Below are 56,317 nucleotides of genomic sequence, written 5' to 3'. Positions count from 1 at the left end.
TGCTGCCGTCTCCCGGCTGGCAGAACGCATGCGGCGCATGGGGTTCACGCGAGTGACCTGCCTCATCCTGGCTGAAACACGTCATGAAAGCCTCAACGACATAAATCGAAACGAAGTGACGCAGAAATTTCTGGATTGGCTGGCGGAGACCCTTCCGTCTCCGTCGAAGTCCGGCTAAGAAACGCCGGTATTCTCTTCTATTTGGCTTGGCTCACGATTTCTTGAAGCATCTTGGCTTCGTCGGGTATTCAGTGCTAGAGCATCGGCCCCGAAAGTGATTATCGGTTTCGGGAAAAGCCGATGCTGAAAAAACTAGCCGCGGCTTGCGCGATATCGGGCCCCCAGACATCGAAAATGGAGCCTGCGCTTGAAGAATAGCGCAAGGAACGAAGGAACACTCTGCGTGGAAACACCGACAATCTCTGTTGTCATCCCCTGCCGTAACGAGGCGGACAATCTGGCCTTTTTGCTGGATGAAGTGGATTCCGCGATGCAGGGTCGCGCCTATGAAGTGATTGTCGTCGATGACGGCTCGACGGACTCGACAAGCGACGTGATTGCCCGACGCATCCATGCAGGCAAGCCGCTGCGCCATTTGCGCCATGACCGCTCATCCGGCCAGAGCGCGGCGGTGCGTTCCGGTGTTTTTGCCGCGCACGGCAATATTGTAGTGACGATGGATGGCGACGGCCAGAACGATCCAGCCTATCTGCCAATGCTGGTCGACGCGCTCGTCGAAGCTGGCGAAGGTTATGGCATTGCCGCCGGCCAGCGCCTGAAGCGCACGGATACCAAGCTGAAGCAATTGTCGTCGCGCTTCGCCAATAATCTGCGTGGCGCTATCCTGAAGGACAAGACGCGCGATTCCGGTTGCGGCCTCAAGGCGTTGCACACGGATCTGTTCCGTCAGCTGCCCTTCTTCGACGGCTGGCACCGCTATTTGCCATCGCTGGCGCTGCGCGAAGGTTTCGATGTCGTGCATGTGGATGTGGTCGACCGCGAACGCCGCCACGGCAAATCCAATTACGGCATTCTCGATCGCGGACTGCGCGGCATTCTCGATCTTTACGGCGTCTGGTGGCTGCGCAAGCGCCGCAAGGTGGTGCCGCGCGTGACGGAGATTACCCATGACTGATATTTTCAACAGCCTGTCGCATTGGCTGCACGAAGTCTTCGTCGCTCAGTGGGATGGCTGGATCGTGCTTGGCTTCATCGCACAGGCCTGCTTCACCATGCGTTTTGTCGTGCAGTGGCTGGCATCTGAGAAGGCCAAGAAAAGCGTCATGCCGGTGGCATTCTGGTTCTTCTCGCTGTTTGGCGGCGCATTGCTGCTGATCTATGCAATACAGCGCAAGGACCCGGTCTTCATCGCAGGACAGGGTCTTGGTCTCGTTGTTTATGTCCGCAATCTCTGGCTTATCGCCAATGAGAAGAAGCAGATCACGGCGAGCGAATAAAGCGCTGCCAGTAGCAGATCAAAAAAGTGCGTCAGAACTGTTCCGTCCTGACGCACTCATTTTCTAAAAACCTATCCGACAATCAGACCTTTACTGTACGGCCCACTGAACGATAATCGAGGCCTGTGCCTGCGATATCTTCGGCCTTGTAGACATTGCGCAGGTCGATCAGAACTTTTCCAGCCATCGCTTTTGCAACGCGTTTGAGATCAAGCGCCCGATAGGCGTTCCATTCGGTCAGAAGCGCGACCACGCCGGCACCCTCCGCCGCCTCATAGGCCGAACTGCACCAGATCACACCCGGCAGAACAGCCTTGGCTGCATCCATGGCTTCCGGATCGTGTGCGCGCACTGAAATCCCGGCCTTCTGGATCGCGGTCACGATGTCCAGTGCCGGAGACTCGCGAATATCATCGGTATTCGGCTTGAACGCGATACCAAGCACCGCGACTGTCTTTGCGCCGCTTTCCTTCGCAGCAGAAACGATGCGTTCCGCCATCGACTGCTTGCGCATTTCGTTGATGGAAATCACTTCCTCGATCAGCGACTGCGGGGCGTCGTAACGCTTGCCGGTCGCGGCAAAGGCGCGTGTATCCTTCGGGAAGCAAGAGCCGCCAAAGCCCGGGCCAGCATGCAGGAATTTCGAACCAATGCGGTTATCCATACCGATGGCGCGCGCGACTTCCTGCACGTTGCCGCCAGTCTTCTCGCACAGATCCGCGACCTGATTGATGAAGGTTACCTTCATGGCAAGAAAGGCATTGGCTGCGTATTTGATGATCTCGGCATTTTCAAGCGATGTCACGACCATCGGCGTTTCACGCAGATAGAGCGGACGATAGAGACGTTGCATCGCAGCTTTGCCGCTCTCGTCCTCTACGCCGACCACAACGCGGTCCGGCCGCATGAAATCCTCGATGGCCGAGCCTTCGCGCAGGAATTCAGGGTTGGAAACCATGGAGAAGGCGACCCCCGGGCGCGCTGCGGCAATGCGGTCGCGGATGCGCGCATTTGTGCCGACGACGACCGTGGACTTGATGACAACCACAGCGCCCGGCTTCATCGCCGCAGCAATTTCATCGGCTGCCGCTTCGATATATTGAAGGTCGGCCTCGCCATCGCCGCGCCGGGACGGCGTGCCGACAGCAATGAAAATCACATCCGCATCGGCAACACTTGATGCAAGATCAGTGCTGAAGTCCAGCCGTCCGTCACGAATATTGCGGGTCAGCAGTTCATCGAGACCCGGCTCGAAAATCGTGACCTTGCCCGCCTCAAGCCGTTCGATGATCGACGGGTTCTTGTCGACACAGGTGACGTGAAAGCCAAATTCGGCAAAACACACGCCCGAAACCAGACCCACATAGCCCGTACCGATCATCGCCAGCTTCATATGTTCAGTCCTTCAGTTTGGCTTAGAGCCACTTGTCATAATCAGATACGAGCAAATGCAGCGGCTTCTCGTTTTCTTCAATGTTCGAAAAGCGGCCAATCGGCTCGCGGAAAATATTGTCGGTGAGATCGTCATTAACGGTCGAGACTTCGCCGATCAGCACGTCTCCGCCCTCGCCCCAGAAGGCATGCCAGTTGCCGGGCAGAAGTGTCACGCTTTCACCTGGGCTCAGTTTCAGATGAGCACCGGCCTTTTGCGTCACGAGACGGCCATCGGTTGCGACAGTGACATCGGACTGTTCACAGACGCTGCCATCGGGGCGCGAGTTGAACAGTTCCAGCACCAGCGTGCCGCCACCGCGATTGATGATGTCTTCGGCCTTCACCACATGGCGATGCATTGGCGACAACTGGTTCTCGCGCGAGATCATGATCTTTTCGGCATAAAGCATGCCGCCGCCGCGCTTGAGGTCATCAGCATTGCCGTTGCGTGTCGTAAACAGGAAAAGGCCGAGGTCCTTAAACTTGCCCTGACCGTAATCCGTAATGTCCCAGCCCAGACGCGCATCGCGGATGGCTGCGGCGTCGCTGCCAGTCCGCTGCTTGAGTTCTTCCGGGGTCCAGTAAGCGAAGGGCGGCATGATATAGCCAAATGAGCGAATAAACGCATCGCTTTCGCGGATAATCTCGTTGATTTCTGAACGCTTCATGGCCTCTGGACCTCCCACGGAATGAAACAAATTCTGTCTGGTTGGTGTGGTAACTATCTTTCCCACCAGTTGGCAATCCCGGAAATGCTTTGCAGCCAGCTGTCACGCATATTTGCTGTCACACGCTTTGCCGCAAAAGCGACATTTTGGCGTGTCGTCTTTACGCGAAATCCATGTCGCATCCCAATGCGCGTTTAGAACATTTCAGTGATTGAATCATGACAACAGAAGCCAGTCCGGCCCCCGAAGCGGGAACAGACAAGCCATTGATGTAACGGCAAAAGCCGTGCTTCTGGAAGACAAAGGGAACACCGGATCAGGCCAAGGTCGCTGGGAGAACAGCAAATGCCGATCCTAACGAAGATGAAGCAAGGGTCGTGATGATGGACGTTCGCAACGAAATGCTGGGGCTTTTGACCGGGCGCGACCCCAATTTCAGCCTGGAGCAGAAGTTTTACACCGATCCCGATTACTACAAGCTGGATCTGGAAAACATCTTCTATCGCGACTGGCTGTTTGTCGGCCATGATTGCGAACTGCCGAAGACCGGCTCCTACATGACCGTGCAGGTCGGCGCTTATCCGGTCGTCATCGTGCGCGACGCGCAGGGCGGTATTCGCGCCTTCCACAATTCCTGCCGCCATCGCGGCTCGCGCATCTGTTCCGCCGAAAAAGGCACGGCAGCCAAGCTCGTCTGCCCCTATCACCAGTGGACCTATGAGCTTGATGGTCGCCTGCTGTTCGCGCGTCAGGTCGGCCCGGATTTCAAGCCTGCCGAGTACGGCCTGAAGCAGGTGCATTGCGAGACGGTTGCAGGCTATATCTATATCTGCGTCGCCGACGAAGCGCCGGATTTCGCCGCCTTCCGCAATCTGGTCGAGCCCTATCTCGCGCCGCATAATATCAAGGACGCCAAGGTCGCTTTCGAAAGCTCGATCATCGAAAAGGGCAACTGGAAGCTGGTCTGGGAAAACAATCGCGAGTGCTATCACTGCGCCGCCAACCATCCGGAACTCTGCCGCACCTACCCCGAAGCGCCATCGGCAACCGGCGTGCAGGGTGTCATGGAAGACCCGGAAATCAACCAGCTCTGGAAGAATTGCGCCAGCGCCGGTCTGCCGGCGGAATTTAAAATGTCCGAAGATGGTCGCTATCGCATCACCCGCATTCCGCTTCTGCGCGATGCGGTGAGCTACACCATGTCGGGCAAGGCCGCAGTCAAGAAGCCGCTCAGCGAACAGGTTGCAGGCGATACCAATATTGGCGCGATGCTGCTTTTCAACTATCCGGTCACGTGGAACCACCTGATGGCCGATCACGCCATTTCCTTCCGCGTCATGCCGATCAGTGCTGAAGAAACCCTCGTCACCACCAAATGGCTGGTGCACAAGGATGCGGTCGAAGGCGTCGATTACGATCTGGACGAACTGACCCATGTGTGGATACAGACAAACGATCAGGATCGACAGATTGTCGAGGAAAATGCAGTTGGCATCCGCTCGCCCGCCTATCAGCCCGGCCCTTATTCGGTCGAGCATGAAGGCGGCGTGATGCAGTTCCTCGAATGGTACACCAATACGATCACGCCGCGCCTGCGTGGTGAAGCGGCCAAGCTGAGCCGCGTGGCCTGATCAAGGCCCGCTGAACGAACCAAGCCGCAGGCCGGGATCAAGTCCGGCCTGTCCCGTTTTGATATGAATAGACAAGCGAGAAGGCCATGCAGCCTCTGAAATATCTGGATGAGATGCTGCCGTGGAACGACAGGCTGCAAATGCTGGAATGCATTTCGGCCATCGAAGAAGCGCCAGATGTCATGACCTTCTCGTTCAAGACCGAGGAAGGCAACTGGTTCCGCTATACGCCGGGCCAGTTCGTCACGCTGGAACTGCCGCTGGAGCGAGCGGACGGTCTCGGCCCTGTGCTCAGAACCTATACGCTGTCGTCCACGCCGTCGCGGCCCTACCATATTTCGGTGACCGTGAAGGCACAGAAGGACAGCATCGGCACGCGCTGGATGCTCGACAATCTGCGCCCGCCGATGAAGATCAAGGCCTACGGCCCGAATGGCGACTTTTCGCTCGCCAATCATCCGAGTGAAAAATACCTGTTCATCTCGGCTGGTTCCGGTATTACGCCGATGGTTTCCATGACCCGCTGGCTGTTTGACTGCGCACCGGGAACCGACATTGCCTTCATCAATTGTGCCCGCACACCGGACGACATCATCTTCCGCAAGGAACTGGAACTGCTATCCGGCCGTATGGACGCAATGCGGCTGGCCTTCGTCGTCGAGCAATCCTCGGCCCGCCACGTCTGGCCGGGCCTGCACGGGCGCATAGACCGGGCGCGGCTTGAATTGCTGGCGCCGGATTTCCAGCATCGCAAGGTGTTCTGCTGCGGCCCAGAGCCGTTCATGAACGGCGTGCGCGGATTGCTGGAACAATCCGGCTTCGACATGGCCAATTATCATCAGGAAAGCTTCCAGCCCGCGAGCGAGATTTCGTCGGTGCCTGTGCCAAGTGCATTGGCGCCCGCCTCGCCTGCCGCTGCTGCTGTCGCACCGGCAGCGCCTGCGGTGGCCGCAGCCAGTGTCGTCTTCAGCCTGTCGGGCATCGAAGTCGAATGCACCGAGAACGATACGATCCTGCTTGCAGCCCGCAATGGCGGCCTGAAAATACCGAGCGCCTGCGAGTTCGGCATTTGCGGCACATGCAAGGTGAAGTGCCTCGGCGGTGAGACCGAAATGAACCACAATGGCGGCATACGCGATGACGAAATCGCGGAAGGCTACATTCTCGCCTGTTGCAGCCGTCCGCGCGGTCGTGTGGAGATCGACGCCTAAATCAAGCTTTCTTCAGGAACTCGGTCCTCAGTACGAGGCCCTTGACCTGTTTGGTGCTGCAATCGACTTCGGCGGGGTTTCCCGTCAGGCGGATGCCCTTGACCATCGTGCCGCGCTTCAGCGTGGTCGAGGTTCCCTTGACCTTCAGATCCTTGATCAGCGTGACGGAATCGCCGTCATTCAATTGCGTGCCGTTGCTGTCGCGCGTGATTTCGTCTGTCATGGTGATCCCTGCCTTTATTGTCACTGCCAAGCGCGGTCCCTAGCACCCTTATCCATGTTATACCAGAACGTGCATATTCGCTGGTTTCGAGAAAACGGGCTGATTATAGTCGCTGTGAAAAAGCTGGAAATGAAGCAGGAGCGCTCATGATCGGTCATGCCCTTATTGTCGTCGATGTCCAGAACGACTTTTGCCCCGGCGGAGCACTGGCCGTCGCGCACGGCGACGAAATCCTGCCTGCCGTCAATCGTCTGATCGACGAAAGCGAACACGTCATTCTGACACAGGATTGGCATCCGGCGGGTCATTCAAGCTTCGCCAGCACGCATCCGGGCAAGGCCCCTTTTGAGATGGTCGAGATGCCCTACGGGCCGCAAACGCTCTGGCCGGATCATTGCGTGCAAGGCAGCCACGGCGCGGATTTTCACCCCGCCCTGCAATGGACACGGGCGCAACTGGTGATCCGCAAAGGCTTCCGTTTCGGTATCGACAGCTATTCCGCCTTTTTCGAAAACGACCGTGAAACGCCGACCGGCCTTGGCGGATATTTACGCGAACGCAGCATTGGGTCGCTGACGCTGGCTGGTCTCGCAACCGATTTCTGCGTCGCTTATTCCGCGCTCGACGCGGTTGCGCAAGGTTTTCAGGTGCGCGTGCGGCTCGATGCCTGCCGCGGCATCGACCTCAACGGCTCCATGAGCCAAATGCTGGAAAAGATGAAGCAGGCTGGCGTCGAACTGATCGACGAGCCTGCTTTAGCCGCACATTTACTCTAACTCTCCATCGGGCATGACCACGTAGATCAGCACGGCAATGATGGTGATGAAGAAGCGGAAGGCCGATTCGATGCCATTCCACGTCTGTGACATCCACATGCCGAACCACTCGCCGCCCATCGAGATAAAGCCGACCTGCCAGACCAGAAAGCCAAGTGAAAGCCCGGCAATGGCCCATTTCTTGGAACGGTTGAAGCTGGCAGCGCGATCCGTCAGCCGCCCCAGCATCGCGAAGGTGCCGATCCAGCACAGGATGGCAGTCAGCGTTTCAGCGGCAATGATCAGAATGTAACCCGCATGATGCAGGGTTGGATTATCGATGGCGCGATATTTGATAGATGCATCGGGAAAGATCGTGTCCATCATCAGCACATGCTGGACGAACGCGAAATTGGTGCCGTAATCGGTGATGTTGCCGAAGGCCACCAGCGTTGCAAAGAAAGCGATTGCCGCTACAAAAGCGGTCTTACTCAAACGGGTAACGACCATGATTGTCCCCTTCAGTTTGACCGCAGCCGACCGACCTCACAGTTCCCCCGGACTGACCACAGCACGTTAAGCGCATAGTGAGCGCAGTGCTCAGGCTCATCAATTCTGGCGATTCGGTCAAGCGGGTCGACGATTATGGCTTGCCCGGCCCGATCCGGAACGCAAACAAAAAGGGCGGCTTGAAGCCGCCCATTCTAATCATTGGTATCGAAGCTCAATGGCCAGTGGCCTCTTCGCTTTCATCCTGCCAGTCCGGATTAAGCCGGTTATAGCGCAGCGACGACATGAAGGAGAGACCGATCAGAACCGCGCCGATCAGGCCGGTAATGACTTCCGGTATGTGAACCAGCGTCTGCACATACATGACCACCGCCAGAACCATGATGGCGTAAAACGCGCCATGTTCCAGATAGCGGTATTGGCCAAGTGTCTTGCGTTCAACCAGCATGATTGTAAGCGAGCGCACATAAAAGGCGCCGATGCCAAGGCCAATCGCGATGATGAAGAGGTTCGTCGTCAGCGCGAAAGCGCCGATAACGCCGTCGAACGAGAAGCTTGCATCAAGCACTTCGAGATAGATGAAAGCGCCCAGACCGCCGCGATGGACCATGTCCATCTGCTCCTGTGTGGCATCCAGCACTTCGCCCAGACCTTCAACCGCCAGAAAGGTCAGAAGACCGAACAGGCCAGCAACCAGGAATGTATGCGCGTGAACCGCATCGAGCTGGTAGGAGAAGAACAGGATAAGCGCGATGGCCACGCCGATTTCCACACCCTGCACGGACGCGAATTTGGACATGCGGCTTTCGATTGCCTTGATCCAGTGCACATCCTTCTCGACGTCGAAGAAATATTTCATGCCGACCATCAGCAGGAATGTACCGCCGAAAGCCGCGATACCCGTATGGGATTCGGCAATGACCTGAGCATATTCATTCGGGTGCCAGATGGCGAGTTTGAGCGCTGAAATCGGATCGGTCCACATGGCGACCGCGACGATAGCCAACGGGAAAATGATACGCATGCCGAAAACGGCGATGATGATGCCCCATGTCAGGAAGCGATGCTGCCATTCGGGTGTCATGTCACGCAGAATGCGCGCATTCACAATCGCATTGTCGAATGAGAGCGATATCTCAAGAACGCTCAAGACAGCGCAGATGATGAAGACGGAGACCATTCCCCCAAAGGTGCCGGTCATCTCGTATCCGAGCCAGACGGCAGCCGCGAGACCCACGACTGTAAAAATCATGGGCCATATAAAATAACGTAGGGTGGCCATTGCAAACCGTTAAATTGTTCATCTCTCAACGAAGCCCTCTCCCGACATCGACAAAAAGCGACGCCGTTCCCCGTTCAGGCTTTAACCCTATGTAAGAGCCGACAAATCCCCAAACAAGGGAAACAAAGGCAAAATTTTGTTCATGTGCGTGGAAATGCATTCTGCGAGGAGAGACCCGGCAATTTCGCTTTTCATATTCTCAAATTGTTCAATAGGCCTATCTATAGTGACGGGTGGGGCGTCGGACTTAGATCTCTTTGAAGCAAGCCGCTTCGAACCACACCGAATATCAATGAGGACCATCGCACTATGCTTCTTCCAGAAGAGCTTCAGCGCCGGATAGAAAAAAGCCTCGCGGAAGGCGGCTTTACACCGGCGGAAATGCTGCTGCGTCGCGCACACCATCTGTCCCTCGAAAAGACGAACGGTTCAGGCGCAGCCGCGGACACCATGCTCAGGGAAGCTGGTTTTTGCATTGGCGCCAACGACCTGACCGAGGTCATTGAAAAAAAGCCTTGGCTTCTGGAGGTCATCCTTCAGGGCGTCAATCGCAAGCCCGGCGATAATACGGGCCATCACTAGTTCAAACACGCGGAACGCGTCACGCATCCGCTTTTCTTCTCCACCCCATGCCCTATATCGCGCTACGGGGCGTTGCACGCCGATCCGTTCCGATCCTGCATTGAAACGAAGTCACAACAGGGGCCATCCATGACGATATTGAAACGTTCTTTTGCTGCTACTTGCACGGCAATGCTTGTAGCAGGCAGCATGATTGCTGCTCCTGTCGCCGAGGCCTGCACGCGCCTCGTCTATCACGGCGCCAGTGACCAGATCATCACGGCCCGTTCGATGGACTGGAAAGTCGACGTAGCGACCAATCTGTGGATTTTTCCACGTGGCATGAAGCGTTCCGGCGAAGCGGGACCAAACTCCGCCCAGTGGCAATCCAAATATGGCAGCGTTATCGCCTCTGGCTACGATATTTCGACCACCGATGGCCTCAATGAAGCCGGGCTTTCGGCAAGCGTGCTCTGGTTGGTGGAATCGGAATATCCGCCCTTCGATGAAAAGCACCCAAGCCTGAGCATCGCCGCCTGGGCGCAATATGTCCTCGACAATTTCGCGACCGTCGATGAAGCCGTCAAAGCGCTGAGCGACAACCCCTTCAATGTGGTGACGGATAAGGTGCCGGGCGAAGATCGCCTCGCCACGCTGCATCTCGCAATGTCTGATTCCAGCGGCGACAGCGCCATCATCGAATATATCGATGGCAAGCAGGTTATCCATCACGGCAAGCAATATCCGGTGATGACCAATTCGCCGACCTTCGACCAGCAGCTTGCGCTGAACGCCTATTGGAAGGACATCGGCGGCACGGTCATGCTGCCCGGCACCAATCGCGCCGCTGACCGCTTTGCCCGCGCTTCATTCTACGTCGATGCCATTCCAAAAACAGAAGATCCGGTCAAGACCATCGCCAGCGTCTTCAGCGTGATTCGAAATGTCTCGGTGCCGTTCGGCATCAGCACGCCGGATCAGCCCAATATTTCATCGACGCGCTGGCGCACGGTGGCCGACCACAAGCGCAAACTCTATTTCTTCGAATCCGCACTGACGCCGAACACATTCTGGATGGACCTGAACAAGATCGATTTTTCACCCGAAACCGGCAAGGTGAAGAAGCTCGATCTCGGCCCCGACCAGACCCATACATTCTCCGGCATGGCCAATGATCAGTTCAAGGAAACCGAGCCGTTCAAGTTCCTCGGCCTCTAATGCCACAGTCCCAAGGCCCCGCCCAATGGCGGGGTCTTTCTTTCTGGTGGCTGTATCAGCAGCCATCCACGCGCTGGAGCGATGCTGACAGCCCGATCAGCGAGAATGTATAGCGCGTCTGTGTCCCACGCGCTGAAACCGCCTGCACATTGAGCGTCTTGCCCGCACGCATTGCCCGCATGATCCGTGTTTCATCGGCGACATTCTCCGCCCAGGCGCGATTGCCTTCGCTGAAGAATGGAAACGCAGTGCCATCCACCATGACATTCACGGCCTTGTCCGACTTGAGATCATAGCCCATGACAAGCTGTGGACTGTACTGTCCGCTTGCCTTGGAAATAATAATGAAATTATCGCCGTGCCTGACATCTACGGGGTGAAATTTAATCGGAACCGTCAAAGCATAGCATTTGTTACCGGGAAGATCCGTGTTTTGATAAACACCCCAATCCCTGAATTCTCCGATATAATTCGTCTTTGCCGTAGCCACGAGAGAACTCGCCACCAACCCTGCCAGCGCTAACGCAACGGTGGTTGCATTTTTCCTCATCGCCCAAAACCTCCATAATATTACAAAATCACGCATATTTAAAAATTATAACATTGCGTTACTATTTTCTTAACAAACGCCTAAAAATTTGTTGAAAATTTGAGAGGCTGAATCTGCATTGCCCGCGCGGCAAGGCGATGCACGAGCAACCCTATAGCGCGCGCCATAAATATGATCCGCGAAAGATGACTGCGTTGAGGTGAGGCCTGCGCAGACGGCAAAATGCCCAGCCTTCGGAACACGAAGGCTGTTTTGCAAGTCTTTGCTTTTAAAGGAAATGGTGGGCCCGGAGGGACTCGAACCCCCAACCAAGCGGTTATGAGCCGCCGGCTCTAACCAATTGAGCTACAGGCCCCACGCAACACTGGACCTACCCTAAAGAAACGGAAGATACAACTGTCAAATCTGCCAGTCGCCCTAATGCGCACATATTCGATTGCGATGCATGCCGTCGGAAGCCACGACAGTCAGGAATCGAAGCTCTCGGTTGCATTAAACCGGCATTTCTATTCTTATATCATGGCGACGCGCATGAGAGGGAACTTAAGAAACAAACGATTTCAACGATAAAGCGAACCGGTAAATCCGGAGCGCTCACAATAAGCTGCCTCAACTTTCTCTACAGGAGATTTCATGAAAAACCGCGCTACCACTCTTATCGCAGCCTCTTTTTCGGCAATCATGCTTGCAGGCGCTCTGGCCCTGCCCGCCGCAGCCCAGGAGAACCAGATGTCGAGACAGCCTGCGCGCATTGCCGTGACCGGTGAAGGCACCACCACCGCCGCACCCGACATGGCGATTCTCAATCTCACCGTGCTGCGCGAAGCCCAGACCGCCCGCGAAGCTATGACTGCCAATAACGAAGCCATGACCAAGGTTCTGGACGCCATGAAAAAGGCGGGCATCGAGGAACGTGATCTCCAGACCGGCGGCATCAATATTCAGCCGCGTTATGTCTTCCCTGATGACAAGAACGGTCTCAAGGAGCCAAACATCACGAGCTATGCGGTCACCAACAGCCTGACCGTGCGCGTTCGCGATCTCACCAAGGTTGGCGAAATCCTCGACCAGTCGATCACGCTGGGCGTCAATCAGGGTGGCGATCTGAACTTCGTCAACGACAACCCGTCCGCGACCATCAATGAAGCCCGCAAACGCGCTGTGGCCGACGCTGTCGCCAAGGCCAAGACGCTTGCCGATGCTGCTGGCGTCGGTCTCGGTCGTGTCATTGAAATCTCCGAACAGGGCCGTCCGCCCATGCCGATGCCAATCGCACGCGGCCAGTTCAAGACGATGGCTGCCGCGGCTCCGGAGGATTCGGTTCCTGTCGCAGCTGGTGAAAACAGCTTCAACGTTTCGGTCAATGTCGTATTCGAAATCAAGGAATAACGGCAGGTTCGGTCCAGCGAAAAGGGGCGCATTGCGCCCCTTTTTATTCACTGCTTCAGACACGAAAAAGCCGGGCTGAGTGGATCAGCCCGGCTTTTGTTCATTGTGTTCGATCAGCGGATGATCGGGCAGCCGCGTGCATTGGCGAATACGACACCGCCAGGACGGCCATGACGATAGCCGCGCACCTGAACGGATTTGCCGCGATACACGACACGCGCATTGCGAATGCCCATGCGATTTGCCTTCATCTTGGCAGCTTCAACCGAGCAAGCAGGACCGCGATAGGCCGGGCGTCCATGATGCGGACGACCGCGATAGTCGACATTAACTACAGCTCCATGTGCAGCAGTGCTGACAGCCGGTACCGTCATTGGGGACGCGGCATTCGCCGATGCGCCGACCGTAAAGACGGCGGCAAGACCGAGTGCAGCGGTAACGGCAAACGACTTGAGCGAAATAGCGGACATGTTGAACCTCTTCCAATTGAGTGTCAGGCCCTCCGCCTGAGACACCCGATCATTAGACCCTGGAAGATGAACGAAAAAGAAAGCTGCCGTTCATCTGCCATTCAGCAAAGACGACGCTCACGAAAGACACTCTAAAAAAGACATGAAATTCAAACAATTAAGAGAAATAGAAAGATCTTCTTTCACTCTGAACCGAATAATTAAATTTAAGCAATGTTATAAATCGAGCTAAGCTCACTCAGGCATGACCATGTGATCGAGATAATCTTCTTCGTCTTCCATGTCATGATCGAAGGCAGTTACCTTGCCGCGCACGGAGATCCCCGCTTCATGCACAGTGTCCCGCGAACCGGAAACCAGCGGATGCCACCAGTAAAGGTCGGAGCCTTCGGCAACGAGGCGATAGGCGCAGGTCACCGGCAGCCAATCCACTTCATCGACGATTTCCGGCGTCAGAAACACACAATCCGGCACCGTCGCTTTACGGTTCGGATAATCGCGACACTGGCAGCTTTCCGGGTTGAGCAATGTGCAGGCCACGCTCGTCCAGTAAATCTCATTGGTGTCGTCGTCCTGCAATTTGTGCAGGCAGCACTGGCCACAACCATCGCACAGGCTTTCCCACTCGCTGCGGGTCAGCTGATTGAGCTTTTTGGCTTTCCAGAAGGGTTTATCGGTCATGATTGAGCCTATAACGGAATTATGTCGGGAATGGCGTGGACAAATCGCCGCCCTGACTGCCGCTGATTGTGTACTGCTAATTGACTATTGAACGCCCCGCCTGCGTGGGCTAAGTCCCAAGGGTCATCCCAATGATCGTAAGCGTCTAACGTCAGGCAACGCATCAACCGACCGGAAACGGCCGCCGATGCACTGATCGTTCTGCTCCGCTTTCCGCTCTGAATTTCAGGTACTATCATGTCAAATTCTGACACACCGCGTCGCAGAAAGCTGCCAGCGCGTTACGCTTCTATCGTCATGCCGCTCATTCTTTCAATGCTGATGACGCTTGTGGTTTCCCTGATCGCCACAGCAAAAAGTCTCGGTTTCGCCCATCCCGAACTCGCATCCAACTGGATGAGTTCATGGGTGGTTTCGTGGATCGTGGCTTTCCCGGTTCTGCTGATGCTTTTGCCGATTGTGCGCAGAATGGTTGCCTTTGTGTGCCATCCGCACTGATCGGTCAGCCGAACAAACCAATAAAAAACGCCGCGCATGGGTTCATGCGCGGCGCTTTCATTTGAAATGCAGACGATCAACGGAAGATATGCTCGCCCTGTTCGTCAACGATCTGACGACCCTTGTTCAGCGCAATGCTGGCGGCATCTTCGATGCCGGGGCAACGGTCAGCGCGAACGAAGCGATATTCCTTCAGCTCACCATTGATCGTTTTGGAGATCACACCGCACACCTGATACTGACCGCCCTCGCTGTAAGGCGTGGCCACGATCAGAAAATCCTTGTGCTCGGTACGACCGGCCTCTTTCGGCTCCGCTGATGTCTCAGCAGCTTCGCCACCGCCGCCGAACAGGCGCTTCAAAAACGACATGGTGCTCCCTTTTTTTAAGAATCGAGGAACGAACGCAGCTTGCGCGAACGGCTCGGATGCTTGAGCTTGCGCAGTGCCTTCGCTTCGATCTGACGGATACGTTCGCGGGTAACCGAGAACTGCTGGCCGACTTCTTCGAGCGTGTGGTCGGTGTTCATACCGATACCGAAGCGCATACGCAGAACGCGTTCTTCACGCGGCGTCAGCGACGCCAGAACACGGGTCGTCGTATCGCGCAGGTTCGCCTGAATGGCGGCGTCGATTGGCAGAAGCGCGTTCTTGTCCTCGATGAAATCGCCCAGATGTGAATCTTCCTCATCGCCGACAGGCGTTTCGAGAGAGATCGGCTCCTTGGCGATCTTCAACACCTTGCGCACTTTTTCGAGCGGCATTGCGAGCTTTTCGGCCAGTTCTTCCGGCGTCGGCTCACGACCGATTTCGTGCAGCATCTGGCGCGACGTGCGAACGATCTTGTTGATCGTTTCAATCATATGCACCGGAATACGGATAGTGCGCGCCTGATCGGCAATCGAACGGGTGATCGCCTGACGAATCCACCAGGTTGCATAGGTCGAGAACTTGTAACCGCGACGGTATTCGAACTTGTCCACCGCCTTCATCAGGCCGATATTGCCTTCCTGAATGAGATCAAGGAACTGAAGACCACGGTTCGTATATTTCTTGGCGATGGAAATCACGAGACGCAGATTGGCCTCGACCATTTCCTTCTTGGCGATGCTGGCTTCGCGCTCACCCTTCTGCACCTGATTGACGATGCGGCGGAATTCGCCGATCGAAATCGCGGTTTCAGTGGCGAGGTTCTGAATTTCGCTGCGCAGGCGGGCAATCGTGCCCACTTCCTTGGTTGCGAAGTCCTTCCAGCCGCGAGCCGACAGCAGACCGACGCGCTCAACCCAGTTCGGATCAAGTTCGTGGCCCTGATATTCCTTGAGGAATTCATCGCGACGCACGCCGAAGGATTCAGCCAGACGCAGAAGCTTGCCTTCGTTCTGAACCAGACGCTTGTTGATATCGTAAAGCTGTTCGACCAGCTGTTCGATACGGTTCTGATTGAGAGAGAGCGACTTCACGGCAGTGATCAGCTCGTCTTTCAGTTCCTTATAGCGGCGCTCCTGGCTGGAGGAGAGTTCGCCGGTCGCGGCCAGACGGCCTTCAACCTGCTGGTCCTGCAGCTTGCGCAGCTTCTTGTAGGTATCGGCGATGAGGTCGAGCGTTTCCATGACCTGCGGGCGCAGTTCGGCTTCCATAGCCGCCAGCGACAGGTTGGCTTCGTCTTCGTCCTCTTCTTCCTCTTCCACCGGCATGTCGCCGCCGACATTGGTGATGTCGTCGTCGTCACGCGAACGGCGCACAGGCTTGTCGTCGCGCGGGCGTTCTTCTTCCACGCGCTCGATTACCGGCGCCTGCTTGGCTTCCGGACCGGCATAGGTGGTTTCGAGGTCGATGATTTCGCGCAGAAGAATGTTGGATTCATTCAGCTGATCGCGCCAGATGATGATGGCCTGGAAGGTCAGCGGGCTTTCGCACAGCCCGGCAATCATCGTTTCGCGACCGGCTTCGATGCGCTTTGCGATGGCGATTTCGCCTTCGCGCGACAGAAGCTCCACCGAACCCATTTCGCGCAGATACATGCGCACGGGATCGTCGGTACGGTCGGTCGGCTCTTTCTTGGTCGTCGTGGTGGCTACGGCAGTGCCACTGGTCTCGACCAGATCGCCGCCTTCTTCCGCGTCGTCGTCGTTGTTGTTTTCTTCGCGATCGTTGTCTTGCTCGTCGTCTTCAACGACGTTGATGCCCATGTCGGAAAGCATGGCCATGGTGTCTTCGATCTGTTCCGACGTCACTTCCTCGGAAGGAAGAACGGCGTTCAGCTCGTCCATGGTCACATAGCCACGCTTCTTCGCGACCTTGATCATCTTCTTGACAGCATCGTCAGAAAGGTCGAGAAGCGGACCGTCGGCAGCACCTTCGCGCTCGACTTCGGCTTCTTCGTTTTCCTTAACCTTCGTTGCCATATGTTCTTCTCCAGGCGACCCCGGTCGCTTTTAAGATATATAGAGTGTCCGAACGGTTTTGCGAGACCGCAAGCCGCCGGTTGATTCTGCGAGTAGCTGATTTGCCGTTAATGGCGGATTAACCCTGCCCTCGGTATCAGTCTCCATCGTGATCGATTTTCTGTGGGCAGATCCGGTGACCTCACGTCATCGCAACGGTTTTTTGCCCTTGTTCCGCATCTCGCTTCACACGGAGCAGAGGTATCGGAACATCATCGCTATCCGTTCTATCCTTGTTCGAACTGTCGTGATTCCGTCATTTACGCCATACGTCAAGAGCGACTCACCTGATTCGCCCTTAAAAAGCGAATCATTTGTTGTCGCGACCCATCCGCGGGCTAATTAGAGCGCTATTGGCCGTCTGCAACCCCGTAATCCCGGTGCTTTTCAATAAAGTGATTCGGCCTGCCGAATCAGAAACCGCCGGGTGAGCGTCCAGACGACAGACCAAACCCATCAATCAGGGCTTCAGTCGCATCTGCCTTTAAAATCTGATTTTGTATGTCGATGAGGCGCGCATAAAGTTCGCCCGTCTCATCGGTTTCAAGCGCGGCCTCAACGGCTCGCAGCTCCTTATGTAGTGTGCGGGCGCGCTGATGCAAGTGAAGCGCCTGCCGCAAAGCTTCGCGTGCGTCATCTTCCGCTGCCAGTGCAGTTGCGGTCCAGAGCCTTGCCCCCTTCACCGTCTGTTCCAGCGTTTCGATCAGATCGCGATGCCCGGCGCCGACCAGCGCGTGACGCATGGCCTCACCATTGTCCACATGGTCGGAGGCCAGAACATCGAGCATCGCCAGATGCAGTGTCTTCAACGCGTCATGCGCCAGATCCAGCCCGGCAATCGTTTCAAAATCTTCCTCGATCAAACGCGGATGGTTGAGCAGCGTCAGCACAATTGCAGTTTCCCGCAAGGGTGCATGGGTGCCTGCACCCGGACGTCCGCCCTTGACCAGCGTGGAGCGCACCAGACTGTCGGAGATTGCAAGACGTCCGCTGCCGCCCATGCCGGGACCACCGCGTCCACGCCCGTTGTCGTTGCGCCGGTTGAAGGACGAATTGCGCTGACCGCCCTGCTGCCGCCCCTGCCCGAAGAATGCCTGGGCGCGTTCGCGCATATCCTGACCGTAATGGCGGCGAATATCTTCATTGGCGATGCGGCTGGTGATTTCGCGCAGACGCGCTTCCAGTTCGGCGCGCCGTTCCGGCGTGTCGAACACACCGCCAATGGTTTCGCGCGTCCAGATCATATCGACAAGCGGTCTGGCGTCACGCAGCACGGCATGGAATGCCGCCGGACCTTCCGCTTTGACCAGATCGTCCGGGTCCTGCCCTTCCGGCAACAGCGCAAAGCGCAGCGACTTGCCCGGCTGCAAGGTCGGCAGACCAAGATCGGCAGCACGATAGGCGGCGCGCAGTCCCGCGCCGTCACCATCGAAGCACAGGACTGGCTCGGGGCTGATGCGCCAGAGAAGTTCGAGCTGCTCTTCGGTCAGCGCGGTGCCGAGCGGCGCCACGACATGATGAATGCCTGCCTGCGCCAGCGCGATCACATCCATATAGCCTTCGACGGCGATGATCGGCTTGGCTAGTTCGCCATTCTGCGGCTGAGAGGCTTTGCGTGCACGCAGGCCGTTATAAAGCACCCGCCCCTTGTGGAAGAGTTCGGTTTCCGGCGAGTTCAGATATTTGGCAGGCGCATCGGCAGAAAGTGCGCGGCCACCGAATGCGATGATACGCCCACGCAAGTCCTCGATCGGGAACATGACGCGGTCGCGGAAGCGGTCATAGGAAACGGGAACACCTTCATGCACCACAAGACCGCAAGCTTCGAATTGCTCGCGCGTGACACCTTTGCCTGCCAGAAACTCTTTCAGGGCATTGCGCGATTCCGGCGCATAACCCATGCGGAATGCCTGTTGCGTCGCGCTTGAAAGCCCGCGGTCACGCAGATATGCGCGCGCCTTCGCGCCAGCTGCGCTCTGCAGCTGCGCCTCGAAGAACTGCGTCGCCAGTTCCATGACATCGTAAAGCGTTGCGCGTTGTGCCTCACGCTTTTCCATTTCAGGATCGCGCGCGGGCATCGGCACGCCCGCCATGTCGGCCACGCGCTCCACGGCTTCGGGAAAGCTCAAGCCTTCCAGTTCGGTCAGAAACTTGAAGTGATCGCCAGTCACGCCGCAGCCGAAACAGTGGTAACGTCCCTTGCGGTCTTCGCAGTGGAAACTCGGCGTGTTTTCGCCGTGGAAGGGACAGCAGGCCCAGAAATCGCCCTTCGGCGGATTGCTCTTTTTGCGGTCGAACGAAACCCGCGCTCCGATCAGCGTCGAGATCGGCACGCGATCTCTGATCTCATCGAGAAAGGAGGGTGGGAAACGCATTGCGGGTGTCACTTTCAAGTCGGCCGGATAGCGGGCGTGTGTATTCTACAGAGTATATAGGCGCGCTGGTTCGGACAGTCCATCGCACGCGTATATCCCTCCCCGCTAATCACAGTCTTCTGTGTGGTCGTTTCACAACCATACATCTGTCATAAAACTGTCATATAACATTCACATTCAATTATGAGCTGTTGATTTTAGACGCGAATAAGCCCATATCTCTTGGATATTTCGTTAGCCGGAACATATTTTCTTCGTTTTGTGGAGATAATTCTAGCTTCCAACACCAACCACCAACCCGAAGGGATTTCGCCGTGAATGGTTCATTGGTCCTTTTGCACCTTGCTGGCGCTGTCGCCCTCCTCCTATGGGCCACCCGCATGGTGCGAACCGGGGTAGAGCGCGCCTATGGCGACCGCCTGCGCAGACGTTTGCGCAACCAGTTGCAGAACCCGCTTCTATCGGTCGCCTTCGGTCTCGTGCTTGCCGTCGCCCTGCAAAGTTCTACCGCTGTGACGCTGCTGGTCGGCTCCTTCGTGGGGTCGGGCTTCGTCAGCGGTGTCGCAGGTCTGATGGCCGTGCGCGGCGGCGAACTCGGCTCCGCTCTGGTCGTCAAAATCCTGAGCTACGACCTGACCATTCTCGTTCCGCTCTGCCTTGTGATCGGCACCGGCATTTTCATGACCACCGAGCGCCGCGACTGGCGGCAGATCGGGCGCATTCTCGTGGGCATAGGCCTCTTGATCATGTCACTGGAAATGACCGGACAGGCCACCGAGCCGTTGCGCCAGAGCGAACTTCTGCCGGTGATCGTCGACTATCTGTCGAGCGATCCGATAACCACCTATCTGCTGGCCGCGCTGATGACATGGCTGTTCCATTCCAGCGTTGCAGCCGTCATTTTGCTGACCACATTCGCATCGCGCGGCCTCATCCATCCGGAACTGGCCGTGGTGATGGTGCTGGGCGTCAATCTAGGCTCCTCGATCATCGCGCCAATCCTCACCCGCAATGCCCCACCTGAAACCCGCGTCGTGCCGCTCGGCAACCTCCTGATGCGCGGCGCAGGCTCGCTGGTCATGCTCGTGCTCTATGAGGCCTTCAAGCCGTCGATAGCTTTCCTCGGCGCCGATCCTGTATCGCAGGTGGTCAACGCGCATATTCTGTTCAACGTGATCGTCATGTTAGCAGGTATTCCGCTGTCCGGGCTGGTGCTGCGCACCACCGAAGCGCTCGTCAAGATCAATGCCGACAAGACCCCGGCACCCACACAGCCGTTGGAAATGGAAGAATATAGCGCACTCGACGCAGGCGTACTTAACCGCCCGTCGCAAGCGCTGGCCAATGCCACCCGTGAAGTGGTGGGCGTTTGCGACACCGTTGAAGTCATGCTGCGCCGCATTATTGATCTTTATGAAAAGCCGGATCAGGCCCGTATCAACGAGTTGGCTGCTCTCGATGACCGTGTGGACAAGAAGCATGCCGCGATCAAGCTATACCTCACCCGGCTTGCCTCACAGGATCTGAGCGAGTTCGAAGCCCTGCGGATGCAGGAACTGCTCGGCGCTTGCGTAAAGCTTGAACAGGTTGGCGACATCATCGTGCGCAACATGCTGGCGCAGGTGCAGAAGAAGATGGACCACAAGCTGGAATTCACAGAAGAAGGTTGGGAGGAACTGAGCCACTTCCACGCGATGGTTCTGGCCAATGCGCATCTGGCGTTCAACGTGGTCGTCTCGCGTGATGGGCGCACCGCGCGCCAGCTCGTTCAGGAAAAAGACCGCCTGCGCGAACTGGAGAAGCAGACAAGCCTGCGCCACTTCTCGCGTCTGCGCGAAGGATCAACCCGCAGTATCGAGACCAGCACCATCCATCTCGATACCATCCGCGATCTGAAGCAGATCAATTCGCTTCTGGCTTCCATGGCCTATCCGGTTTTGGAAGAACAGGGCCTCCTGAGCGAAACGCGCCTCAAGACCGTCAAGCAGAGCTAAAGCCGTTAGAACACAATATCGGCGGCGTTGGCGGTTCGGCCACGGGTGCTTCCTGCCCGGAACCCGTTAAGCGTCTCATTGTGATGGGCGACGATATCGGCGAACTGCAAGCTCGCCGTATCGCCTGTCGTGTGCCCATCGGCAATTAATGTCACATCATAGCCGAGCGATATTGCGTGGCGCACCGCCGTGTCGACGCAGTATTCCGTCTGGCAACCACCGATAACCAGATGGGTGATCGCCAGTTCATTCAACCGGTCCCGAAGCTCGGTTTCATGGAATGAATCGCAACTCGTCTTTTCAATCACGATATCGTTTGCCTGAGGTGAAAGCTCGTCCCGGATCGCCCAACCCTGCGTGCCCTTTTCGAGCGCATCGCCCGGCCCGCCGTCATGCTGTACGAGGATAACCGGAATTCCGGCAGCATGCGCCCGCACCTTTACGTCACTCAATCGGGCAACAACATCATCCAGAGCCCGATCAATCACAGGCTGACGCTCAGGCGTACCCATCCCGGCCACAATATCGTTTTGAACATCAATGATGAGCAGAGCAGTAGCCATGACAAACGATCTCGCGAACTGATTTCGATTGCCCGGCATAACATCTGCGTGGATTACATAACAAGAAGGCCCCGCATTTGACGGGGCCTTTTGATTTCGTATCAGAGCAGGATTTTACTGCAGAAGCGACTTCACCAGCGCGCTTGCCTTGGTGAAATCCATCTTGCCTGCATAGCGCTCCTTCAGGATGGCCATGCACTTGCCCATGTCGCGCAGACCCTGCGCGCCGATTTCGGCGATGACGTCCTCGCAAGCCTTCTTGACTTCTTCCTCAGTCATCTGCTGTGGCAGAAACTCGGAGATGATGACGATTTCCTCGCGCTCGGCGTCGGCCAGCTCGATGCGGCTGCCTTCTTCATAGATGCGCGCCGATTCTTCGCGCTGCTTGACCATCTTGCCGAGAATACCCAGCAATTCCTCGTCTCCGACCGGGTCCTTACCAGCGGTGCGGTTGGCGATATCGCGGTCCTTCACGGCAGCCAGAATAAGGCGCAGCGTCGACGTGCGGCGCTTTTCCTGCGCCTTGAGCGCGGTTGTGAGGGCCTGGGAAATCTCCTGGCGAAGCATCGAATTGTCTCCTGACAGTGTTTGTTTCTTCTTACTCGCAACGTGACCCATAAAGCAATCGCGCGCAGTCATGAGCTGTCCGAACTACCCGCCCGGAGAACAATAATGCGATAATTATCGCGATTATTTCCCGAATGAGTGCGCACGGACGATTGACCCAACGCTCAAGTTTCTCTATTGATCGAGGCTTAGCAGGACATCGGTACATGCTCGCAGTGGGAGATTTGAAATCCCCGCTGCCTTTTGGCGCATATATGACCCCGTCGCCTGTTGGCGCGTATATGACCATTGACGCTCCGTCTTTCAAGCCATTCGCCCGGTTACAGGGGTGAAGCTGGAGGGATGGAACATGAGCGTATGCTGAAAAGCTAAAACATTAAACGTGGCGCGGATTACGTGTCGCAAGTTAAACAGGAGTGCAGATATGACCGAAACGACCCCGAAAACCGCACCCTGGACGACCGAAAAGCGAACCGCCATTCTGGTTCTTGCAGACGGCACCGTGATCGAAGGCAAGGGCCTCGGCGCGACCGGCGCAATCGAAGCGGAAGTTGTCTTCAACACGGCGCTTACCGGTTACGAAGAAATCCTGACCGATCCTTCCTATGCCGGACAGATCGTCACCTTCACCTTCCCGCATATCGGCAATGTCGGCACCAATGTCGAAGATATCGAAGACCTGACACCAGCCAACCGCCACGGCGCAGTCGGCGCGATCTTCAAGGCCGATATCACCGCACCGTCCAACTATCGCTCCAGCGAAGACCTTGACGCATGGCTGAAGGCACGCGGCGTCATCGCGCTTGCAGGCATCGACACCCGCGCCCTCACCGCACTGATCCGTGAGCGCGGTGCGCAGAATGCCGTCATCGCGCATGACCCGAACGGCAAGTTCGACATCGACGCCTTGAAGGCACGCGCTGCGGGCTGGAGCGGTCTGGAAAATCTCGACCTCGCCAAGGATGTCACCATCGGCCAAAGCCAGGTCTGGAACGAAACACCCTGGATCAAGGGCGAAAGCTTCGGCGAACTGGACAACCCGCAGTATCATGTGGTCGCGCTCGATTTCGGCGTGAAGCGCAACATTCTGCGTCTGCTCGCAGGCCTCGGCGCGAAGGTTACGGTTCTGCCCGCAACGGCAACCGCCGATGACGTGCTGGCCTACAATCCTGACGGCGTATTCCTGTCGAACGGCCCGGGCGATCCGGCAGCCACCGGCGAATATGCCGTACCAACCATTGCCAAGCTGGTTGACAGCGGCCTGCCGGTTTTCGGCATCTGCCTCGGTCATCAGATGCTGGCGCTGGCGCTTGGCGGCCGTACCGAGAAGATGCATCAGGGCCATCATGGCGCCAACCATCCGGTCAAGGACTACACGACCGGCAAGGTGGAAATCGTTTCCATGAACCACGGCTTTGCGGTCGATTCTGAATCGCTGCCGGACAATGTTGAAGAAACCCACGTCTCGCTTTTCGACGGCACCAATTGCGGTTTGCGCGTCATCGGCAAGCCGGTCTTCTCCGTGCAGCACCATCCGGAAGCTTCGCCCGGACCGCAGGATTCGCACTACCTCTTCCGCCGGTTCATCAATCTTATCCGCGAGAAGAAGGGCGAAGCCCTTTTGCCGGAACGCGAACAGGCTGCGTGAATCTAAATCTGAGATTTTGCGGTTAACACATTGTTAGCAAATAAAAAGCCGGGGCAAACACCCCGGCTTTTTTGATGTGCATTTATAGCCTTTAGACATCCGCTATCTTCGGCTTTGGCTTGGGATAAACCCGCGCCACGACCACGATCAGCGCGATGAAGATCAGCCCCGCCGCGACTGCATAGGGCATGCCGGCGAAATCAAACGGTGCGTTCGCTCCGGTAAAATGGCTGAAGAGCTGCGTGAAGAGGAGCGGTCCGATAATCGTCGTGATACTCGAAACGCTGGTCAATGCGCCCTGCAACTCGCCTTGCGCGGAAGGCGGCACCTTGCCCGCAGCGATACTGCGCAGCGGCGGATCGGCGAGCCCTTCCAGTGCCGTCAGAAAGATGACCGCATAGACCATCCAGCCTTCCCACGCGATGGCATAGCCTGTCAGGCCGAAGCCGGCGAAGAGCACGCCGGTGATAGCCGTACGCCGTTCACCCAGAAGCGGCAGTGCACGCGGCAGCACCAGCGCCATCACCACCGCAGTGCCAATGCCGAACATGCCGAGCGACAGACCAATCTCCGCCTCGCTCCAATTGTAACGATAGGCCCCGACAAAGGCCCAGACCGACGGATAGACCGCATGGGCCAGCCAGTACAGGAAGAAGACGACCATCACCCAGCCAACGCCGGGATAGCTACGCATCTGCTTCAACGCACCGAGCGGATTGGCACGTCCGATCTGGAAGCTGCGCCGGTTTTGCAGGGACAGCGTTTCCGGCAGCAGGAAGTATGCCAGCACGAAGTTGATGAAGGACAAGAGCGCCGCCCCGTAGAATGGAACGCGCGGGCCGAATTCACCCAGAAGTCCGCCCAAAACCGGGCCAAGCGCAAAGCCCACGCCAAAGGCAATGCCAATCAGGCCGAAATTACGCGCGCGATTGCTGTCATCGCTGACATCCGCAATATAAGCGGATGCCGTCGCAAAACTTGCACCGCTGATGCCCGCCAGCACGCGGCCAACAAACAGCATCCAGAATGAGGTTGCGAGTGCGCAGATGAGATTGTCGATTGCAAATGTCAGAATGGAGGCCAGCAGAACGGGTCGTCGTCCGAAACGATCGCTGAGATTGCCGATCAGCGGCGCAAACAGAAACTGCATCGCCGCATAGACCAGAAGCAGCCAGCCGCCATCGACGGCAGCCGTGCTGACATCTGCGCCGGTCAGTTCTTCGAGATAGGCTGGCAGAACCGGCATGATGATCGCGATCCCGATAATATCGAGAAACAGCGTCATGAAGACCAGCCAAAGGCCCCGCTTTACGAATTTGGGGTCAAGCATTGGAACACCTGAATATGCTCACGCGGATCTGCCGCAGGAAGCATCATGATTTGAATGTTGGAAAGGATCGCGCGTCATCGCCGCTCAAAGTTGAGCGTCACGCATGATTTGGATAAGGGCCGCGCCGACGCGAAACCTTTATAGGGAAAATTATTCTACGACAAGCCTGCTTGATACGGGTCGAAGAAAATGATTCGAACCATCGCATGACTTGCATAGAAAAAGGCGGCCGAAGCCGCCTTTTATGAAGTGATCAGAGCGGCTTAGATATCGCCGCTGAACGTATCGCAGGATTCGAGCTTGCCCGTATCGAAGCCGCGCTTGAACCACTTGGCGCGCTGCGCCGATGTGCCATGGTTGAAGCTTTCCGGCACGACATAACCCTGACTGCGACGCTGCAACGTATCGTCACCGATCTGGTGGGCAGCATTGAGCGCATCTTCAAGATCGCCCGCTTCCAGAATACCCTTCTGCTGGGTGTAATAACCCCAGATGCCCGCAAAGCAGTCAGCCTGAAGCTCCACACGAACCGACATCTGGTTGGCCTGCGCCTCATTCATCTGCTGGCGCATCTGGTTGAACTTCGGAAGAATGCCGAGCAGATTCTGGACATGATGCCCGACTTCATGCGCCAGCACATAAGCCTGCGCGAAATTGCCCGACGCGCCAAAGCGGTTCGCCAGTTCGTCATAGAAGCTCAGATCGATGTAAAGCTTGCGATCGCCGGGGCAGTAGAACGGCCCGGAGGCAGCCGATGCAAAACCACAGGCCGAGCGGACCTGACCGGTGAAAAGAACCATGGTCGGCTTCGTATATGTCTGGCCGCGCGACTGGAAAATACCGCTCCAGACGTCTTCCGTCTCGGCCAGCACAGTGCGGGCAAACTGGGTCATCTCGTCATTGGCGACTGTCCCGCCCTCGGCAGCCGTGCGACCGCTGGACTGCTGCTGCGTCTGCACCGACGAACCCATGCCGCCATCGCCAAACAGAATCGGTATAGGATCAATACCAAAGGCGCGCAGCACGAAGAACATCACAACAAGAATGAGAATGCCGGAAAGCCCGCCGCCACGCACGACCTTGAAGCCCGGCCCGCCGCCGCCAAAACCGCCGCCTTGTCCGCCTGAATCGCCACCGCCGCCACGCTGGTCTTCCACATTGTCACTCTGCCTACGACCTTGCCAGCGCATACGCCCACTCCCTCAACACCGGCCGCAGCAACCCTGCGCGGCGCATCAATCAATCTCGTATAATTGTCGCATAAAGAGTTGCCACCGCAATATAAAAAGTAAATGGCAAGCCTCATCACAAACGGAGACTCGCCCGCAATATTTTCTTCCGGGGATTTTCTTACCGAATGGCGCGAAACTTGTGCCTTAGAAATGAGCTTCCAAGCAAGACAGCCACGACCACCGCCGCACCCGTCGCAAGCTGCGAGACGCCAGCATCCGGAAACGCCACGGCATGCATGATGCGTCCCGGCAGGAAGGCAAAGAGCCCAGCCCCAACAATGCCCAGAAAGTAGACCTGCCGCACGATTTTGCGATGAAGGCCAATCGCGCCCTGACGCGCGGCGATAACCGATCGGATGCATCCGGCGATGACCAGCACAGACAGGATATGTATCGGGCTGAAACCCCAGAGCAGGTTGATCTGGTGTATGAAAAAGCTCGTTATCGCTGTGACGACCATCAGCACCATCCATATGCGCCCGAGATATTTGTGCAGTCGCGTGCCCTTGCGGCGCAGAAGAATGAATGCGCCCAGCAAGGCTGCGGGTATGACGGTGGCGACGTGCAGCTGGACAGCAAGCGGTGCGTGGAGAAGCGGCTCGAAATTCATGGCAATGCTCCGGTTGAATTTCGACCTTCCTTCGACAACACTGCGCTCGGCTCAATTGGAATGACGTGGAATGCAGGAAAACTTCGTGGCTGGCGGCATTATGCAATTCGCGCTTCGTGAAATGACGGTCATTTTGCGCGCGCTTCGCCTCTGGATGACGTTTCTTGTCGTGGTGCTGATCTTCACGATAACGGCTGCACTGGGCACGGGTTCGATGCCCGTCGCCATCCGCTTCTTCTATTGGCTGCTGATCCAGTTTGGCGGCTGGTCCATCGCCATTTTGTTCGCTGTTCTGGCGGATTCCCTGCTGAAACCGTGGGTTGCCAGCACCTTTGCGCGCATGATGACAGGCGCGCTTCTGGCGGCGATTCCCATTGGCCTTTGGGTCGGCCTCGTCGACTACGGTTTCTTGATCAGAACCCCGTCCTTCAAAACGCTCCTCGGCAACATGGCGGTCTCGCTGCCACTCAGCGCGCTCTTCTGCGTCCTCGCCTATCTGACAGTTCGCAAAGACATCGAAACCGTTTCAAACACGATCCCCGAAGCCCCTGCCCTGCTCAATCGCCTGCAACCGGGCAATCGCGGCCCGTTGCTGCGTCTGTCGGCGGACGACCATTACACGCAGGTCGTCACCAGCCGGGGCAAGGAACTCATCCTGATCCGCTTTTCCGATGCCGTGAAAGAAATCGGCGAAACGCCGGGTTTGCAGATCCACCGCTCGCATTGGGTGGCTAACAGCCATGTCGCAGAATTGCAGCGGATCAACGGTACGCTCGGCCTCAAAACACGCGACGGGACGCTGCTTCCCGTCAGCCGATCAAGCCAGAAAGCAGCGCTGGAGCGTTACCGCATTGGTGCATCACCGCGCAAGAAAACAGCGCTCGGCCACGATTTTTCGTGAATGCCCGCATTTTCTTTGAAATAAGCGCATTTGTGGGGTTCCGCTTTGGGTCATCATTGCCTATAAGGCCCGCTTAGCCCACAGAATTCATACGCTGCCAACCCGCCGGAAAACCGTGCGGGCTTTTCTGGCAGGCTAAGCAGCATGTCACTCGAAAGTGGGAACCGGTTTCGAGACAAAGGCATGCGTAAAACAAGAGCATGATCCCGAAAATGGGAACCGGTTTTCGGATAAGATCATGCACGCGAAGAAGATAGGATGAGCGCCCATGCCGAAACGTACAGATATCAAATCGATCCTGATTATCGGCGCGGGCCCCATTGTCATCGGCCAGGCTTGCGAGTTCGACTATTCGGGCACTCAGGCCTGTAAGGCGTTGAAAGAGGAAGGCTACCGCATCATCCTCGTCAACTCCAACCCGGCCACGATCATGACCGATCCCGATCTGGCCGACGCGACCTATATCGAGCCGATCACGCCGGAAGTCGTCGCCAAGATCATCGCCAAGGAGCGCCCGGACGCGCTTTTGCCGACCATGGGCGGCCAGACCGCGCTGAACACCGCATTGTCGCTGCGCCGCATGGGCGTGCTGGAGCGCTACAATGTAGAGATGATCGGCGCCAATGCCGAAGCCATCGACAAGGCGGAAGATCGCGCGCTGTTCCGTGAAGCCATGGAAAAGATCGGCCTCGATACGCCTGATTCCATGCTCGCCAATGCGACGGAAATCAAGGACGAGGATCGCAAGCGTCACGAAGCCAAGCGTGCGGAAGTCAAGACCCAGTACACCGGCAGCGACCTCGACAAGGCGCTCGACAAGCTCGAAACCGAATGGCAGCTCGGCGAAGTTGACCGCAAGCAGCGCTACATGACGCATGCCCTTGCCAAGGCAGCGCAGGCGCTCGACTTTGTCGGCCTTCCGGCCATCATCCGCCCGAGCTTCACGCTCGGCGGCACCGGCGGCGGCATTGCCTACAACCGTCAGGAATTCTTCGAAATCATCGAGCGCGGTCTGGACGCATCGCCGACGACCGAAGTTCTGATCGAAGAGTCGGTTCTGGGCTGGAAAGAATATGAAATGGAAGTCGTCCGCGACAAGGCGGACAACTGCATCATCATCTGCTCGATCGAAAACCTCGATCCGATGGGCGTGCACACCGGCGACTCGATCACCGTCGCGCCCGCGCTGACGCTGACCGACAAAGAATACCAGATCATGCGTAACGCCTCGATTGCGGTGCTGCGCGAGATCGGCGTTGAAACCGGCGGCTCCAACGTGCAATTCGCGATCAACCCGGCCAATGGCCGCATGATCGTCATCGAAATGAACCCGCGCGTCTCGCGCTCTTCGGCTCTGGCTTCCAAGGCAACCGGTTTCCCGATTGCCAAGGTCGCGGCCAAGCTCGCCGTCGGCTACACGCTGGATGAACTCGACAACGACATCACCGGCGGCGCAACGCCAGCCTCGTTCGAACCGTCGATCGACTATGTCGTCACCAAGATCCCGCGTTTTGCATTCGAAAAGTTCCCCGGCTCGTCGCCGATTCTGACCACCGCCATGAAGTCGGTTGGTGAAGTGATGGCCATTGGCCGTACCTTCCAGGAAAGCTTGCAGAAGGCGCTGCGCGGTCTTGAAACCGGCCTGACCGGCCTCGACGAAATCGCCATTCCGAACATTGAAGAAGGCGACGAGAAGAACGCTATCCGCGCCGCCATCGGCACGCCAACGCCGGATCGTCTGCGCATGGTGGCGCAGGCCATGCGCCTCGGCCTGACCGTCGAGCAGGTGCATGACGCCTCCAAGATCGACCCTTGGTTCCTCGAACAGATCGAAGCCATCGTTTCGACCGAAGCGCGCATTCGCGAACATGGCCTGCCGCAGGACGCAGAAAACCTGCGCATGCTGAAGGCAATGGGCTTCTCCGACGCCCGCCTTGCCAGCCTGACGAACAAGGAAGCGACGGACGTCGCCAAGCTGCGCGCCGATCTCGACGTGCATCCGGTCTACAAGCGCATCGACACCTGCGCTGCCGAATTCGCTTCGCCGACCGCTTACATGTACTCGACCTATGAAACGCCCTTCGTCGGCCAGCCACGTTCGGAAGCCGAAGTTTCGGATCGCAAGAAGGTCGTCATTCTCGGCGGCGGCCCGAACCGTATCGGTCAGGGCATCGAGTTCGATTATTGCTGCTGCCATGCGGCTTTCGCGCTCGGCGATGCCGATTACGAAGCCATCATGATCAACTGCAACCCGGAAACGGTTTCGACCGATTATGACACTTCGGATCGTCTTTATTTCGAACCGCTGACGGCGGAAGACGTGATGGAAATCCTGCGCGTTGAAAAGGAAAAGGGCACGCTGCACGGCGTTATCGTCCAGTTCGGCGGCCAGACCCCGCTCAAGCTCGCCAACGCGCTTGAAAAGGCTGGCATTCCGATCCTCGGCACCTCGCCGGACGCCATCGACCTTGCGGAAGACCGCGACCGCTTCCAGAAGCTTCTGGTCAAACTCGACCTGAACCAGCCGAAGAACGGCATTGCCTATTCGGTCGAACAGGCCCGCCTCGTCGCTGCTGACCTCGGTTTCCCGCTGGTCGTCCGCCCGTCTTATGTTCTGGGTGGCCGCGCCATGCAGATCATCCATGACGAGCGCACGCTGCAAGCCTATCTGCTCGACACCGTGCCGGAACTGGTGCCGGAAGACATCAAGGCGAAGTATCCGAACGACAAGACCGGCCAGATCAACACGCTGCTCGGCAAGAACCCGCTTTTGTTCGATACCTACCTGACCCAGGCTATCGAAGTGGACGTCGACTGCCTTTGCGATGGCAAGGACAGCTTTGTCTCGGGCATCATGGAGCATATCGAAGAAGCCGGTATTCACTCGGGCGACAGCGCCTGCTCGCTGCCGGTTCACTCGCTCTCGGCTGAAACCGTTGCCGAACTCGAACGTCAGACCGAAGCGTTGGCCAAGGCGCTCAATGTCGGCGGCCTGATGAACGTCCAGTTCGCGATCAAGGATGGCGAAATCTTCATCCTCGAAGTCAACCCGCGCGCTTCGCGTACGGTTCCGTTCGTTGCCAAGACCATCGGCACCCCGATTGCCAAGGTCGCTGCCCGCATCATGGCTGGCGAAAGCCTTGAAGACGCGCTCGGCGCTTACGGCGGCAAGCCGCAGGCACCGTCGCGCCCGCATATAGCGGTCAAGGAAGCCGTGTTCCCGTTCGCCCGCTTCCCGGGCGTCGATACGCTGCTCGGACCGGAAATGCGCTCGACCGGCGAAGTCATGGGCCTCGACTACGACTACGCACTGGCTTTCGCCAAGGCGCAGCTTGGCGCAGGCGTGGAACTGCCGCGTGAAGGCACTGTGTTCGTGTCGGTACGCGACGAAGACAAGGAACGCGTTCTGGCGCCGGTGCGCAAGCTCGCAAGCCTAGGCTTCCGTGTTATGGCAACTGGCGGCACACAGCGTTTCCTCGCTGACAATGGCGTCGAAGCGATCAAGATCAACAAGGTCATCGAAGGCCGTCCGCATGTGGAAGATGCGATCCGCAATCGTCAGATCCATCTGGTCTTCAACACGACCGACAGCGCCAGCGCCGTGTCCGACTCCAAGTCGATCCGTCGCGCAACGCTGATGCAGAAGCTGCCTTACTACACCACCATGGCAGGTGCCGAATCGGCCGCAGAAGCCATCGCGGCGCTGAAGGCCGGTTCGCTGGAAGTCCGCCCGCTGCAGGATTACTTCCGGGCATAACCCGCTCTATAGATAAACAAAAAAGCCGCCGGAGTGATCCGGCGGCTTTTTTATGCGCTCTTCAAAGCAGGAATTTCGAGCGGCTTTCCATCAGGATCTTCTTCCAGATTGACCTGCCGCGAGAAAAGCCCGTTATGCAGGTGCGGTTTGCCCAGATGGATCACCGCGGCTTGCTTCAGTTCATTGTTCAAGATGTCCCGAATGCGATCATAAGCCTCGGCGTCGAGCCCATCCAGCGCGCCGTCGATGATGATCCATTGCGGCTCCTGCAAAATGAGTCGGGCGAAGGCGAGACATTGCCGCTCGTCATCGGTCAGCACCCGCTCCCAGCGCGTGACGTGATCGAGACTGCCGATAAGCCGCGCAAGCCCGGCGCGCTGCAACACACCTTCCAGTGCTTCGGGCGAGAACTTCTTCAGATCAAACGGATAGACGATCACGCTCTTCAGCGTGCCCGGCGGCAAATAGGGTGCGCGCGGCATGAAGGCGACGCCGTCATTGGCCGGCATGCCGATACGCCCCTCACCCCATGGCCACAGGCCGCCCAGCGCCCGGAACAGCAAAGTGCGTTGCGTTTCGGTGCCGCCGGTTACGAGCACCCGCTCACCAGGCTTGACCGCAAAGGCGCTCTTCGACAGTCGCAGACAGATATCGGGTGCTGCAATCGACACATCGTCGAGACTGATTCTGTCGTCCTCGTTGACGGCCAGATCGACCTGACGGTCGAGACGACCCAACTCGTCCATGCGCAGAATCGCCTGCCGAAACGTGGCGACACGAAGCAGCGTCGCGCGCCAGTCGGCGATGGCGCCAAAATTATCCACGAACCAGCGCAGCGAATTATGCACCTGCGTAAAAGCGCCGACCGCCATCATCAGCCCGCCGAAGGTCAGTCCGCCGGAAAAATAGACCGGCGCGGCAACGAGAATCGGCGCGACGATGGTGAGCCAGCCATAACCTGCGGTCACCCAGGTCAATCGCGTGGTCGCATAAACGATCTTGCGAATCGCGGCCAGTACGGCGTCGATATCCAGATCGAGACGACGCCGCTCGTCCGCCTCACCGCGTGAAAGGGTAACAGCATCCAGATGTTCGTTGACCCGCATCAGCGAGGCGCGGAAATCCGCCTCACGGGCATAGCGGTTGGCGTTGATATTGACGAGGTTGCGCCCGACGATCCATGTCAGCCACGATGCGGAGGCGGCATAGATGACCACCGCCCAGACCATATAGCCGGGTATCGGGAAGCTGTAGCCGCCAACATGGAAAATGAAGCCGCTCGACAGCGACCAGAGCACGCCGACGAAGCTCACCAGAATGACTGTCGATTGCAGCAGGTTGATACCGAGATCGCAGGAGGTTTCGGCCAGATGCCGGGCGTCTTCATGCAGACGCTGATCTGGATTGATGCCAATCTCGCCCGCATTGGCCAGCCGGAACGCTCGCCCCGGCGCCAGCCATTGACCGACCAGATCGCCCGCGAGACCTTCGCGCATCTTCAGCTTGAACATCTGGTTCAGCCATGTCTGCGCGACATTGAGCACCAGCAAAGTACCGGCAATCCCGAAAAAGACCATCAGTTGGTGAAAGAAAGCCTGCAAATCCTTGCGCGCCAGCGCATCATAAAAGGGCTCGTTCCAGCGATTGATTGCAACCTGTCCGATCGCAATCAGCACGATCAGCACAAAAATGCCGGTTCCAAGCGCTATCAGCGCAGTACGCACCGGCGAACTCCAGAAAGCGCCGGTCATCATGGAGAGCTGCGAGAACAGATCGTTGCCGTCGCGGACCGGCTGACGCGTAAGCAAGCCTTTGATGCCCGTACGCTGGGACTTCCCGCGCCTGCGGCTTTTCTTCGGCGCACTGCGCTTCGGCTGCTTCTGTTCCGGTTCAGACGTCATATTTTGCCTCACCACGTGCCCAATCGCTAATCCCTGTGACGAACTCGCGGGCAATTCACAACATGCGCGTTATGCATATCACGCAAAAGTCAAAGAAACGCGATGCCTGACTTTTCCGACATGGTCGATCCGTTTACGTCTTAATATTAGCCCGCAATATTATGTCGAGAACCTTTCTGCTAAGTGCGGTCGGGGCGTGCAATCGCCCAAAAGACTGCGCTTCAGATAAAAATTACCTTCCATTATCGTTAAAGCCGCGATTTTTTTAGCAAATCAACCGCCCTTCACGCATTCTAGCTCTCTTGTGCTGGTCAAATTTGTCGCATATAGTCCGGCAATCGATTTTTCGGTCGAGTGACTTTGAGACCCGTGCGGCCTGCCGTGCTTCCTGACGATCTCCTGTCCATAAATTCGATCCACAGGGACGTGTGCGGAGCATGCGGACTAAAAATTACTATCGTTACAAAGGACATTCCCATGGCTACGGGAACAGTTAAGTGGTTCAACACGACCAAGGGTTTCGGCTTCATTCAGCCTGACCAGGGCGGCACGGACATTTTCGTTCACATCTCTGCCGTTCAGCGCGCTGGCCTTGCCACGCTCAACGAAGGTCAGAAGGTCTCTTACGAGATCGTGCAGGATCGCCGTTCGGGCCGTTCGTCTGCAGACAACCTCGTCGCAGCCTAATACATTTAGCGGCTGGATGTTCCATCCGGCTTTGCCTGAATGTGGCTAGAAATATTGGAGCGCCGATCTGATCGGCGCTCTAATTGTTTGTACCGTTTGAAAACTCTCAAGGCAGCCAGTCAAGTGACACATGGCCCGGATGCGCCGCAATGCGCTTGAGCCAGGCCCGAATCGCCGGATATTGCTGCATGTCAAAGCCGCCCAGATGCGCCTCATGCGTATAGGCATAGAGCGCGATATCGGCGACCGTATAAGCATCGCCCGCCAGATAGGGCGTCTTTTCAAGTTGCGTTTCCATGACGCCAAGCGCCTTGTTACCGCCCTCCAGCAATGAGGCCAGACGTTCCGGCGTCGCCAGCTGCGCCCGTTCCGGATAAAGCCGCAACGCGCGGCTCACCGCCACGAAGGGCTCGTGGCTATATTGTTCGAAAAACAACCACTGATAGACCAGCCCGCGCTCATAGGCGTCAGTGGGCAGAAACGCTGTGCCCTCAGCCAGATAGAGAAGCATGGCGTTCGATTCCGCCAGCATCCGTCCATCATCGAGCTCAAGCAAAGGCACCTTGCCATTGGGGTTCTTGGCGAGATAGTCCGGCTTGCGTGTGGAACCGTCCCGCGACGAAACGGTCACATGGCGAAAAGCCTTACCAAGCAGGGCAAGCAGCAGGCGGGGCTTGTAGCAATTTCCTGAATCGGGTTGTCCGTAAATGGTCAGCATCGATGGCTCCTGTTTCGCAGCACTATCTCTGCCTGCGTCACGGCCTGTCCAATCAGTTTCGTTGAGATATTATGTCAGCAACGCTGATCTATCCGGCACTTTTCGCAACACATTTTTGAGAAAACCCCGAAATACGGGCGAAATGCCAATCCATCTGTTGCGATTCCTCTGCCGATGCGACATAGAAAATTCGCAAAACCGCGCCGTTCCCAGTGCGGTTAACAGAGCCTGCCATCTATGGAGATCTATCATGGCATTTCTCGCCGACGCCCTTTCCCGCGTAAAGCCATCTGCGACCATCGCGGTCAGCCAGAAAGCACGCGAACTGAAAGCCAAAGGCAAGGACGTGATCGGTCTCGGTGCGGGCGAACCCGATTTCGACACGCCGGACAACATCAAGCAGGCCGCAATCGACGCGATCAATCGCGGCGAAACGAAGTACACGCCTGTTGCCGGTATCCCTGAGCTGCGCAAGGCCATCGTCGCCAAGTTCAAGCGTGAAAACGGTCTCGACTACACGCCGGATCAGGTGATCGTCGGCACGGGCGGCAAGCAGATCCTGTTCAACGCCTTCATGGCCACGCTGAACCCCGGTGATGAAGTCATCGTGCCTGCGCCTTACTGGGTCAGCTATCCGGAAATGGTCGCGATCAACGGCGGCACGCCGGTGTTCATCAACACCAAGATCGAAGACAATTTCAAGCTGACCGCTGCCGATCTGGAAAAGGCCATCACGCCGAAGACCAAGTGGCTGATCTTCAACTCGCCGTCGAACCCGACGGGCGCTGCCTATACGGAAGCCGAGCTGAAGGCGCTGACGGACGTTCTCGTGCGTCACCCGCAGGTCTGGATCCTGACCGACGACATGTATGAGCATCTGGTCTATGGCGATTTCGTCTTCACGACGCCCGCCCAGGTCGAGCCGTCGCTCTATGAGCGCACGCTGACCATGAACGGCGTTTCCAAGGCCTATGCAATGACCGGCTGGCGCATCGGTTACGCCGCTGGCCCGCTGCAGCTTATCAAGGCCATGGACATGGTGCAGGGTCAGCAGACCTCCGGCGCATGCTCGATTGCCCAGTGGGCAGCAGTTGAAGCACTCAACGGCACGCAGGACTTCATCCCGAAGAACAAGGAAATCTTCCAGGCTCGTCGCGATCTGGTCGTATCGATGCTCAATCAGGCCAAGGGCATCCAGTGCCCAACGCCAGAAGGCGCATTCTACGTCTATCCGTCCTGCGCTGGCCTGATCGGCAAGAAGACTGAAGCTGGCAAGGTTATCGAAACCGACGAAGATTTCGTCACCGAGTTGCTTGAAGCAGAGGGCGTTGCCGTGGTTCACGGTTCGGCCTTCGGCCTCGGACCGAACTTCCGCATTTCCTATGCGACATCCGATGAGCTGCTCGAAGAAGCCTGCAACCGCATCCAGCGCTTCTGCGCCAGCCTGCGCTAAGCTTCTTCTGATTAACGAATGACAAAGGGGCCTCACGGCCCCTTTTTCGTATCTGCGCTTTGAATGCAAATCGCGGAGGCCCCTGTCAGAACAGACAGCTGGCACGTAACCGCTATTTGTAGTTTGTTCTGGTCAGCCGTCGCGGCCAATAACAGGCGAAAAGCCAAAAAAAAAGCCAGACAAATGTCTGGCTTTGAGTTTTGAAGGTGCCTTTGAGGCAAACCTCCAGAGGGGAACACTCAGCCCGCGCAAATGGGAGGAGGAAACGCGGCGCTGAGATGATTGTTATATGCTCCCTGCTCATGATTTTTGCAATGCAACTTTAGCGCAATGCAGCCATGCATTTACTGCATAGCTCAGACGCGCAATTATGTACCGTAAAATCAAAAAGTTAGCGATAAATTGCACATCAAGATATGCCGCAAGCTCAAATAAGAGCGCCTATGGAACAGGCATCAATACAACCGGACTGCCTGCAAAATCAGCAAATCACCCATGGCTGATTCCTCACAGAAGATGTCACCCAACTGTCATCGGGGCGCATCAGGACTGTCACACAAGAGGCATACAAGCCCCCGCAGAAGCCGCTGCATAAGCAAGTCAGCAGCGGCAAACGCGGCCTTTAGAGTGCATTTTGGTTCGATGACATCAAACCGTGCTCTAAGGTGCTGTTAAGAGCCACATCTCGACGCCAAATATACTTATTTGTCTAAGGAATGCTCTGAACGGCACCGCTGCGATCGTCCCACAAGCCACGAGGGAGCGCACCCATGCGGATCGTTCAAATCACCGACACCCATCTCAGCCCGATCAAGACGCATTTCAACCCGAATTGGGAACCGCTCGTAGCGTGGGTCGAGCAGCAGAAGCCCGACCTGATCATTCATACGGGCGATCTTGCCGTTGACGGCGCAGATGTCGAAGCCGATCTCGAATTCTGCCGCAGCTGTTTCGAACAGCTCTCCGCCCCTGTTCTCAGCGTGCCGGGCAACCACGACATCGGCCATCTGCCGGAGAGCCACCAGCCGGTCAATGCCGAGCGCCTAGCGCGCTGGCAGCGCCATATTGGTCCCGACCGCTGGGCAAAGGACCTCGGTGAATGGCTGGTCATCGGCCTCAACAGCCTGATCATCGGAACCGGCAGTGAGGAAGAGGAAGAACAATTCCAGTGGCTGGAAAACGTGCTGGAAAACGCTGACGGCAAGCCCGTCGCCGTCTTCGCGCATAAGCCGCTCTTTGTCGATGATCCGGAAGAAGGCGACAGCGGCTATTGGGGCATCCGCCCGGTTGCGCGCCAGCGTCTCTATGACCTCTTCGCACAATATAACGTGCAGCTACATGCCAGTGGCCACCTGCACCGCGCATGGGCGGGTGAAGCTTTCGGCACCAGCTATATCTGGGGACCGGCGGCGGCCTTCATCGTCGGTGCAATGGAGCGCGATCTGCCCGGCGAGCGTATTCTCGGCGCTGTCGTGCACGAGCTTGGCGAAACGGCGACAAGCACCATCGTCCGCATCGAAGAACTGACGCCTTATGTGATCGACGACGTGGTGCATGAAGTCTATCCGCATCATAGCGGCGACGGCAAAAAGGTCAGCGAAGAGGCAAGCCAATGAGCACGCTGGCCATCCGCGATATCGGGAAGTCCTATGGCAGCAACCGCATTCTGGACGGCATCAGCATCGACGTAGCGGAGGGCGAATTCATCGCCCTCGTCGGCCCGTCGGGCTGCGGAAAGAGCACGCTTTTGCGTATTCTCGCCGGTCTCGATCATGCCGACGAAGGCTATGTTGCACTGGCTGGCCGCGACATCACTGGCGCGCATCCGGCTGACCGCAATATCGCGATGGTCTTCCAGTCTTATGCCTTGTACCCGCATCTGACCGCGGCCCAAAACATCGCCGTGCCACTGGCCATGCGCGATATGACCACAGCCGAGCGCCTGCCCTTCGTTGGACCGCTGGTTCCCGGCCAGCGCGCCAAGCGCGCCGCGATCCAGAAGCAGGTGAAAACCACCGCCGCCAGCCTGAAAATCGATCATCTTCTCGACCGCAAGCCCGGCCAGATGTCGGGCGGTCAGCGCCAGCGCGTTGCGCTTGCCCGTGCGCTCGTGCGCCAGCCCGGCGTTTTCCTCATGGACGAACCGCTGTCCAACCTCGATGCCAATCTGCGCGTTCATACCCGCGCCGAGATTGTCGATCTGCATCGCCGCGCCGGTGTTCCGACGATCTATGTAACGCACGATCAGGCTGAAGCGCTCAGCATGGCCGACCGCGTGGCCGTCATGATGGGCGGCAAGCTGCTGCAAATCGATACGCCGACCGCGATCTATAACGATCCGCGCCATATCGAAGTGGCCCAGTTCATCGGCACCCCGCGCATCAACATTCTGGACGCTTTGGTCAGCGATCAGGGCAGCGTCCATTTCGCGGGCCGTCCGATCCTGCAGAATGTTGCCGCCTATGCGGGCACGACGATCCGCGTCGGCATCCGTCCGGAACATTTCCGCCTTCTGCCGCATGACAAGACCGGCATCACCGGGACAGTGTCGCGCATCGAATTTCTCGGCTCCGAGGTGCTGGTCTATGTAAAAGCACCGGGCTCGGCGCAGGAACTGATTGTCAAGCTGGACCCCGTCAAAGCCGACCATATCGCGCCCGGATTGCCGGTTGGCCTGCATTTCGATGCAGATAACGCCTATCTATTCGGCGATGACGGCGCGCGCCTGCGCCAGCCCGCCGGGAATGTGGTGACTATCGCTCCGGCGGAAAAGGCAGTGGCCCATGTCTGACATCGCCCTTGCCCGGCCCGGCGCAGTCAGCGCCCGCACTGCCGCCGAAAACGCGCGGCGGCGCGAGGAGCGACTGGCCTGGAAACTCGCCTCGCCAGCCATTCTCCTGACAGTGCTCCTGATCCTGTTGCCGACCGCGGCTGTTGTCTTCTGGAGCTTTACCAATTTCGAGCTTGGCTATGCCGGTTTCGAATTCATCGGCCTCGACAATTATGTCGAGCTGTTCAGCGACCGCACCTTTCTCATCTCCTTGAAGAACACGGCGATCTATACGGCCATTGTCGCACCGGCTTCGGTGTTTCTCGGCCTTGGCGTTGCGATCCTCATTGAAGGCGAAGTACGCGGAAAGTCATTCTTCCGCACCGTCTATTTTCTGCCGGTTGCCTCGCTGCTCGTTGCCATGGCGACTGTCTGGCAATATCTGCTTCATCCCACGCTTGGCCCCGTCAATGCGCTGCTCGGCATGATCGGTATTACTGGCCCCAACTGGCTTGGCTCCAGCGACACGGCTTTGATCAGCCTTGCGCTGATCGGCGTCTGGCAAAGCGTCGGCTTCAACATGGTGCTGTTTCTGGCGGGCCTCACCGCCATTCCGCGCGAGCTTTATTCCGCCGCCGAAGTGGATGGCGTGAAAAGCAGCTGGGAGCGCTTTCGTCTTGTCACCTGGCCCTTGCTCGGACCGACGACGCTGTTTGTCACGACCATCAGCATCATCAATGCGGTCAAGGTTTTCGAAACCGTGAAGACGCTCACCGAAGGCGGCCCGAACAAGGCCACTGAAGTTCTGCTCTGGAGCATCTATCAGGAAGGTTTTGTCTTCCTCCGCGTCGGTTACGCCTCGGCCATGACCGTGATTTTCCTCGCTGTGCTGATCGTTCTGATGCTGCTCCAGTTCCGTGTGCTGGACCGCCGCACGCATTATTGAGGGGACCTTCCATGTCACTTGCCCGTTCGTTTCGCCTCGGTCTTCTCTCGTTTGGCGCGCTGCTTTTTCTGGCGCCCTACATCTTCATGCTGTCCACCGCAGCCAAGTCGCAGCAGGACATTTTCTCGTCGTCGCTGTCGCTGATCCCGCATAACTGGGCGCTCTGGGACAATGTCACAAAAGCCCTCACCCGCGTGCCTATGGGGCTGCTGCTGTTCAACGGTGTCATCGTCTGTGGGCTGGTGCTGGTGGTGCAGGTGGTGATCGCCATTCCATGCGCCTATGCCATGGCGAAACTCAACTTTCGCGGCCAGCGCGCCATGATGGTTCTCGTCATGCTGGGGCTGCTGGTTCCGATCCACGCCACCGCGCTGCCCTTCTATGTCGGCTTCAATCAGATGGGCGTGCTGAACAGCTATTTTGCACTGAGCGCACCGTTCTTCATCTCGGTGTTCGGCATATTCCTGTTCCTGCAATTCTTCCGCGCCATGCCCGACGATCTTATCAGCGCCGCCCGCCTCGACGGCATGTCGGAAGCAGGCATCGTCATGCGTGTGATCGTGCCGAATGCCTGGCCCGCTATCACCGCCTTTTCCATCTTTTCCGTCGTTGCACACTGGAACGACCTGTTCTGGCCGCTGATCGTCGTCAACGGGATGGAACGCGCCACGCCGCCGCTCGGTCTGCTCTATTTCCGCGCTGCCGAAGCCGGTGACGACTACGGCGCACTGATGGCCGCGACGCTCATCATCACCTTGCCCCTGCTGCTGGCATTCCTTGCCGCCCAGCGCCGCTTCATCGAGGGCATCACCCTTACCGGCCTCAAAGGCTGACCTCTTTCGCCTATCCCACTCACAGGAGTTGATCATGAAACGCCTTGCAAGTGCACTTGGTGCCCTCGCTACCCTGACCATCGGCCTCGGCTCGCCAGCCTTTGCCGACACCACGCTCAACGTGCATTATCCAATGCCCGGCTTCTTCAAAGATGTCATGGCCGACATCTCCAAGAAGTTCATGGAAGAAAATCCAGACATCAAGATCAACTTCGTCAGCCCTTCCGCCACCTATGAGGAAGGCATCCAGACGATCATGCGTCAGGCTGGCACGTCGGAAATGCCGGATATCACCTTCACCGGCCTCAACCGTCTGCGCGTTCTTGCCGAACGCAATATCGGCGTCGACATGAGGCCGCTCGTCGAAAAAGAAAAGGATATGGAAGCGCAGGGCTTCTCCGATCATATCCTCAGTCTTGCCCGCGTCGGCGACCGTCAGGTTGGTCTTGCTTTCGCAACCTCCAACCCGATCATGTACTATAATGCCGACCTCGTGCGCGCAGCCGGTGGCAACCCCGACACGCCGCCCACGACCTGGGACGAAGTGATCGCGCTCGGCGGCAAGATCAAGGCGCTCGGCAACGGCAATGAAGGCATCGACTTCCGCTGGCAGGGCGACGACTGGATGTTCTCCGCACTTCTGTTCGGCGCGGGCGGCACCATGCTGACTGAAGATGAAAAGAAGGTCGCCTTCGACGGACCGGAAGGCCTTGCCGCGCTGAAGCTCGTTGACCGCATGGTCAAGGAAGGCGGCTTGCCGGTTCTGACCAAGGCTGCGGGCGAACAGGCCTTTGCAGCTGGCAAGGTAGGCTTTGCCTTCCAGACCACGGGCGCATTGCGCAACACGATCAAGAATGTCGGCGACAAGTTTGATATGCGCACCGCAAAGATCCCGCTCATCAACCCGGAAAAGGGTCGTCTGCCAACCGGCGGCAATGCGGTCGTGATCCTCACCGAAGACCAGTCGAAGGTCGATGCCGCCTGGAAATTCGCCAAGTTCGCCGCTGGCCCTTACGGCGCTTCGGTTGTGGTTCCGGGCACCGGCTACGTGCCGAACAACGATCTGGCCGCCAAGTCGGATGAATATCTCGGCAAGTTCTACGAAGAAAACCCGCTCTTCAAGGCCGGTCTCAGCCAGATGTCGATCATGGTGCCTTGGTATGCCTTCCCCGGCTCCAACGGCGTGAAGGTTACGCAGACCATCGTCGACGGTCTCTCCCGTCTGGTCGAACAGTCCGCCACCCCCGAAGACGTCCTCGCCGACACCGCCAAGGACGTGCAGCGTCTCCTGCCGCGCAAGTAACAGCGACAGCGGGGTTATCCCATGAACCGGTCTGCTACGCCCTCACCCTGAGGTGCGGAGCGCAGCGAAGCATCATCCTGAGCGCGTCGAAGGATCGAAGGGCGAGGGTTCAAATAGGCTCCCTCGCCCTTCGAGACGCCGCCTTCGGCGGCTCCTCAGGATGAGGGGGCGCAGGCGACAGCCCTGCCTTAATGTCTGGCAAGCACCTCGCCCAGACACACCAAAAACAAAAGGCCGCGTTGGGTTTTCCAACGCGGCCTTTTACATTCACATAGATGGAATCAATAGGTCCAGTTGCGCGCCTTGGAGAACAGGAAGTCTCGGAATGCATGCAGCTTGGCGGAATTCTTCAATGCTTCGGGATAGCAGAAGAAAGTATCGAAGGACGGGATTTCCTCCAGCTCCGGCACAAGCTGTACCAGACCGGATTCCTTGTCGGCCATATAATCCGGGAGCACGGCGATGCCGACACCCCGCTGCACGGCGCGGCGCACCGACAGAAGATTGTTGACCTGCAAGGCCGGGATGCGCGTACTGCCATCGGCACGGCCTGCAACTTCCAGCCAGTTCAAGCCGGTCAGATAGCTTGGTGCCGGCTCGCCGAACGTCACGATGCGGTGCTGGTCGAGTTCGTCGATCGAATTCAGCTTGCCATATTTCGAGACATAGCCCGCCGATGCGTAAAGATGCATATGCACCGTGAACAGGCGGCGCTGGATCAGGTCCGGCTGCTGCGGCTGGCGCAGACGCAAGGCGCAGTCCGCGTGACGCATAGTCAGATCCAGCTCCTCATTATCGAGGATCAACTGAAGGTGGATATCCGGATAAAGCTCGACGAATTCCTGAATGCGTTCGATCAGCCAGCCGGAGCCAAGGCCCACCGTCGTGGTAACGCGCAGGCGTCCCGTCGGCTTTTCCTTGCTCTCGGCCAGTTTGGAGCGAACATTTTCCAGCTTCATCAACACGTCATGCGCCGTGCGATAAAGTGTTTCGCCCTGTTCGGTCAAAATCAGCCCGCGCGCGTGGCGGTGGAACAGCGGCACGCCGACATCCTGTTCCAGCGCACTGACCTGACGCGAAATAGCCGATTGCGACAAATGCAATGTCTGCGCGGCATGGGTGAACGACCCTGCTTCCGCCGCAGCATGAAAAATGCGCAGTTTATCCCAGTCGAGCGGTGCGACCACGATTTCCCCCTCGTTACTCCGCTGCTTCGTGCAGCGGTTCCTGTGCGGCCAGCCAGCGCTCGGCTTCGAGCGCTGCCATGCAGCCCATACCGGCGGCGGTCACGGCCTGCCGGTAGATATCGTCGGTGACGTCGCCAGCGGCATAAATGCCCGGAACATCAGTGGCGGTGGAATCGGGCGCGGTCCACAGATAACCGTTCGGCTTCTGCTTCAGTTTGCCTTCGAACAGCGACACGGCAGGCGCATGACCGATGGCGACAAAGACGCCATGCGTATCGACTTCCGTGGTCTGACCCGTCACGACATTCTTCAGGCGCACACCGGTAACGGTCGCGCCCATCGGCGGCTTGGCCTCAGTGCCGAGAATTTCATCGATCACGCTGTTCCAGACCACGCTGACATTGGCCCGCGACAGGAGACGATCCTGCATGATCTTTTCCGCGCGGAAACCCTCGCGGCGATGGACCACGGTCACGCTCTTGGCGATGTGCGACAGGTAAAGCGCTTCTTCGACAGCCGTGTTGCCACCGCCGACCACAACCACATCCTTGCCGCGATAGAAGAAGCCGTCACAGGTAGCGCAAGCCGAAACGCCGCCGCCCATGAAGGTCTGTTCGCTGTCGAGGCCAAGCCATTTTGCCTGCGCGCCAGTCGCGATGATCAGCGCGTCACAGGTATAGACCGTGCCGGAATCTGCCGTCAGGCGGAACGGGCGCACCTTGGTGTCAACCTCGGTGATGATGTCATGAACGATTTCCGCGCCGACATGTTCTGCCTGCTTGGCCATCTGTTCCATCATCCATGGGCCTTGCACAGGTTCGGCATAGCCCGGATAATTTTCCACGTCGGTGGTGATCATCAACTGACCACCCTGCTGCAGACCGGCAATGACAATGGGCTTCAACATGGCGCGCGCTGCGTAAATCGCGGCGGTATAACCAGCAGGACCTGAGCCAATGACAATGACGGGCGCATGACGCTGAGACATGAGGTTCCTCTCCGGTCTTAAAATCGATTTAAAGCGAGGGGCGCATGACTGACCGGAATCGCTTTCGCACCCGGCATATCTGTGCCCTGATATTATGGCCAAGGTAGGTCTGCCCTCTTCTGTTTGCAAGGTTTGACGGGCATTTGCTGCGCTTTAGCCACAGCTTGTGACACTTAGGTAATAGGAAGCGCCTCCCCGCATTGCGACCGGGTCGATCTCACGTTAAACAGACAGGAAAAACAACGCCCAACTGTCCGCAAATCGACCCACAAACGGCCGGAGACGACCGCCATCTATAAGACAGTCGCCAATATCTGCGCGCGCTTCGGCCTCATCATGGCGGCCGCCATGCTCCTGCCTGCCGCAATCGACCTGCGCGACGGCAGTGACGACTGGCTGATCTTCGTGCGTTCGGCCGCAGCCACCGGCGCGCTTTCCGCGCTGATCCTTTTCGCGACACAAAGCCCGTCAACGCGCTTCACGCCGCGCCTCGGTTTTCTGCTCACGGTCTGCATCTGGCTGACCGCGAGCTTCCTCGGCTCGATACCGCTTTATTTCTCTCATCTGCCGATCAGCTACGCCACCGCCTTTTTCGAAGCGATGTCCGGCGTGACATCCACCGGCGCGACCGCGCTGACCGGCCTCGACAATATGCAGCGCGGCATTCTGCTCTGGCGCTCCCTTCTCTGCTGGATCGGGGGCATCGGCTTCATCGGCTTGGCGCTTCTGATGCTGCCGTCGCTGCGCGCTGGCGGTCTTGCACTTTTTCACATGGAAAATTCCGACAAGTCGGAAAAGATCCTGCCCCGCATGAACCAGATCGCGCTTGGCATCATTCTGGCCTATCTGAGCCTGACGGCTGCCTGCATCATCAGCTATTTCATGGTTGGAATGAGCGTTTTCGACGCCATCAATCACGGGCTGACGACCGTGGCCACTGCTGGCTTCTCCACGCATGACAACTCGCTCGGTTTCTACCACGGCAACCGCCTGCTGCTGGTCGTCGCGACCGTGTTCATGATTCTCTCGGCCCTGCCCTTCGTGCTCTATATCAAGGCTTTCATGCCCAAGCGGCTGGAATCGCTGGCCGATCCGCAGGTCAAACTGTTCTTCACCATCGTCATCGGCTTCAGCTTCATCCTTGCCGTCGTCTTGCGGCTTGGCCTGGATGTACCCTTTGGCGATGCGCTGATTTCGGCCTCGTTCCACTTCGTGTCTGTCATCACGACCACAGGCTATGCGACGGAAGATTATTCGCTCTGGGGCCCGCCTGCCCTGGGTATTTTCTTCCTCGCCTCGTTTCTCGGAAGCTGCGCGGGCTCCACCTCGGGCGGTATCAAGATGAACCGCCTCATCATCCTGTGGAGCCTGACACAAGCAAGCCTTTCCCGCCTTATCGTGCCGCATGCCGTCACCAAGATGCGCTATGGCTCATCGGAGATTTCAGGCGAAATCGCCCAGAACGTGCTCCTGTATCTCTTCCTCTATTGTTCATCGCTGGTCATCGGCGCAGTGCTTCTCGCGTCACTCGGTCTCGACTTCGTGTCGGCCTTCACCGGCGCGCTGACTGCGCTCTCCAATGTCGGCCCCGGCCTCGGCGAAACAATCGGTCCGGTTGGCAATTTTTCCACCATCCACGACCCGGCTCTCTGGGTCCTGTCCTTCCTCATGCTGGCAGGACGACTGGAGCTTGTGACCGTATATATCCTGTTCACACGCGCTTTTTGGGTGCGTTGACAGAGCTTTAGACGGTTTACACGCCACGGATTCATTTGATATTAGCATGATTAGATTGCGCCACGACGGCGCTGGATATTCTATAATTACGCTCGAATGAAATTTCCTTGCGCGCGGAGTCATGCATGCCGATCAAGGCCGATCTGGACGAAATCGATTGGAAAATCCTGCGGGAGCTCCAGAACAACGGGCGCATCACCAATGTCGAGCTGGCCGAACGGGTTGGCATTTCGGCCCCTCCCTGCCTTCGCCGGGTCCGTAAACTCGAGGAAAGCGGCGTCATTCGGGGCTATCGCGCCATTCTCAACGGCAATGCGCTTGGACAGGATCTGGTCGCGTTCTGCTCGGTCGGTCTGCACCGTCAGGCTGATGCCGATCTGAAGGCTTTTGCTGAGAAAACCAAACAGTGGCCGCTGGTACGCCGTGCATGGATGGTTTCGGGCGAATCCGACTTCCTGCTTCATTGCGTTGCGCGCGATCTGAATACGTTCCAGACCTTCGTTATCGAGGAACTGACCGCCGCGCCAAATGTGGACTCCGTCCGCACCGCGCTGACCATTCGTCCGGTCAAGGACGAACCGTTGATGATTCTCTAAATCAATACATCGAGACGGAAGCGCTTAAAGCCGGGAACAGTTAGCTCCCGGCAAAGACTTTCTCGTAAACACCACTGATTGCAGCGGCTTCCTTTTCGAGCGGGAAATTGGCACGCACATGGGCGAGCGCCGTTTCGCCGTCGCGCTCGGCCATTGCCGGGTCTGCGAGATAAGGCTCTATGGCTTTGCGCAAGGCTTCGCCATCTCCGGCGGGCACGAAACTGCCGGTTCCGTCCACGATCATTTCGGAATAAGCACCAGCATCACTTGCCACCACGGCGGTCTTCGATGCCATGGCTTCAAGCGGCGTGAGACCGAAACCCTCATTGCGCGATGGCGCAACATAAAGGGTCAGGCGGCGATACCAGACCCGAATATCCGGAACTTCACCGAGAATGAGAATACGGTCCTGCAAACCGGCGGCGGCAATCCTTGCCTTGAGGCCATCCTCGAAGGATTGGTGTTCCGCCGTGGTTCGCCCGGTGATGATCGCTGTCCATTCCGGATAATCCGGCAGAAGCGCAATCATCGCATCGACAAAAAGATCGGTGCCCTTGGAATGCCGCACGCGGCCGAAACAACCGATTGCATATTTGCCCGGCAGACCGGACGCAGCAAACGTATCTTCCTCGCCGACTGGCGGGTGAAAACGCTCCAGATCGATGCCATGCATGATCACGTCATGCGGCACTTCCAGAAAACTGCCCGAGCGCCCGCTGGTGGCGATGACCGCATTCATGCGGCGGATGAGCCATTTGGTGAAAGGCTTGTGATTGCGCTGTGCTGCTGAAGTGAACACCAGCCGGAGTTTCATACGCAGAACATGGCGCATGAAAATACCGGCGAGCATTTCGATATTGCGCCGCGCGTGCCAGATCCGGAAGCGCCGCTTTTTGGGCGCTGACCAGAAGGACAAAAGAGCGCCCCACCCCAGATGCGGCAGGCTGTCCGGCAAACCCGGTCCCATTGTGGCAATGTTCAGCCCCTTCGCACGCTGCAAAGGAATGAGCTGGACAATTGTCGAGGTCACGCCGGAAAGGCGCTGCTTGAAGTTGGGAGCTACAACCTCGACACTTTGAACGGGAACCTGGTTTGAATGGAGCACAGCGATCAGACGAATTTCAGCGTAACGATCTCATAGGAACGCGAGCCGCCCGGTGCATTGACCTCGATCGTATCACCTTCGGTTTTGCCGATCATGGCGCGCGCAATTGGCGACGAGATCGAAATACGGCCTTCCTTCACATCGGCTTCCTGATCGCCGACGATCTGATAGACCTTCTCTTCTTCGGTGTCTTCGTCGATCAGCGTGACCGTCGCACCGAACTTGATTCGGTCGCCGCTCAGCTTGGTAACGTCGATCACTTCGGCGCGCGCAACGACATCTTCCAGCTCGTTGATGCGGCCTTCATTGAGGCTCTGGGCTTCCTTGGCAGCGTGATATTCGGCGTTTTCCGACAGATCGCCATGGGCACGCGCTTCAGCGATAGCCTCGATGATCCGAGGACGCTCGTTTTGCTGACGCCAGCGGAGCTCTTCCTTGAGCTTTTCGAAACCGCGAGGGGTCATAGGGAACTTTTCCATACCCAGTCCTTTCCTTCGCCCGGCGCCCGTCTCTTTCCAAGAACTCAACGCGCCGGCAGTTTGGTTGCCCGCCTCACCCCGCCAGCGAAACCACGCTGCGAGGTGCCCTCCGGGAGCTGCAACACCCCCCGATACACAAAAAGAAAACGGTCACCGAAACACCCGTTTCGGAACCGTTCAAACGACTAATTCGCGGAACTATAGCATTTCTGGCGATCTTTTCACGCGGAAAAAACCACCCCTGTCAAATCTCCAGACAAAGAGCTTATTTTAGAGACACATCTGCAGTGTTGTCGCAGAAAGCAGACGCCCCTTGCCGCGCCACCCGGCTTTTGCCTATAGGTTAGGCAATTCCGGCGGCCAAATAGGCCCGGACCTTCTTCTTTTGCAATCCGAGGCCATGATGACGCGCACGCAAGCCAATTTTGTCCTGCTTCTGGCTGGCGTGATCTGGGGCATGGGTTTTGTCGCCCAGTCGACCGCGATGGCCAGCATTGGACCGTTCCTGTTTATCGGCGTTCGCTCTGCTATTGCCGCACTGACTGTGCTGCCATGGGCACTTGCCGAAGGCCGTCGTGCGCCTGCCCGTTTGAAGGCTTCCGACTATAGCTATTTCATTGTCGTGGGCGCTGTGCTTTTCACCGGCCTGCTGCTGCAACAGATCGGCCTCATCACCACGTCGGTCACCAATGCCGGTTTCCTGACCGGGCTTTATGTCGTGATGGTGCCTGTTCTGGGCGTGCTATTGTTCCGCACATGGCCACATCCGATCGTCTGGCCAAGCGCCGCCTTCTGTCTGGCCGGGATTTTCCTGCTGTCGGGCGGGGAGCTGACCGCGCTCAAGACCGGCGACTGGCTGGTGATCTGCGGCGCAACATTCTGGGCCATGCAGGTGCTGCTGATCAGCCGCGCCAACCGCGCCGGACGTCCAGTCATGCTGAGCTGCGTTCAGTTTGCCACCGCCGCCGTTATCGGACTGGCCATTGCATCGGTTGTTGAGGACTTCAACTGGAACGCCATCGCCCTGACATGGAAAGAAATCCTGTTCACCGGCGTGTTCTCGTCGGGCATCGCCTTTACGCTGCAAGCCATCGGTCAGCGTTATACGACCTCCGCACAGGCTGCGATCTTCCTGTCTTCGGAAGCGCTGTTCGCGGCCATGTTCGGCGCGATCTTCCTCGGCGAGCGGCTAAGCTTCATCGGTTTCATCGGCTGCGGCATGCTGTTTGCGGCCATGCTGGCCGTCGAGCTTGTCCCGATGTTCTGGAACCGCAAGGACGAACCGGTTCCAGCGACGGAACCGGCTAATTAAGCTCTACGCCTTGAAGATCAGCGCTGCGCCGCCTGCAATGAAGGCAAAGCCCAGCAGGTGGTGCCAGGTGAAGGCTTCCTTCAGATAGAAGACCGAGAACAGGCTGAAGATCACCAGCGTGATCACTTCCTGTATCGTCTTGAGCTGAGCCGCCGAATAGACTTCGTGCCCGATACGATTGGCCGGTACTGCGAGACAATATTCGATCAGCGCGATACCCCAGCTGATGAAAATCACGATAGCCAGCGGCGTATTGGTGAATTTCAAATGGCCGTACCACGCAAAGGTCATGAAAATATTCGAGCCGATCAGAAGCAGGATCGGCAGGATGCTTGGCGAAATCAGTGCTGACATGGGTGAAACTTTTGGGACCGGGAGGATGGTCTTGTCTGCGGTCTGGCCCTGAACCACAGGGTAAGCGATAGAGCATTTCCGGCAAAAGTGCGAAATGGTTTTGCATGCCACCATGCAAAAAACAGCCGAGCGGACAGTCAAAAAATAGCGAGCATCACAGGCTCGCCCCCTCATTGCCCAGATTGCGCCACAGCGCTTAACGCGGGCACTGACTCTTCCTTTACGCTTCTCTCATAGGATACAGGAAACGCCGGATTCCCACCGGAAAAGCCCCACGAGCAGAAGGCAAGGACATGAGTTTTGCGTTGTCCGCCATCACAGATCGCGATCATGCGCGTCCGCGACTGCGCCGTCTTGGTCCGGCGGCTTCCGTGCTCCTGCTGATACTGGCCGCTGGCTGTTCAGGCGAGCGCCCGCCGCGCCCGCAAGCCGATGTCGGAAATTCGGATATCATGGTGCCCAGCACGGATGTGGCCAGCGCCCCGATGCCATCCGCTCCGGTCGCCGATGTGCCGATGGAACCCGCGCCTGTGGCTGGCTCGCCCTTGCCCGACGCCGCCATGACACCAGCGCCCCAGCAGGACCGCGTCGTCGGACTGGCGGAGGAAGAAGAAACCCATACTGCCCAGCCCGCACCGCAAAACGAGCCGCAATATGCGGGCGATTACGGCTTCACAGCGCCGGTCCAAAACCCGGTCACGGCGGCTGAAAACATCTACACCATGTCGAATTCGGAAGCGGCGTGCCGTACGCGGCTGAAGCGATTGGGCGTTGTCTTCAAGGAAAAGCCGCCGATCCATCGCAGCGCATCCTGCAATATCGACAATCCGATTGAAGTGTCGGGCTTCAACAGCGGCTCCATCGCCTTCAAACCGGCTGCAACGCTGAACTGTCAGGTGACGGAAACCTTTGCGCGCTGGATCAAGGGCGATCTGCAACCCGCCGCGCGCCTGCGCTATCTGTCGAGTGTCAACACGATCTATAATGCGGGCGGCTATTCCTGCCGCACGATGAACCATCGCCGCGGCGCGAAAATGTCCGAACATTCGCGCGGGAACGCCATCGACGTAACCCGGATCAAGCTGAACAACGGCAAGGACATTTCGGTGCGCAGACCCGGCTTCTTCGCTTTCCGCGAAAAAGGCCTGCTTAACAGCGTTCGTTCAGATGCCTGCGATTATTTCACCACGGTGCTCGGACCGGGCTACAACCCGGAACATGCAGACCATTTTCACTTCGATCTGATGCAGCGTCGTAGCGGCTATCGCGCCTGTAAATAAAAACCCGGCGAAAACGCCGGGTTGATATCAAGCGAAAAGGGCTTCCGGCCTATTCTTCCGGGACCGGAGACGGCTTGCCTTCCTTGTCCAGCGCCACCATGACGAATTCCCCATGCGTCACCAGTTCCATGCGCTGCTGGGAAGCGCGCTGCGCCCAGGCTTCGACGCGCAAGGTGATCGAGGTACGACCGACTTTGGTAATTTCCGTATAGACACACAATACGTCGCCGATCTTCACCGGTTTGGCAAAGGACATCTCGCGCACGGCTGCGGTGACGACGCGGCTACGCGCGCGCTCTTCCGCACGAATACCGGAGGCCGAGTCCATCTGCGACATGACCCAGCCACCAAAAATATCGAATGCCGAATTGGCGTCCTTCGGCATGGCCGGAACGCGCAAGGTCAGTTCGCCTTTGGGCTTATCTGCAACGCTCATCAATCAATCCTTTAAACAAAAATGATTCTGCCGGATTATGAGACAAACTCATTATGAAAAACATGCGGCATCGCACCCTGCTCGTCTCGCGGTTCCGATAAGAGGCTTGCGCCCTCCCATCAACAGTTCGCGATTGCCGCGACTTCCTGACAACCTTCTGTCAGGAGCCGGCCGGCAGGAACCCACAACAAGTTGGATTTTACCGCCGTGCTCTTTTCATTTGCATGGCGAAATTCCATATTAGCGACATGGCTTCCTCCAAGAACAAATACACTCCGGATTCGCACGACGCAGCTGACGGCTTTGGCGAAAAGCCGCATTCAAGCGGTTTCGGCGAAATGCCTCAGGCCGAATACTCAGGCACGCCGCTCAGTGGCTCCATCGCCGACTGGGCGAAGGAAATTGGCGACGAGGCGACAAAGCCTACCGCCAAGGCCTCGAAACCTGCCAAGACACCGAAGAAGATCCCCGAGCGCAGCAAGGAAGCAACGCGCAGCGGTCGCGGCACGTCGATGGGCGGCGCGGCTTCCGCCAAGGAGCGCGCAGCCGCAGGCCTCAATCCGGTCGCCGGGCTGGATATCAGTCTAGAAGATGCTGCAGGACTAAACGCGTCGGGTGCGACAGCAACCGTCAAGGCGCTGTCCGACCTGATCGAATCCGGCAATCCACTGTTCAAGAACGGACAGCTCTGGACGCCGCACCGCCCTTCCCGCCCGGACAAATCCGAAGGCGGCATTTCTATCGAGATGGAAACGCCGTTCGAACCGTCCGGCGACCAGCCGACGGCGATCCATGATCTGGTCGAAGGGCTGACCAATGACGACCGGACACAGGTGCTGCTCGGCGTCACCGGTTCCGGCAAGACCTTCACTATGGCCAAGGTCATCCAGGAGACCCAACGCCCGGCCCTGATTCTCGCGCCCAACAAGACATTGGCCGCGCAGCTTTACGGTGAGTTCAAGAACTTCTTCCCGAACAATGCGGTTGAGTATTTCGTCTCCTATTACGACTACTACCAGCCGGAAGCCTATGTGCCGCGCTCGGACACCTATATCGAGAAGGAATCCTCGATCAACGAACAGATCGACCGTATGCGACACTCCGCGACGCGCTCGCTGCTCGAGCGCGACGACGTAATCATCGTCGCTTCGGTCTCGTGCATCTACGGTATCGGTTCGGTCGAAACCTATACGGCCATGACCTTCGAAATGAAGATCGGCGACCGGCTCGACCAGCGGCAATTGCTCGCCGACCTCGTGGCCCAGCAATATAAGCGTCAGGACATCAATTTCGTGCGCGGCTCGTTCCGCGTCCGTGGCGATACGATTGAAATCTTCCCGGCCCACTTGGAAGACCGGGCATGGCGCATTTCGCTGTTCGGCGACGAAATCGAGACCATCACTGAGTTCGACCCGCTCACCGGCCAGAAGACCGGCGATCTGAAGTCGGTCAAGATCTACGCAAATTCGCACTATGTCACGCCGCGACCCACGCTTAATCAGGCGATGAAGTCGATCAAGGAAGAGCTGAAGCATCGCCTCATCGAATTGAATAATGCCGGGCGTCTGCTGGAAGCGCAGCGGCTGGAACAGCGCACGACTTTCGATCTTGAAATGCTGGAGGCCACCGGCTCCTGCGCGGGCATCGAAAACTATTCGCGCTATCTGACCGGCCGCAATCCCGGCGAACCGCCGCCGACCTTGTTCGAATATATCCCGGACAATGCACTGGTTTTCATCGACGAAAGCCACGTCACCGTCCCGCAGATCGGCGGCATGTATCGCGGCGACTTCAGGCGCAAGGCGACGCTGGCCGAATATGGCTTCCGTCTGCCATCCTGCATGGACAATCGTCCGCTCCGATTCGAGGAATGGGACGCCATGCGTCCGCAGACCATTGCCGTTTCGGCAACGCCGGGCGGCTGGGAAATGGAAGAAGCGGGCGGCGTCTTTGCCGAACAGGTCATTCGCCCGACCGGCCTTATCGATCCGCCAGTGGAAATCCGCCCCGCCAAGACGCAGGTGGACGACGTGCTTGGCGAAATACGCGACACGGCGAAGAAGGGTTACCGCACGCTGGTCACGGTGCTGACGAAGCGCATGGCGGAAGACCTGACCGAATATCTGCACGAACAGGGCGTGCGCGTGCGCTATATGCACTCGGATATCGACACGCTGGAGCGTATCGAGATTATCCGCGATCTGCGCCTTGGCGCGTTTGACGTGCTCATTGGCATCAATCTTCTGCGTGAAGGTCTCGACATTCCCGAATGCGGTTTCGTCGCCATTCTCGACGCCGACAAGGAAGGCTTCCTGCGGTCTGAAACCTCACTGGTCCAGACCATCGGTCGTGCGGCACGTAACGTTGACGGCAAGGTTATTCTCTACGCCGACAACATCACCGGCTCGATGCAGCGCGCCATGGATGAAACCAGCCGCCGCCGCGAAAAGCAGGTGGCCTATAATGAAGAGCATGGCATCACACCGGCTTCGGTGAAGAAGAATATTTCGGACATTCTGAACTCGGTCTACGAACGCGACCATGTCCGCGCCGACATTTCGGGCTTTGCCGAAGAAGGCGGAATGATGGGCAACAATCTTCAGGCCCATCTGGAATATCTGGAAAAGCAGATGCGCGATGCCGCTGCCGATCTCGACTTCGAAAAGGCTGCGCGCCTGCGCGACGAGATCAAGCGCCTGCGCGAGACCGAACTGGCCATTGCCGACGATCCGCTGGCGCGCGAGGTGGAACTGGAAAGCCCGGTTACGGGACGCACCAAGGGCCGCCATAATGCCGGGCGCAAGGCGCATCGTACGGTAGATGACACCGGCGGCAAGTCGCTGTTCCAGAAACCGTCGCTCGACAATATGGGGCCGGGCACCGATATGGCGAAGCCGCGCCACGAAGGCCCTCTGCCTACCGCGCCGGAGACGAAATTCCGCAAGAATACGCTGGATGAAATGACAGTGAAGCGGACGGAAATTCCAGCCGGTGGAGAGGCCCCAGTTCGCCGCGAGCGCGCCGGTATCGGTTCTTACGAAGACCCGGCGGAAGTATCCCGCAAGAAACGGCGGCCCGGCAAGACCGGTCGTCCGGGAAGATAGGAAAACGGGTCCTGCACCAAAAATGCAGGACCCGCTTTTGTTTCTGATCAGTATTCCTGCGCGGTTGGACGGAACAGGATTTCGTTGATGTCCACATTGTCCGGCTGGCTCATCGCGAAAATCACAGTAGACGCGAAGGAATCCGCAGGAATAGCCACATTTTTGTAAAGTGCTTTCACGCGTTCGGCCTGCTGCGGATCGGTGACGCTGTTGGGAAGCTCCGTCGCCACCGCACCCGGCGATATGATCGTCGTGCGAATATTGTACGGCTTTACTTCCTGACGCAGTCCTTCGGAAATGACCCGCACCGCATGTTTGGTTGCCGAATAGACAGCGCCGCCCGGCCCCACCTTGTGCCCCGCCACTGACGAGACATTGATGATGTGGCCGCTCATCTGCTTGCGCATATGCGGCAGTGCGGCAGCGATACCGTAGAGTACGCCCTTGATATTGACGTCGATCATGCGATCCCAGTCGTCCACCTTGCCGAGTTCGAGCATCGAATGCGGCATCAGCCCGGCATTGTTGATGAGCACATCGACACGACCATGCAGTTTCACGGCCTGATCGACCAGACGCTGCACCTGAATGCGATCTGTGACATCCGTATGCAGAACCGCGCCCTCGCCCAGTTCCAGCTCGTTGGCCAGCGCCTGTAGCCGGTCGAGACGCCGTGCGCCGAGCACAAGCTTGGCCCCGCCTCCGGCCAACCGCCGTGCCGAAGCTTCCCCCAGACCACTGCTTGCACCAGTGATGACGACAACCTTGTCCTGAATTCCCTGCATGGTCTTCGCTCCTCTTGAACGGGGTTACCGATCAACGCGTTGCTGCAGATGCGCCGGATAGCGGTCGCCCTGCACAGTGATTTCGGAAAGCGCTGCTTCGATGCGGTTCAGATCATCGGCATTCAGTTCCACATTGGTGGCACCGATGTTTTCTTCCAGACGATGCAGCTTCGTCGTGCCCGGAATGGGAACGATCCACGGCTTCTGCGCCAGCAACCACGCAATCGCGATCTGGGCTCGCGTGACACCCTTGGCTTCCGCTATCTGGCCAAGCATATCGACCAGCGCCTGATTGGCATCGCGGGCTTCCGTCGAAAAACGCGGCACAACATTGCGGAAATCATTTGCCGCAAAGCTCGTCTTGCTGTCGATGGTCCCGGTTA

The 56,317-nt window shown here is 57.7% G+C and carries 52 protein-coding genes and 1 tRNA gene (2 of these 53 cut by a window edge); 26 read left to right on the top strand and 27 right to left on the bottom strand.

What is annotated here, in order from left to right:
- The 3 genes from FHW03_RS13090 to FHW03_RS13080 all read left to right on the top strand — a co-directional run.
- Nucleotides 1–178, top strand: partial view of an alpha/beta hydrolase gene (locus tag FHW03_RS13090; RefSeq protein WP_182521029.1) — the 3' portion only. The gene continues 767 nt to the left of window position 1, outside the view; 178 of the gene's 945 nt are visible here — the last part of the coding sequence; its start codon lies off the left edge, out of view; it ends in the stop codon at nt 176–178.
- Nucleotides 179–403: 225 nt separating this feature from the next.
- Nucleotides 404–1,135, top strand: coding sequence for a glycosyltransferase family 2 protein (locus tag FHW03_RS13085; protein ID WP_182521028.1), 732 nt, complete (start codon nt 404–406; stop codon nt 1,133–1,135).
- Nucleotides 1,128–1,457, top strand: coding sequence for a lipid-A-disaccharide synthase N-terminal domain-containing protein (locus FHW03_RS13080; RefSeq protein ID WP_078338680.1), 330 nt, complete (start codon nt 1,128–1,130; stop codon nt 1,455–1,457). The genes FHW03_RS13085 and FHW03_RS13080 overlap by 8 nt, the downstream gene beginning before the upstream one ends.
- A gap of 82 nt (nt 1,458–1,539) precedes the next feature.
- Here FHW03_RS13080 and FHW03_RS13075 read toward each other — a convergent pair whose 3' ends face one another.
- Both FHW03_RS13075 and FHW03_RS13070 read right to left on the bottom strand, forming a co-directional pair.
- Entirely contained in the window at nt 1,540–2,850 is a 1,311-nt protein-coding gene (locus FHW03_RS13075; protein ID WP_182521027.1) for a UDP-glucose/GDP-mannose dehydrogenase family protein, read from the bottom strand.
- A 22-nt stretch (nt 2,851–2,872) separates the two neighbouring features.
- Nucleotides 2,873–3,559, bottom strand: coding sequence for a D-lyxose/D-mannose family sugar isomerase (locus tag FHW03_RS13070; RefSeq protein ID WP_182521026.1), 687 nt, complete (start codon nt 3,557–3,559; stop codon nt 2,873–2,875).
- A 383-nt stretch (nt 3,560–3,942) separates the two neighbouring features.
- On the opposite strand from FHW03_RS13070, the gene FHW03_RS13065 reads away from it, so the two are divergent.
- Entirely contained in the window at nt 3,943–5,190 is a 1,248-nt protein-coding gene (locus FHW03_RS13065; protein ID WP_182521185.1) for an aromatic ring-hydroxylating dioxygenase subunit alpha, read from the top strand.
- 86 nt (nt 5,191–5,276) lie between these two features.
- Nucleotides 5,277–6,401, top strand: coding sequence for a hybrid-cluster NAD(P)-dependent oxidoreductase (locus tag FHW03_RS13060; protein ID WP_182521025.1), 1,125 nt, complete (start codon nt 5,277–5,279; stop codon nt 6,399–6,401).
- Between the two features lies 1 nt (nt 6,402).
- Here the strand turns inward: FHW03_RS13060 and FHW03_RS13055 are convergent, their stop codons facing one another.
- Nucleotides 6,403–6,624 (bottom strand): alkylphosphonate utilization protein, encoded by a 222-nt coding sequence (locus FHW03_RS13055; protein ID WP_121536434.1) that lies wholly within the window; start codon nt 6,622–6,624, stop codon nt 6,403–6,405.
- A 146-nt stretch (nt 6,625–6,770) separates the two neighbouring features.
- Here FHW03_RS13055 and pncA point away from each other — a divergent pair, with 146 nt between their 5' ends.
- Nucleotides 6,771–7,400 carry a bifunctional nicotinamidase/pyrazinamidase gene (gene pncA / locus FHW03_RS13050; protein ID WP_182521024.1) on the top strand — a complete coding sequence of 210 codons (630 nt, stop codon included), beginning with the start codon at nt 6,771–6,773 and terminating at the stop codon, nt 7,398–7,400.
- On the opposite strand, the gene FHW03_RS13045 is transcribed toward pncA, so the two are convergent.
- Both FHW03_RS13045 and FHW03_RS13040 read right to left on the bottom strand, forming a co-directional pair.
- Entirely contained in the window at nt 7,392–7,889 is a 498-nt protein-coding gene (locus FHW03_RS13045; RefSeq protein ID WP_151589319.1) for a DUF2165 family protein, read from the bottom strand. The two genes, pncA and FHW03_RS13045, sit on opposite strands and share 9 nt — an antisense overlap.
- 214 nt (nt 7,890–8,103) lie before the next feature.
- Complete coding sequence (locus FHW03_RS13040; protein ID WP_182521023.1) at nt 8,104–9,171, bottom strand: DUF475 domain-containing protein; 1,068 nt, start codon at nt 9,169–9,171, stop codon at nt 8,104–8,106.
- 309 nt (nt 9,172–9,480) lie between these two features.
- Here FHW03_RS13040 and FHW03_RS13035 point away from each other — a divergent pair, with 309 nt between their 5' ends.
- Both FHW03_RS13035 and FHW03_RS13030 read left to right on the top strand, forming a co-directional pair.
- Nucleotides 9,481–9,753: a hypothetical protein gene (locus tag FHW03_RS13035; protein ID WP_182521022.1), complete on the top strand. Its 273-nt coding sequence runs from the start codon at nt 9,481–9,483 to the stop codon at nt 9,751–9,753.
- A gap of 129 nt (nt 9,754–9,882) precedes the next feature.
- Nucleotides 9,883–10,950, top strand: a complete 1,068-nt coding sequence (locus tag FHW03_RS13030; RefSeq protein ID WP_182521021.1) for a linear amide C-N hydrolase — start codon at nt 9,883–9,885, stop codon at nt 10,948–10,950.
- A gap of 55 nt (nt 10,951–11,005) precedes the next feature.
- Here FHW03_RS13030 and FHW03_RS13025 read toward each other — a convergent pair whose 3' ends face one another.
- Both FHW03_RS13025 and FHW03_RS13020 read right to left on the bottom strand, forming a co-directional pair.
- Nucleotides 11,006–11,500, bottom strand: coding sequence for an invasion associated locus B family protein (locus FHW03_RS13025; RefSeq protein ID WP_182521020.1), 495 nt, complete (start codon nt 11,498–11,500; stop codon nt 11,006–11,008).
- A 278-nt stretch (nt 11,501–11,778) separates the two neighbouring features.
- Nucleotides 11,779–11,855, bottom strand: a tRNA-Ile gene (locus FHW03_RS13020).
- Between the two features lie 278 nt (nt 11,856–12,133).
- Here FHW03_RS13020 and FHW03_RS13015 point away from each other — a divergent pair.
- Nucleotides 12,134–12,889 carry an SIMPL domain-containing protein gene (locus tag FHW03_RS13015; RefSeq protein WP_182521019.1) on the top strand — a complete coding sequence of 252 codons (756 nt, stop codon included), beginning with the start codon at nt 12,134–12,136 and terminating at the stop codon, nt 12,887–12,889.
- 113 nt (nt 12,890–13,002) lie between these two features.
- On the opposite strand, the gene FHW03_RS13010 is transcribed toward FHW03_RS13015, so the two are convergent.
- Together FHW03_RS13010 and FHW03_RS13005 are read right to left on the bottom strand one after the other, a co-directional pair.
- A complete protein-coding gene (locus FHW03_RS13010) occupies nt 13,003–13,359 on the bottom strand; it encodes an antifreeze protein (RefSeq protein ID WP_182521018.1) in 357 nt (118 codons plus the stop codon).
- Nucleotides 13,360–13,593: 234 nt separating this feature from the next.
- Nucleotides 13,594–14,040, bottom strand: a complete 447-nt coding sequence (locus FHW03_RS13005) for a YcgN family cysteine cluster protein (RefSeq protein ID WP_182521017.1) — start codon at nt 14,038–14,040, stop codon at nt 13,594–13,596.
- 237 nt (nt 14,041–14,277) lie between these two features.
- Between FHW03_RS13005 and FHW03_RS13000 the strand changes: the two genes are divergently transcribed.
- Nucleotides 14,278–14,538: a DUF2798 domain-containing protein gene (locus FHW03_RS13000; protein ID WP_182521016.1), complete on the top strand. Its 261-nt coding sequence runs from the start codon at nt 14,278–14,280 to the stop codon at nt 14,536–14,538.
- Nucleotides 14,539–14,614: 76 nt separating this feature from the next.
- On the opposite strand, the gene FHW03_RS12995 is transcribed toward FHW03_RS13000, so the two are convergent.
- From FHW03_RS12995 to dnaG, 3 genes are all read right to left on the bottom strand, one after another.
- The gene (locus FHW03_RS12995; RefSeq protein ID WP_182521015.1) at nt 14,615–14,908 is read right to left on the bottom strand and encodes an HlyU family transcriptional regulator; all 294 of its coding nucleotides are present in this window, start codon (nt 14,906–14,908) and stop codon (nt 14,615–14,617) included.
- Between the two features lie 14 nt (nt 14,909–14,922).
- A complete protein-coding gene (gene rpoD / locus FHW03_RS12990; protein ID WP_182521014.1) occupies nt 14,923–16,944 on the bottom strand; it encodes an RNA polymerase sigma factor RpoD in 2,022 nt (673 codons plus the stop codon).
- A 452-nt stretch (nt 16,945–17,396) separates the two neighbouring features.
- Nucleotides 17,397–19,358, bottom strand: a complete 1,962-nt coding sequence (gene dnaG / locus FHW03_RS12985; RefSeq protein WP_182521013.1) for a DNA primase — start codon at nt 19,356–19,358, stop codon at nt 17,397–17,399.
- 314 nt (nt 19,359–19,672) lie between these two features.
- Here dnaG and FHW03_RS12980 point away from each other — a divergent pair, with 314 nt between their 5' ends.
- Nucleotides 19,673–21,352, top strand: coding sequence for a Na/Pi cotransporter family protein (locus tag FHW03_RS12980; RefSeq protein ID WP_182521012.1), 1,680 nt, complete (start codon nt 19,673–19,675; stop codon nt 21,350–21,352).
- Between the two features lie 5 nt (nt 21,353–21,357).
- Here FHW03_RS12980 and FHW03_RS12975 read toward each other — a convergent pair whose 3' ends face one another.
- Both FHW03_RS12975 and FHW03_RS12970 read right to left on the bottom strand, forming a co-directional pair.
- Nucleotides 21,358–21,915, bottom strand: coding sequence for a cysteine hydrolase family protein (locus FHW03_RS12975; protein WP_182521011.1), 558 nt, complete (start codon nt 21,913–21,915; stop codon nt 21,358–21,360).
- A 114-nt stretch (nt 21,916–22,029) separates the two neighbouring features.
- Nucleotides 22,030–22,482: a GatB/YqeY domain-containing protein gene (locus FHW03_RS12970; protein WP_151589305.1), complete on the bottom strand. Its 453-nt coding sequence runs from the start codon at nt 22,480–22,482 to the stop codon at nt 22,030–22,032.
- Nucleotides 22,483–22,906: 424 nt separating this feature from the next.
- On the opposite strand from FHW03_RS12970, the gene carA reads away from it, so the two are divergent.
- Nucleotides 22,907–24,130: a glutamine-hydrolyzing carbamoyl-phosphate synthase small subunit gene (carA, locus tag FHW03_RS12965; RefSeq protein ID WP_182521010.1), complete on the top strand. Its 1,224-nt coding sequence runs from the start codon at nt 22,907–22,909 to the stop codon at nt 24,128–24,130.
- 91 nt (nt 24,131–24,221) lie between these two features.
- On the opposite strand, the gene FHW03_RS12960 is transcribed toward carA, so the two are convergent.
- The 3 genes from FHW03_RS12960 to FHW03_RS12950 form a co-directional block, all read right to left on the bottom strand.
- The gene (locus FHW03_RS12960; RefSeq protein WP_182521009.1) at nt 24,222–25,460 is read right to left on the bottom strand and encodes a TCR/Tet family MFS transporter; all 1,239 of its coding nucleotides are present in this window, start codon (nt 25,458–25,460) and stop codon (nt 24,222–24,224) included.
- 263 nt (nt 25,461–25,723) lie between these two features.
- A complete protein-coding gene (locus tag FHW03_RS12955; protein ID WP_182521008.1) occupies nt 25,724–26,650 on the bottom strand; it encodes a neutral zinc metallopeptidase in 927 nt (308 codons plus the stop codon).
- A 160-nt stretch (nt 26,651–26,810) separates the two neighbouring features.
- Nucleotides 26,811–27,302 (bottom strand): DUF2306 domain-containing protein, encoded by a 492-nt coding sequence (locus FHW03_RS12950; RefSeq protein ID WP_182521007.1) that lies wholly within the window; start codon nt 27,300–27,302, stop codon nt 26,811–26,813.
- A 70-nt stretch (nt 27,303–27,372) separates the two neighbouring features.
- Here FHW03_RS12950 and FHW03_RS12945 point away from each other — a divergent pair, with 70 nt between their 5' ends.
- Together FHW03_RS12945 and carB are read left to right on the top strand one after the other, a co-directional pair.
- A complete protein-coding gene (locus tag FHW03_RS12945; RefSeq protein WP_182521006.1) occupies nt 27,373–28,203 on the top strand; it encodes a LytTR family DNA-binding domain-containing protein in 831 nt (276 codons plus the stop codon).
- Nucleotides 28,204–28,471: 268 nt separating this feature from the next.
- Nucleotides 28,472–31,960, top strand: a complete 3,489-nt coding sequence (gene carB, locus FHW03_RS12940; protein WP_182521005.1) for a carbamoyl-phosphate synthase large subunit — start codon at nt 28,472–28,474, stop codon at nt 31,958–31,960.
- A gap of 50 nt (nt 31,961–32,010) precedes the next feature.
- Here carB and FHW03_RS12935 read toward each other — a convergent pair whose 3' ends face one another.
- On the bottom strand, nt 32,011–33,861 hold the full coding sequence (locus FHW03_RS12935; protein ID WP_182521004.1) for an ABC transporter ATP-binding protein/permease: 1,851 nt from the start codon (nt 33,859–33,861) through the stop codon (nt 32,011–32,013).
- A 477-nt stretch (nt 33,862–34,338) separates the two neighbouring features.
- Here FHW03_RS12935 and FHW03_RS12930 point away from each other — a divergent pair, with 477 nt between their 5' ends.
- The gene (locus FHW03_RS12930; protein WP_078338706.1) at nt 34,339–34,548 is read left to right on the top strand and encodes a cold-shock protein; all 210 of its coding nucleotides are present in this window, start codon (nt 34,339–34,341) and stop codon (nt 34,546–34,548) included.
- A 106-nt stretch (nt 34,549–34,654) separates the two neighbouring features.
- Here FHW03_RS12930 and FHW03_RS12925 read toward each other — a convergent pair whose 3' ends face one another.
- A complete protein-coding gene (locus tag FHW03_RS12925) occupies nt 34,655–35,266 on the bottom strand; it encodes a glutathione S-transferase family protein (RefSeq protein WP_182521003.1) in 612 nt (203 codons plus the stop codon).
- A gap of 250 nt (nt 35,267–35,516) precedes the next feature.
- On the opposite strand from FHW03_RS12925, the gene FHW03_RS12920 reads away from it, so the two are divergent.
- From FHW03_RS12920 to FHW03_RS12895, 6 genes are all read left to right on the top strand, one after another.
- Nucleotides 35,517–36,719 (top strand): pyridoxal phosphate-dependent aminotransferase, encoded by a 1,203-nt coding sequence (locus FHW03_RS12920; protein ID WP_182521002.1) that lies wholly within the window; start codon nt 35,517–35,519, stop codon nt 36,717–36,719.
- 770 nt (nt 36,720–37,489) lie between these two features.
- On the top strand, nt 37,490–38,335 hold the full coding sequence (locus FHW03_RS12915; protein WP_182521001.1) for a metallophosphoesterase: 846 nt from the start codon (nt 37,490–37,492) through the stop codon (nt 38,333–38,335).
- Entirely contained in the window at nt 38,332–39,510 is a 1,179-nt protein-coding gene (locus FHW03_RS12910; protein ID WP_182521000.1) for an ABC transporter ATP-binding protein, read from the top strand. The genes FHW03_RS12915 and FHW03_RS12910 overlap by 4 nt, the downstream gene beginning before the upstream one ends.
- The gene (locus tag FHW03_RS12905; protein ID WP_182520999.1) at nt 39,503–40,435 is read left to right on the top strand and encodes a carbohydrate ABC transporter permease; all 933 of its coding nucleotides are present in this window, start codon (nt 39,503–39,505) and stop codon (nt 40,433–40,435) included. The genes FHW03_RS12910 and FHW03_RS12905 overlap by 8 nt, the downstream gene beginning before the upstream one ends.
- Before the next feature lie 11 nt (nt 40,436–40,446).
- Nucleotides 40,447–41,268, top strand: a complete 822-nt coding sequence (locus tag FHW03_RS12900; protein WP_182520998.1) for a carbohydrate ABC transporter permease — start codon at nt 40,447–40,449, stop codon at nt 41,266–41,268.
- Nucleotides 41,269–41,302: 34 nt separating this feature from the next.
- A complete protein-coding gene (locus FHW03_RS12895) occupies nt 41,303–42,571 on the top strand; it encodes an ABC transporter substrate-binding protein (RefSeq protein ID WP_182520997.1) in 1,269 nt (422 codons plus the stop codon).
- 281 nt (nt 42,572–42,852) lie between these two features.
- On the opposite strand, the gene FHW03_RS12890 is transcribed toward FHW03_RS12895, so the two are convergent.
- Together FHW03_RS12890 and trxB are read right to left on the bottom strand one after the other, a co-directional pair.
- Nucleotides 42,853–43,758: a LysR family transcriptional regulator gene (locus FHW03_RS12890; RefSeq protein WP_182520996.1), complete on the bottom strand. Its 906-nt coding sequence runs from the start codon at nt 43,756–43,758 to the stop codon at nt 42,853–42,855.
- Between the two features lie 13 nt (nt 43,759–43,771).
- Nucleotides 43,772–44,746: a thioredoxin-disulfide reductase gene (trxB, locus tag FHW03_RS12885; protein ID WP_182520995.1), complete on the bottom strand. Its 975-nt coding sequence runs from the start codon at nt 44,744–44,746 to the stop codon at nt 43,772–43,774.
- A 336-nt stretch (nt 44,747–45,082) separates the two neighbouring features.
- Between trxB and FHW03_RS12880 the strand changes: the two genes are divergently transcribed.
- Both FHW03_RS12880 and FHW03_RS12875 read left to right on the top strand, forming a co-directional pair.
- On the top strand, nt 45,083–46,483 hold the full coding sequence (locus FHW03_RS12880) for a TrkH family potassium uptake protein (protein WP_182520994.1): 1,401 nt from the start codon (nt 45,083–45,085) through the stop codon (nt 46,481–46,483).
- Between the two features lie 125 nt (nt 46,484–46,608).
- Nucleotides 46,609–47,079, top strand: coding sequence for an Lrp/AsnC family transcriptional regulator (locus FHW03_RS12875; protein ID WP_095447076.1), 471 nt, complete (start codon nt 46,609–46,611; stop codon nt 47,077–47,079).
- 40 nt (nt 47,080–47,119) lie between these two features.
- Here the strand turns inward: FHW03_RS12875 and FHW03_RS12870 are convergent, their stop codons facing one another.
- Together FHW03_RS12870 and greA are read right to left on the bottom strand one after the other, a co-directional pair.
- Complete coding sequence (locus FHW03_RS12870; RefSeq protein ID WP_182520993.1) at nt 47,120–48,184, bottom strand: glycosyltransferase family 4 protein; 1,065 nt, start codon at nt 48,182–48,184, stop codon at nt 47,120–47,122.
- 5 nt (nt 48,185–48,189) lie between these two features.
- Nucleotides 48,190–48,663, bottom strand: a complete 474-nt coding sequence (greA, locus tag FHW03_RS12865; protein ID WP_078338718.1) for a transcription elongation factor GreA — start codon at nt 48,661–48,663, stop codon at nt 48,190–48,192.
- A 403-nt stretch (nt 48,664–49,066) separates the two neighbouring features.
- Here greA and FHW03_RS12860 point away from each other — a divergent pair, with 403 nt between their 5' ends.
- The gene (locus FHW03_RS12860; protein ID WP_182521184.1) at nt 49,067–49,975 is read left to right on the top strand and encodes a DMT family transporter; all 909 of its coding nucleotides are present in this window, start codon (nt 49,067–49,069) and stop codon (nt 49,973–49,975) included.
- A 3-nt stretch (nt 49,976–49,978) separates the two neighbouring features.
- Here FHW03_RS12860 and FHW03_RS12855 read toward each other — a convergent pair whose 3' ends face one another.
- Nucleotides 49,979–50,329: a DMT family protein gene (locus tag FHW03_RS12855; protein WP_182520992.1), complete on the bottom strand. Its 351-nt coding sequence runs from the start codon at nt 50,327–50,329 to the stop codon at nt 49,979–49,981.
- A gap of 293 nt (nt 50,330–50,622) precedes the next feature.
- Here FHW03_RS12855 and FHW03_RS12850 point away from each other — a divergent pair, with 293 nt between their 5' ends.
- Entirely contained in the window at nt 50,623–51,609 is a 987-nt protein-coding gene (locus tag FHW03_RS12850; protein ID WP_182520991.1) for an extensin family protein, read from the top strand.
- A gap of 49 nt (nt 51,610–51,658) precedes the next feature.
- Here FHW03_RS12850 and FHW03_RS12845 read toward each other — a convergent pair whose 3' ends face one another.
- Entirely contained in the window at nt 51,659–52,045 is a 387-nt protein-coding gene (locus tag FHW03_RS12845; protein ID WP_182520990.1) for an acyl-CoA thioesterase, read from the bottom strand.
- Between the two features lie 248 nt (nt 52,046–52,293).
- Here FHW03_RS12845 and uvrB point away from each other — a divergent pair, with 248 nt between their 5' ends.
- Nucleotides 52,294–55,149 carry an excinuclease ABC subunit UvrB gene (gene uvrB / locus FHW03_RS12840; protein ID WP_182520989.1) on the top strand — a complete coding sequence of 952 codons (2,856 nt, stop codon included), beginning with the start codon at nt 52,294–52,296 and terminating at the stop codon, nt 55,147–55,149.
- A gap of 47 nt (nt 55,150–55,196) precedes the next feature.
- Here uvrB and FHW03_RS12835 read toward each other — a convergent pair whose 3' ends face one another.
- Nucleotides 55,197–55,934 carry an SDR family oxidoreductase gene (locus tag FHW03_RS12835; RefSeq protein ID WP_182520988.1) on the bottom strand — a complete coding sequence of 246 codons (738 nt, stop codon included), beginning with the start codon at nt 55,932–55,934 and terminating at the stop codon, nt 55,197–55,199.
- Nucleotides 55,935–55,958: 24 nt separating this feature from the next.
- A protein-coding gene (locus FHW03_RS12830; RefSeq protein ID WP_182520987.1) for an aldo/keto reductase crosses the window boundary here: on the bottom strand, nt 55,959–56,317 show its end. The gene runs 631 nt beyond the window's last position; 359 of the gene's 990 nt are visible here — the last part of the coding sequence; its start codon lies beyond the right edge, outside the window; it ends in the stop codon at nt 55,959–55,961.

The sequence above is a fragment of the Ochrobactrum sp. RH2CCR150 genome (assembly GCA_014138095.1).
Classification (GTDB): Bacteria; Pseudomonadota; Alphaproteobacteria; order Rhizobiales; family Rhizobiaceae; genus Brucella; species Brucella gambitense.
Note: the sequence above shows the minus strand (reverse complement) of the source record. Positions and strands in the feature narration are given on the sequence as shown.

What these genes read in the sequence shown, in the direction of transcription:
- FHW03_RS13080 (WP_078338680.1), top strand. Translation starts at nt 1,128, where the DNA reads ATGACTGATATTTTCAACAGCCTGTCGCATTGGCTGCACGAAGTCTTC.
- FHW03_RS13075 (WP_182521027.1), bottom strand. Translation starts at nt 2,850, where the DNA reads ATGAAGCTGGCGATGATCGGTACGGGCTATGTGGGTCTGGTTTCGGGC.
- FHW03_RS13070 (WP_182521026.1), bottom strand. Translation starts at nt 3,559, where the DNA reads ATGAAGCGTTCAGAAATCAACGAGATTATCCGCGAAAGCGATGCGTTT.
- FHW03_RS13065 (WP_182521185.1), top strand. Translation starts at nt 3,943, where the DNA reads ATGGACGTTCGCAACGAAATGCTGGGGCTTTTGACCGGGCGCGACCCC.
- FHW03_RS13060 (WP_182521025.1), top strand. Translation starts at nt 5,277, where the DNA reads ATGCAGCCTCTGAAATATCTGGATGAGATGCTGCCGTGGAACGACAGG.
- FHW03_RS13055 (WP_121536434.1), bottom strand. Translation starts at nt 6,624, where the DNA reads ATGACAGACGAAATCACGCGCGACAGCAACGGCACGCAATTGAATGAC.
- pncA (WP_182521024.1), top strand. Translation starts at nt 6,771, where the DNA reads ATGATCGGTCATGCCCTTATTGTCGTCGATGTCCAGAACGACTTTTGC.
- FHW03_RS13045 (WP_151589319.1), bottom strand. Translation starts at nt 7,889, where the DNA reads ATGGTCGTTACCCGTTTGAGTAAGACCGCTTTTGTAGCGGCAATCGCT.
- FHW03_RS13040 (WP_182521023.1), bottom strand. Translation starts at nt 9,171, where the DNA reads ATGGCCACCCTACGTTATTTTATATGGCCCATGATTTTTACAGTCGTG.
- FHW03_RS13035 (WP_182521022.1), top strand. Translation starts at nt 9,481, where the DNA reads ATGCTTCTTCCAGAAGAGCTTCAGCGCCGGATAGAAAAAAGCCTCGCG.
- FHW03_RS13030 (WP_182521021.1), top strand. Translation starts at nt 9,883, where the DNA reads ATGACGATATTGAAACGTTCTTTTGCTGCTACTTGCACGGCAATGCTT.
- FHW03_RS13025 (WP_182521020.1), bottom strand. Translation starts at nt 11,500, where the DNA reads ATGAGGAAAAATGCAACCACCGTTGCGTTAGCGCTGGCAGGGTTGGTG.
- FHW03_RS13015 (WP_182521019.1), top strand. Translation starts at nt 12,134, where the DNA reads ATGAAAAACCGCGCTACCACTCTTATCGCAGCCTCTTTTTCGGCAATC.
- FHW03_RS13010 (WP_182521018.1), bottom strand. Translation starts at nt 13,359, where the DNA reads ATGTCCGCTATTTCGCTCAAGTCGTTTGCCGTTACCGCTGCACTCGGT.
- FHW03_RS13005 (WP_182521017.1), bottom strand. Translation starts at nt 14,040, where the DNA reads ATGACCGATAAACCCTTCTGGAAAGCCAAAAAGCTCAATCAGCTGACC.
- FHW03_RS13000 (WP_182521016.1), top strand. Translation starts at nt 14,278, where the DNA reads ATGTCAAATTCTGACACACCGCGTCGCAGAAAGCTGCCAGCGCGTTAC.
- FHW03_RS12995 (WP_182521015.1), bottom strand. Translation starts at nt 14,908, where the DNA reads ATGTCGTTTTTGAAGCGCCTGTTCGGCGGCGGTGGCGAAGCTGCTGAG.
- rpoD (WP_182521014.1), bottom strand. Translation starts at nt 16,944, where the DNA reads ATGGCAACGAAGGTTAAGGAAAACGAAGAAGCCGAAGTCGAGCGCGAA.
- dnaG (WP_182521013.1), bottom strand. Translation starts at nt 19,358, where the DNA reads ATGCGTTTCCCACCCTCCTTTCTCGATGAGATCAGAGATCGCGTGCCG.
- FHW03_RS12975 (WP_182521011.1), bottom strand. Translation starts at nt 21,915, where the DNA reads ATGGCTACTGCTCTGCTCATCATTGATGTTCAAAACGATATTGTGGCC.
- FHW03_RS12970 (WP_151589305.1), bottom strand. Translation starts at nt 22,482, where the DNA reads ATGCTTCGCCAGGAGATTTCCCAGGCCCTCACAACCGCGCTCAAGGCG.
- carA (WP_182521010.1), top strand. Translation starts at nt 22,907, where the DNA reads ATGACCGAAACGACCCCGAAAACCGCACCCTGGACGACCGAAAAGCGA.
- FHW03_RS12960 (WP_182521009.1), bottom strand. Translation starts at nt 25,460, where the DNA reads ATGCTTGACCCCAAATTCGTAAAGCGGGGCCTTTGGCTGGTCTTCATG.
- FHW03_RS12955 (WP_182521008.1), bottom strand. Translation starts at nt 26,650, where the DNA reads ATGCGCTGGCAAGGTCGTAGGCAGAGTGACAATGTGGAAGACCAGCGT.
- FHW03_RS12950 (WP_182521007.1), bottom strand. Translation starts at nt 27,302, where the DNA reads ATGAATTTCGAGCCGCTTCTCCACGCACCGCTTGCTGTCCAGCTGCAC.
- FHW03_RS12945 (WP_182521006.1), top strand. Translation starts at nt 27,373, where the DNA reads ATGCAGGAAAACTTCGTGGCTGGCGGCATTATGCAATTCGCGCTTCGT.
- carB (WP_182521005.1), top strand. Translation starts at nt 28,472, where the DNA reads ATGCCGAAACGTACAGATATCAAATCGATCCTGATTATCGGCGCGGGC.
- FHW03_RS12935 (WP_182521004.1), bottom strand. Translation starts at nt 33,861, where the DNA reads ATGACGTCTGAACCGGAACAGAAGCAGCCGAAGCGCAGTGCGCCGAAG.
- FHW03_RS12930 (WP_078338706.1), top strand. Translation starts at nt 34,339, where the DNA reads ATGGCTACGGGAACAGTTAAGTGGTTCAACACGACCAAGGGTTTCGGC.
- FHW03_RS12925 (WP_182521003.1), bottom strand. Translation starts at nt 35,266, where the DNA reads ATGCTGACCATTTACGGACAACCCGATTCAGGAAATTGCTACAAGCCC.
- FHW03_RS12920 (WP_182521002.1), top strand. Translation starts at nt 35,517, where the DNA reads ATGGCATTTCTCGCCGACGCCCTTTCCCGCGTAAAGCCATCTGCGACC.
- FHW03_RS12915 (WP_182521001.1), top strand. Translation starts at nt 37,490, where the DNA reads ATGCGGATCGTTCAAATCACCGACACCCATCTCAGCCCGATCAAGACG.
- FHW03_RS12910 (WP_182521000.1), top strand. Translation starts at nt 38,332, where the DNA reads ATGAGCACGCTGGCCATCCGCGATATCGGGAAGTCCTATGGCAGCAAC.
- FHW03_RS12905 (WP_182520999.1), top strand. Translation starts at nt 39,503, where the DNA reads ATGTCTGACATCGCCCTTGCCCGGCCCGGCGCAGTCAGCGCCCGCACT.
- FHW03_RS12900 (WP_182520998.1), top strand. Translation starts at nt 40,447, where the DNA reads ATGTCACTTGCCCGTTCGTTTCGCCTCGGTCTTCTCTCGTTTGGCGCG.
- FHW03_RS12895 (WP_182520997.1), top strand. Translation starts at nt 41,303, where the DNA reads ATGAAACGCCTTGCAAGTGCACTTGGTGCCCTCGCTACCCTGACCATC.
- trxB (WP_182520995.1), bottom strand. Translation starts at nt 44,746, where the DNA reads ATGTCTCAGCGTCATGCGCCCGTCATTGTCATTGGCTCAGGTCCTGCT.
- FHW03_RS12880 (WP_182520994.1), top strand. Translation starts at nt 45,083, where the DNA reads ATGGCGGCCGCCATGCTCCTGCCTGCCGCAATCGACCTGCGCGACGGC.
- FHW03_RS12875 (WP_095447076.1), top strand. Translation starts at nt 46,609, where the DNA reads ATGCCGATCAAGGCCGATCTGGACGAAATCGATTGGAAAATCCTGCGG.
- greA (WP_078338718.1), bottom strand. Translation starts at nt 48,663, where the DNA reads ATGGAAAAGTTCCCTATGACCCCTCGCGGTTTCGAAAAGCTCAAGGAA.
- FHW03_RS12860 (WP_182521184.1), top strand. Translation starts at nt 49,067, where the DNA reads ATGACGCGCACGCAAGCCAATTTTGTCCTGCTTCTGGCTGGCGTGATC.
- FHW03_RS12855 (WP_182520992.1), bottom strand. Translation starts at nt 50,329, where the DNA reads ATGTCAGCACTGATTTCGCCAAGCATCCTGCCGATCCTGCTTCTGATC.
- FHW03_RS12850 (WP_182520991.1), top strand. Translation starts at nt 50,623, where the DNA reads ATGAGTTTTGCGTTGTCCGCCATCACAGATCGCGATCATGCGCGTCCG.
- FHW03_RS12845 (WP_182520990.1), bottom strand. Translation starts at nt 52,045, where the DNA reads ATGAGCGTTGCAGATAAGCCCAAAGGCGAACTGACCTTGCGCGTTCCG.
- uvrB (WP_182520989.1), top strand. Translation starts at nt 52,294, where the DNA reads ATGGCTTCCTCCAAGAACAAATACACTCCGGATTCGCACGACGCAGCT.
- FHW03_RS12835 (WP_182520988.1), bottom strand. Translation starts at nt 55,934, where the DNA reads ATGCAGGGAATTCAGGACAAGGTTGTCGTCATCACTGGTGCAAGCAGT.